General features: G+C 60.4%; 54 protein-coding genes and 1 pseudogene (2 of these 55 running past the window's edge). 26 read left to right on the forward strand and 29 right to left on the reverse strand.

All coding sequences use genetic code 11. The annotated features are described in order from the left end of the window. The 4 genes in view from ACQQZ8_RS13535 to ACQQZ8_RS13550 are tightly spaced (at most 7 nt apart) and all read right to left on the reverse strand, a layout consistent with a single transcriptional unit that may run on beyond the window. Positions 1-332, reverse strand: the start of a protein-coding gene (locus ACQQZ8_RS13535; protein WP_431710325.1) for a dipeptide ABC transporter ATP-binding protein. The gene continues 1399 nt to the left of window position 1, outside the view; the window shows 332 of its 1731 coding nt (coding positions 1-332); its start codon is at positions 330-332; its stop codon lies off the left edge, out of view. Further along, entirely contained in the window at positions 329-1201 is an 873-nt protein-coding gene (locus ACQQZ8_RS13540) for an ABC transporter permease (RefSeq protein WP_431710326.1), read from the reverse strand. The genes ACQQZ8_RS13535 and ACQQZ8_RS13540 overlap by 4 nt, the downstream gene beginning before the upstream one ends. Beyond that, the gene (locus ACQQZ8_RS13545) at positions 1198-2208 is read right to left on the reverse strand and encodes an ABC transporter permease (RefSeq protein WP_431710327.1); all 1011 of its coding nucleotides are present in this window, start codon (positions 2206-2208) and stop codon (positions 1198-1200) included. Before ACQQZ8_RS13545 ends, ACQQZ8_RS13540 begins: the two co-directional genes overlap by 4 nt. Before the next feature lie 7 nt (positions 2209-2215). After that, positions 2216-3883 (reverse strand): ABC transporter substrate-binding protein, encoded by a 1668-nt coding sequence (locus ACQQZ8_RS13550; RefSeq protein ID WP_431710328.1) that lies wholly within the window; start codon positions 3881-3883, stop codon positions 2216-2218. 365 nt (positions 3884-4248) lie between these two features. On the opposite strand from ACQQZ8_RS13550, the gene ACQQZ8_RS13555 reads away from it, so the two are divergent. Beyond that, positions 4249-5670, forward strand: coding sequence for an LLM class flavin-dependent oxidoreductase (locus ACQQZ8_RS13555; RefSeq protein ID WP_431710329.1), 1422 nt, complete (start codon positions 4249-4251; stop codon positions 5668-5670). 213 nt (positions 5671-5883) lie between these two features. Here ACQQZ8_RS13555 and ACQQZ8_RS13560 read toward each other — a convergent pair whose 3' ends face one another. Beyond that, entirely contained in the window at positions 5884-6321 is a 438-nt protein-coding gene (locus ACQQZ8_RS13560) for a hypothetical protein (protein ID WP_431710330.1), read from the reverse strand. Positions 6322-6566: 245 nt separating this feature from the next. After that, the gene (locus ACQQZ8_RS13565) at positions 6567-7742 is read right to left on the reverse strand and encodes an NAD(P)-dependent malic enzyme (RefSeq protein WP_431710331.1); all 1176 of its coding nucleotides are present in this window, start codon (positions 7740-7742) and stop codon (positions 6567-6569) included. Between the two features lie 373 nt (positions 7743-8115). Between ACQQZ8_RS13565 and ACQQZ8_RS13570 the strand changes: the two genes are divergently transcribed. Further along, a complete protein-coding gene (locus tag ACQQZ8_RS13570; RefSeq protein ID WP_431710332.1) occupies positions 8116-8532 on the forward strand; it encodes a helix-turn-helix domain-containing protein in 417 nt (138 codons plus the stop codon). Positions 8533-8655: 123 nt separating this feature from the next. After that, positions 8656-9903: a PLP-dependent aminotransferase family protein gene (locus ACQQZ8_RS13575; RefSeq protein WP_431710333.1), complete on the forward strand. Its 1248-nt coding sequence runs from the start codon at positions 8656-8658 to the stop codon at positions 9901-9903. A gap of 1 nt (position 9904) precedes the next feature. Here ACQQZ8_RS13575 and ACQQZ8_RS13580 read toward each other — a convergent pair whose 3' ends face one another. From ACQQZ8_RS13580 to ACQQZ8_RS13590, 3 genes are read right to left on the reverse strand one after another with little or no spacing between them, the layout of a single operon-like run. Beyond that, the gene (locus tag ACQQZ8_RS13580) at positions 9905-10684 is read right to left on the reverse strand and encodes an IclR family transcriptional regulator domain-containing protein (RefSeq protein ID WP_431710334.1); all 780 of its coding nucleotides are present in this window, start codon (positions 10682-10684) and stop codon (positions 9905-9907) included. A gap of 28 nt (positions 10685-10712) precedes the next feature. Continuing rightward, positions 10713-12548: a bifunctional sugar phosphate isomerase/epimerase/4-hydroxyphenylpyruvate dioxygenase family protein gene (locus ACQQZ8_RS13585; RefSeq protein WP_431710335.1), complete on the reverse strand. Its 1836-nt coding sequence runs from the start codon at positions 12546-12548 to the stop codon at positions 10713-10715. Beyond that, a complete protein-coding gene (locus ACQQZ8_RS13590; RefSeq protein ID WP_431710336.1) occupies positions 12549-13421 on the reverse strand; it encodes a shikimate dehydrogenase in 873 nt (290 codons plus the stop codon). Between the two features lie 158 nt (positions 13422-13579). On the opposite strand from ACQQZ8_RS13590, the gene ACQQZ8_RS13595 reads away from it, so the two are divergent. Then, positions 13580-14923, forward strand: coding sequence for an MFS transporter (locus ACQQZ8_RS13595; RefSeq protein WP_431710337.1), 1344 nt, complete (start codon positions 13580-13582; stop codon positions 14921-14923). Positions 14924-15222: 299 nt separating this feature from the next. Here ACQQZ8_RS13595 and ACQQZ8_RS13600 read toward each other — a convergent pair whose 3' ends face one another. Then, positions 15223-15621, reverse strand: a complete 399-nt coding sequence (locus tag ACQQZ8_RS13600) for a hypothetical protein (protein WP_431710338.1) — start codon at positions 15619-15621, stop codon at positions 15223-15225. Positions 15622-15878: 257 nt separating this feature from the next. On the opposite strand from ACQQZ8_RS13600, the gene ACQQZ8_RS13605 reads away from it, so the two are divergent. Beyond that, the gene (locus ACQQZ8_RS13605) at positions 15879-16547 is read left to right on the forward strand and encodes an NUDIX hydrolase (RefSeq protein ID WP_431710339.1); all 669 of its coding nucleotides are present in this window, start codon (positions 15879-15881) and stop codon (positions 16545-16547) included. A gap of 12 nt (positions 16548-16559) precedes the next feature. Here the strand turns inward: ACQQZ8_RS13605 and ACQQZ8_RS13610 are convergent, their stop codons facing one another. Continuing rightward, positions 16560-17696 carry an acyl-CoA dehydrogenase family protein gene (locus tag ACQQZ8_RS13610; protein WP_431710340.1) on the reverse strand — a complete coding sequence of 379 codons (1137 nt, stop codon included), beginning with the start codon at positions 17694-17696 and terminating at the stop codon, positions 16560-16562. Positions 17697-17865: 169 nt separating this feature from the next. On the opposite strand from ACQQZ8_RS13610, the gene ACQQZ8_RS13615 reads away from it, so the two are divergent. The 9 genes from ACQQZ8_RS13615 to ACQQZ8_RS13655 all read left to right on the forward strand — a co-directional run bounded on the left by ACQQZ8_RS13615 (position 17866) and on the right by ACQQZ8_RS13655 (position 27117). Beyond that, on the forward strand, positions 17866-18246 hold the full coding sequence (locus tag ACQQZ8_RS13615; protein WP_431710341.1) for a YidH family protein: 381 nt from the start codon (positions 17866-17868) through the stop codon (positions 18244-18246). Continuing rightward, a complete protein-coding gene (locus ACQQZ8_RS13620) occupies positions 18243-18572 on the forward strand; it encodes a DUF202 domain-containing protein (protein WP_431710342.1) in 330 nt (109 codons plus the stop codon). The genes ACQQZ8_RS13615 and ACQQZ8_RS13620 overlap by 4 nt, the downstream gene beginning before the upstream one ends. Before the next feature lie 61 nt (positions 18573-18633). Next, positions 18634-19494: a formylglycine-generating enzyme family protein gene (locus ACQQZ8_RS13625; RefSeq protein WP_431710343.1), complete on the forward strand. Its 861-nt coding sequence runs from the start codon at positions 18634-18636 to the stop codon at positions 19492-19494. Between the two features lie 108 nt (positions 19495-19602). Further along, on the forward strand, positions 19603-20211 hold the full coding sequence (locus ACQQZ8_RS13630; protein WP_431710344.1) for an NAD(P)-dependent oxidoreductase: 609 nt from the start codon (positions 19603-19605) through the stop codon (positions 20209-20211). Positions 20212-20332: 121 nt separating this feature from the next. Then, the gene (locus tag ACQQZ8_RS13635; protein ID WP_431710345.1) at positions 20333-21991 is read left to right on the forward strand and encodes an ABC transporter substrate-binding protein; all 1659 of its coding nucleotides are present in this window, start codon (positions 20333-20335) and stop codon (positions 21989-21991) included. 6 nt (positions 21992-21997) lie between these two features. Further along, a complete protein-coding gene (locus ACQQZ8_RS13640) occupies positions 21998-22930 on the forward strand; it encodes an ABC transporter permease (protein ID WP_431710346.1) in 933 nt (310 codons plus the stop codon). Continuing rightward, positions 22927-23724, forward strand: coding sequence for an ABC transporter permease (locus tag ACQQZ8_RS13645; RefSeq protein ID WP_431710347.1), 798 nt, complete (start codon positions 22927-22929; stop codon positions 23722-23724). Before ACQQZ8_RS13640 ends, ACQQZ8_RS13645 begins: the two co-directional genes overlap by 4 nt. Further along, complete coding sequence (locus tag ACQQZ8_RS13650; protein ID WP_431710348.1) at positions 23721-25304, forward strand: dipeptide ABC transporter ATP-binding protein; 1584 nt, start codon at positions 23721-23723, stop codon at positions 25302-25304. The genes ACQQZ8_RS13645 and ACQQZ8_RS13650 overlap by 4 nt, the downstream gene beginning before the upstream one ends. Positions 25305-25386: 82 nt before the next feature. Further along, positions 25387-27117 carry an NERD domain-containing protein gene (locus ACQQZ8_RS13655; RefSeq protein ID WP_431710349.1) on the forward strand — a complete coding sequence of 577 codons (1731 nt, stop codon included), beginning with the start codon at positions 25387-25389 and terminating at the stop codon, positions 27115-27117. 140 nt (positions 27118-27257) lie between these two features. Here ACQQZ8_RS13655 and ACQQZ8_RS13660 read toward each other — a convergent pair whose 3' ends face one another. The 3 genes from ACQQZ8_RS13660 to ACQQZ8_RS13670 form a co-directional block, all read right to left on the reverse strand. Beyond that, positions 27258-27767 (reverse strand): hypothetical protein, encoded by a 510-nt coding sequence (locus ACQQZ8_RS13660; protein WP_431710350.1) that lies wholly within the window; start codon positions 27765-27767, stop codon positions 27258-27260. Further along, positions 27767-29455, reverse strand: coding sequence for a long-chain-fatty-acid--CoA ligase (locus tag ACQQZ8_RS13665; RefSeq protein WP_431710351.1), 1689 nt, complete (start codon positions 29453-29455; stop codon positions 27767-27769). The genes ACQQZ8_RS13660 and ACQQZ8_RS13665 overlap by 1 nt, the downstream gene beginning before the upstream one ends. Before the next feature lie 81 nt (positions 29456-29536). Beyond that, positions 29537-30139 carry a cysteine hydrolase family protein gene (locus ACQQZ8_RS13670; protein WP_431710352.1) on the reverse strand — a complete coding sequence of 201 codons (603 nt, stop codon included), beginning with the start codon at positions 30137-30139 and terminating at the stop codon, positions 29537-29539. Between the two features lie 804 nt (positions 30140-30943). Here ACQQZ8_RS13670 and ACQQZ8_RS13675 point away from each other — a divergent pair. Beyond that, positions 30944-32068: a YkvI family membrane protein gene (locus ACQQZ8_RS13675; protein ID WP_431710353.1), complete on the forward strand. Its 1125-nt coding sequence runs from the start codon at positions 30944-30946 to the stop codon at positions 32066-32068. Between the two features lie 78 nt (positions 32069-32146). Here ACQQZ8_RS13675 and ACQQZ8_RS13680 read toward each other — a convergent pair whose 3' ends face one another. Together ACQQZ8_RS13680 and ACQQZ8_RS13685 are read right to left on the reverse strand one after the other, a co-directional pair. Beyond that, positions 32147-33334, reverse strand: coding sequence for a benzoate/H(+) symporter BenE family transporter (locus ACQQZ8_RS13680; RefSeq protein ID WP_431710354.1), 1188 nt, complete (start codon positions 33332-33334; stop codon positions 32147-32149). A gap of 113 nt (positions 33335-33447) precedes the next feature. After that, positions 33448-34218, reverse strand: coding sequence for an IclR family transcriptional regulator (locus ACQQZ8_RS13685; RefSeq protein WP_431710355.1), 771 nt, complete (start codon positions 34216-34218; stop codon positions 33448-33450). A 132-nt stretch (positions 34219-34350) separates the two neighbouring features. On the opposite strand from ACQQZ8_RS13685, the gene ACQQZ8_RS13690 reads away from it, so the two are divergent. From ACQQZ8_RS13690 to ACQQZ8_RS13710, 5 genes are all read left to right on the forward strand, one after another. Continuing rightward, on the forward strand, positions 34351-35094 hold the full coding sequence (locus ACQQZ8_RS13690; protein ID WP_431710356.1) for a DNA topoisomerase IB: 744 nt from the start codon (positions 34351-34353) through the stop codon (positions 35092-35094). Between the two features lie 5 nt (positions 35095-35099). Beyond that, positions 35100-35360, forward strand: a complete 261-nt coding sequence (locus ACQQZ8_RS13695) for a hypothetical protein (protein ID WP_431710357.1) — start codon at positions 35100-35102, stop codon at positions 35358-35360. Between the two features lie 181 nt (positions 35361-35541). Then, the gene (locus tag ACQQZ8_RS13700; protein ID WP_431712201.1) at positions 35542-36246 is read left to right on the forward strand and encodes a CoA transferase subunit A; all 705 of its coding nucleotides are present in this window, start codon (positions 35542-35544) and stop codon (positions 36244-36246) included. A gap of 2 nt (positions 36247-36248) precedes the next feature. Further along, positions 36249-36899, forward strand: a complete 651-nt coding sequence (locus ACQQZ8_RS13705) for a 3-oxoacid CoA-transferase subunit B (protein WP_431710358.1) — start codon at positions 36249-36251, stop codon at positions 36897-36899. Next, positions 36896-38065, forward strand: coding sequence for an acetyl-CoA C-acyltransferase (locus ACQQZ8_RS13710; RefSeq protein ID WP_431710359.1), 1170 nt, complete (start codon positions 36896-36898; stop codon positions 38063-38065). The genes ACQQZ8_RS13705 and ACQQZ8_RS13710 overlap by 4 nt, the downstream gene beginning before the upstream one ends. A 14-nt stretch (positions 38066-38079) precedes the next feature. Here the strand turns inward: ACQQZ8_RS13710 and ACQQZ8_RS13715 are convergent, their stop codons facing one another. The 5 genes from ACQQZ8_RS13715 to ACQQZ8_RS13735 form a co-directional block, all read right to left on the reverse strand. Continuing rightward, on the reverse strand, positions 38080-39072 hold the full coding sequence (locus ACQQZ8_RS13715; RefSeq protein WP_431710360.1) for an arsenic resistance protein: 993 nt from the start codon (positions 39070-39072) through the stop codon (positions 38080-38082). Positions 39073-39088: 16 nt separating this feature from the next. Further along, the gene (locus tag ACQQZ8_RS13720) at positions 39089-39274 is read right to left on the reverse strand and encodes a hypothetical protein (RefSeq protein WP_431710361.1); all 186 of its coding nucleotides are present in this window, start codon (positions 39272-39274) and stop codon (positions 39089-39091) included. Further along, positions 39259-39468, reverse strand: coding sequence for a histidine phosphatase family protein (locus ACQQZ8_RS13725; protein ID WP_431710362.1), 210 nt, complete (start codon positions 39466-39468; stop codon positions 39259-39261). The genes ACQQZ8_RS13720 and ACQQZ8_RS13725 overlap by 16 nt, the downstream gene beginning before the upstream one ends. A 27-nt stretch (positions 39469-39495) precedes the next feature. Further along, a complete protein-coding gene (locus ACQQZ8_RS13730; RefSeq protein ID WP_431710363.1) occupies positions 39496-39765 on the reverse strand; it encodes a hypothetical protein in 270 nt (89 codons plus the stop codon). Between the two features lie 228 nt (positions 39766-39993). Next, the gene (locus tag ACQQZ8_RS13735; RefSeq protein WP_431710364.1) at positions 39994-40896 is read right to left on the reverse strand and encodes an EamA family transporter; all 903 of its coding nucleotides are present in this window, start codon (positions 40894-40896) and stop codon (positions 39994-39996) included. A gap of 69 nt (positions 40897-40965) precedes the next feature. Here ACQQZ8_RS13735 and ACQQZ8_RS13740 point away from each other — a divergent pair, with 69 nt between their 5' ends. Then, the gene (locus tag ACQQZ8_RS13740; protein ID WP_431710365.1) at positions 40966-41820 is read left to right on the forward strand and encodes a LysR family transcriptional regulator; all 855 of its coding nucleotides are present in this window, start codon (positions 40966-40968) and stop codon (positions 41818-41820) included. A gap of 144 nt (positions 41821-41964) precedes the next feature. On the opposite strand, the gene ACQQZ8_RS13745 is transcribed toward ACQQZ8_RS13740, so the two are convergent. Both ACQQZ8_RS13745 and ACQQZ8_RS13750 read right to left on the reverse strand, forming a co-directional pair. Next, positions 41965-42519, reverse strand: a complete 555-nt coding sequence (locus ACQQZ8_RS13745) for a histidine phosphatase family protein (protein WP_431710366.1) — start codon at positions 42517-42519, stop codon at positions 41965-41967. Between the two features lie 144 nt (positions 42520-42663). Beyond that, positions 42664-43497: a MurR/RpiR family transcriptional regulator gene (locus tag ACQQZ8_RS13750; protein ID WP_431710367.1), complete on the reverse strand. Its 834-nt coding sequence runs from the start codon at positions 43495-43497 to the stop codon at positions 42664-42666. Positions 43498-43609: 112 nt separating this feature from the next. Between ACQQZ8_RS13750 and ACQQZ8_RS13755 the strand changes: the two genes are divergently transcribed. Both ACQQZ8_RS13755 and ACQQZ8_RS13760 read left to right on the forward strand, forming a co-directional pair. Then, on the forward strand, positions 43610-44551 hold the full coding sequence (locus ACQQZ8_RS13755; RefSeq protein ID WP_431710368.1) for a beta-ketoacyl-ACP synthase III: 942 nt from the start codon (positions 43610-43612) through the stop codon (positions 44549-44551). 65 nt (positions 44552-44616) lie between these two features. Further along, complete coding sequence (locus tag ACQQZ8_RS13760; RefSeq protein ID WP_431710369.1) at positions 44617-45006, forward strand: VOC family protein; 390 nt, start codon at positions 44617-44619, stop codon at positions 45004-45006. Here the strand turns inward: ACQQZ8_RS13760 and ACQQZ8_RS13765 are convergent. Beyond that, positions 45003-46100 (reverse strand): NAD(P)-dependent alcohol dehydrogenase, encoded by a 1098-nt coding sequence (locus ACQQZ8_RS13765; RefSeq protein ID WP_431710370.1) that lies wholly within the window; start codon positions 46098-46100, stop codon positions 45003-45005. The genes ACQQZ8_RS13760 and ACQQZ8_RS13765 overlap by 4 nt on opposite strands. A gap of 413 nt (positions 46101-46513) precedes the next feature. Here ACQQZ8_RS13765 and ACQQZ8_RS13770 point away from each other — a divergent pair, with 413 nt between their 5' ends. Together ACQQZ8_RS13770 and ACQQZ8_RS13775 are read left to right on the forward strand one after the other, a co-directional pair. After that, on the forward strand, positions 46514-47482 hold the full coding sequence (locus ACQQZ8_RS13770; RefSeq protein ID WP_431710371.1) for an asparaginase: 969 nt from the start codon (positions 46514-46516) through the stop codon (positions 47480-47482). Positions 47483-47546: 64 nt separating this feature from the next. Continuing rightward, complete coding sequence (locus tag ACQQZ8_RS13775; protein ID WP_431710372.1) at positions 47547-49229, forward strand: HNH endonuclease signature motif containing protein; 1683 nt, start codon at positions 47547-47549, stop codon at positions 49227-49229. Positions 49230-49233: 4 nt separating this feature from the next. On the opposite strand, the gene ACQQZ8_RS13780 is transcribed toward ACQQZ8_RS13775, so the two are convergent. Beyond that, positions 49234-49461 (reverse strand): hypothetical protein, encoded by a 228-nt coding sequence (locus ACQQZ8_RS13780; RefSeq protein ID WP_431710373.1) that lies wholly within the window; start codon positions 49459-49461, stop codon positions 49234-49236. Positions 49462-49467: 6 nt separating this feature from the next. Between ACQQZ8_RS13780 and ACQQZ8_RS13785 the strand changes: the two are divergent. Then, positions 49468-50268: pseudogene (locus ACQQZ8_RS13785) on the forward strand (alpha/beta hydrolase family protein); the annotation flags it as partial. A gap of 2 nt (positions 50269-50270) precedes the next feature. Here ACQQZ8_RS13785 and ACQQZ8_RS13790 read toward each other — a convergent pair. From ACQQZ8_RS13790 to ACQQZ8_RS13805, 4 genes are all read right to left on the reverse strand, one after another. Next, a complete protein-coding gene (locus tag ACQQZ8_RS13790; RefSeq protein WP_431710374.1) occupies positions 50271-52676 on the reverse strand; it encodes a DUF5129 domain-containing protein in 2406 nt (801 codons plus the stop codon). A 2-nt stretch (positions 52677-52678) separates the two neighbouring features. Then, a complete protein-coding gene (locus ACQQZ8_RS13795; protein ID WP_431710375.1) occupies positions 52679-54010 on the reverse strand; it encodes a hypothetical protein in 1332 nt (443 codons plus the stop codon). A 106-nt stretch (positions 54011-54116) separates the two neighbouring features. Beyond that, positions 54117-55538, reverse strand: a complete 1422-nt coding sequence (locus ACQQZ8_RS13800; RefSeq protein WP_431710376.1) for a dihydrolipoamide acetyltransferase family protein — start codon at positions 55536-55538, stop codon at positions 54117-54119. 14 nt (positions 55539-55552) lie between these two features. After that, positions 55553-56298 carry the 3' portion of an alpha-ketoacid dehydrogenase subunit beta gene (locus ACQQZ8_RS13805; RefSeq protein WP_431710377.1) on the reverse strand. It continues 259 nt past the right edge of the window, so only the last 746 of its 1005 coding nucleotides appear in the window; its start codon lies beyond the right edge, outside the window; it ends in the stop codon at positions 55553-55555.

Consider the following 56298-nt stretch of genomic DNA (forward strand, 5'->3'; position numbering starts at 1 on the left):
ATCTTTTGCCCGCGGGTCTCTCGCCATGTCCGCTCATTGAACTCTGCGGCAGATTCTTCGAAGAGCTCAAATTTCGCCGTGTTCACTTGGGCGTTCGTTCCACTCAGGCCGACGAGAGTGCGCGCAGTGACCGACTTCCCGGAACCGGATTCCCCCACGATGGCTAGGCAACGCCCTGCCTGCAGGTGCAGGTTCACGTCTCGTACAACATGTCGTGTCACATCATTTTTCCGGCCGGATCCGAAACTGACGTTCAGGCCGCGTACTTCTAAGAGGGTCGGTGTCTGGGGTATCGCGGTGGTGCTTCTGCGTTCTTCCAATACTTCGGTCATGCTTTGGCTCCTTCCAAGGTGGTTTGTAGGTAGCGACCCACCGCTGTAGCGGAGAGCGCGAGGGCGACGATGGCCACGCCGGGCATGACTTCAAGCCACCAAGCTTTGGTGATGAACATCCGTCCCGCATCAAGTAAGGCGCCCCATTCCGCAGATGGTGGGGCCACCCCAAGTCCGAGGAAGGCCAGCCCCGAGGCCCAGACGATGGATTGCCCCACCCCAAGGGTCACCACGGCAAGCAACGGGCGCATGGCGTTAGGCATGACGTGTTGCCGTAGCACGGTGAGTTGACTATGTCCCAGTGCGTGGGCGGCCTGGACATACCCGGAGTGACGGACCGCGAGCACTTGCCCGCGAATCATACGCGCATATCCCGGCGCCGTACCCAAACCCACGGCAACAATCTGTGTGGTGACGCTGGGTCCGTAAATGGTTACGAACAGCATGGCTAGAAGCAACACCGGGAAGGCGAAGAGCACTTCTAGGCCGCGGTTGATCAGCCCATCGGTGACTCGTCCCCCCAGTCCGGCAGCCACTCCGAGAATCAGGGCGATTCCCATCGCGAGTCCGGTGGCCCCTAAGCCGATCAGCAACGATTGCCGGGTTCCGTACACCACCCGGGTGTACAGGTCGCGGCCCGACTGGTCGGTCCCGAACCAGTGTTCTGCGCTCGGCGGGAGCAGTACCGCGTGCAGGTCAGTGGCATAGGGATCCTTCGCAGTGAGCAGCCCCGGTGCCACCGCGGCAAGGACGAAGAAGGCAAGCACAAGTAACCCCAAGGTAGCCGGTATGGGAAGGCGTAGCGCTACCCATCTGCGGCCCTGAGATCGCTTCAACCTCGGGCGTGCGTGGTGATCTAACAGACTCATGAGTTCTTCAACCTCGGATCAATCAGGGTGTAGGCGATATCGACTAACAAGTTGGCCAGCACATAGATCACCGCGACTAGGATGACCACCCCGCAGACCACCGGCAGGTCCCGGGCGTTGACCGCGGTGACCAGCACCTTGCCCAGCCCCGGGCGAGAAAAAATACTTTCGGCAATCACGGCGCCGGAAAAGAGCGACCCCATGGCCCAACCACTGAGCGTGATCCCCGGGAGCACTGAATGGCGTAGCACATGCCGTACTCGCACTCCGGTATCCCGCATGCCGCGCATCCGGGCGGTGAGCGCGAATGGCTGGTCTAACCCGGATTCAAATTCAGGTCGGATAACTTGGCTCATGAATCCCGCCAAGGGTATCCCTAAGGTCAAAGCCGGAAGCACTAACCCGCTCAGACCGGTACCACCAATCACCGGGAACCAACCCAGACCCAGAGCGAATACCACCAGCAGGATAACGCCCAACCAATACTGCGGAAGCCCGGCAGCAAAAGCCTCTAACCCGGAAGCCAGTGAGCTGATCAGCCGGTGCCGTTTGGCGGTTCCCACTACTGCCACCACGCAGATCACCCAGGCCACCAGTAAAGATGCGAAGGTGAGGATGACGGTAGGTGCGATTTGATCACCAAGTACCTCGGTGACCGGCTTATGTAGCTGGTAGGACTGCCCGAGATTTCCTGTCAGCAGTCCACCGAGGAAATCCAAATATTGAACAATCAGCGGATTATCGAAACCGTACTTTTCATTGATCGGCGCCAATTCGGCTGCCGTGCGTTCTTGTACTTGCCCGGTGAGCTGGTTCAATAAAAGGGTTGCTCGGTCCCCCGGGAGCAAGGCCTGAATCAAGAAGGTTAAGGTGGCTGCCGCCCAGATCACCCCAAGCGTGCCTGCTATCCGACGCAGCATCCACCCCAACGGGCGCACCCTGCGTGCCCAAGGTACCGGTGCCGCGGCGGCGTCGAGTGGTGTTTCCAATAATTCTTGTGTGCTCATCGTGGGCCTATTCGGTGAAGTACGCATCGTGGAATACCGGCTCACCCTGGGAGGCTTCGAGCCAAATATCCTTGAGATTCGGAATGCTGGCGATCGTGGAGGTCTGCGAGTATAAGCCCACGGCCACGGCCTCATCGCTCAGTAGCTGTTGTGCCTTCTGGTAGTGTTCATTCGCCTCGTCAGCGTTCTTTGCCGAATTGCCCCGAAGAATGATCTCTTCAATTTCGGCGTTATTGTAGAAGGCCGTGTTGGCCGGGTTCGGGTGTTCCTCGGTGTTTTGCCGGAAGTTGATGTGCAGGATCCCGGCATGCGGGCTGGTCCAGTAGCCCAGTTGGGCATCATAGCTTTGCGGGGTGGAGTATTCCCCCGAGAACAGCTCCGCCTGCGTCACCGGAACTAGGGTGATTTTGAATCCGCTTTGCTTGACTTGGTCCTGCAGGTTCTGCAGTGCCGTGGCACCTTCTTGGGTCACGATCGAGTTCAATCCGAAAACGATTCTGACTTCTAGCTCTTTCCCATCCTTGGTGCGCGTGCCATCACTGCTTCGTCCGGTCCATCCCGCCTGATCTAGCAACCGATTGGCTTGCTCTAGATCCAAAGGGTAATCCTGGGCCACCTCAGCGTTGTAGCCGGGAGTGCTTGCGCTCACCGTCCCGTTGCCTTCAAACGGTACGACCCCGAGGAATGCGGAGTCCACCACGGCCTGCCGATCTGCCGAGTAGGCGAAAGCCCGACGCACCAGCACATCGGTGAACGGCCCGTTGCTGGTGTTTAGAGATAAGGTGACCGGGCGTCCCGGAGTCAGATACTGTTGTACCTCGTATTGGCTCTTCGCGGCCTCAAAATCGACGGTGGGTACCTCACCAATGGCATCGGATTCTCCGCTGACCAATGACCCAAACCGTGAAGTGTTGTCTTGGATGAAAGACCAGATCACCGATTCCACATAGGCCGGTCCTTGATGTTTCGCATTGGCGGGCGCCGAAGCGTACTGCTCGTTGCGTTGGAAGGTAATGGATTGACCGCGCTTCCACTCGGCTACCGTAAAGGGCCCCGAGCCGATAGGTGCCTCGCAATTCTCCTGTTCGCTTCGGTTGGCCAGGGCTTGGGCCGACTGGATCCCAAAATATCCTTGGCTGAGTGCTGAGAGAAGCGGAGTGTAGGGTGCGCTGAGTTTGATCTCTAAGGTTGTAGCGTCCACGGCACGGCTAGATTCGTAGTAATCCCCAATATGGGCGGTGACCGTTCCGTTTCCTCCGGCCATCCAGTATTCAAAATTATCGCTGACCGCTTGTGCGTCGAGGTTGCTCCCATCGGTGAATTTCAGCTCAGGCTTGAGCGTGAACGTCCAGGTCAGTTGATCCTCGCTCACCTCCCAGTCCTCAGCCAACCAAGGCACAATTGAGCCGTCCGCAGTTTGTGAAACCAATGAGTCAAGCACCTGACGGGACAAGTACGCCTGCTGCACCCACCCGCCATAGACGCAGGGCGGCTCCTGCAGGTGGGCGTAGCGAATAGTTCCACCCTCCACTCGTTCGGCGCTGTCGGAACTGTTCGCCCCGGTGGCAGAACCGCCGCAGCCAGCCAAGAAGATGGCTGCCAGACCGGTGAGGGTCAGTGCTTTGAGGGCCGAGGTTCGTCGGGTTGGCCGGTACGCCGGCTGGCGGTTTGTCACGTCTGGACTCCTAGTAACGATGGGGTGGCTGGTGCGAGTTTTCTTCGGGATTTCCCCGGCGCACCACGGTGTGTCATCAGTTCTAGTTCGTTCAGTAGCGATCACACCAACGCTGCCGACGCGCAACGTTGTGTGACTTCTTTTCGCGTCTTATGTAGCAATGTTTCGTCGTTTTTCCGCGTCGTAGATACGTCATATTTCGCAGATCACGTCATCTGTAGTCGCACCGGGACATGACACTTCGCAATGCTCGCAGCTGCTGGGCGGCCTTGGCATCATCGATGCAACGTGGTGCTTAGCCGGGCAGCGAACAGGCCCCAGCCCACGGCAAAGCTCTCTTTCAACCACCAGCGGGGACCAACACTATGGGCAAGCAATTACACTTCAACGCCTTCGTCATGAACACCACCAGCCACATCCACCACGGTCAGTGGCGGCGTCCAGATGCGGGCCAAACCGAGTTCAACGATGTGAACACTTGGATCAATCTGGCCAAAATTCTGGAGGAGGCAAAGTTCGATGCGATGTTCTTTGCCGATGTCTCCGGCCTTTATGGGGATCCGGAAGCAGATTATGAGGTTTATGCCCACGAGGGGCTGCAGATCCCTTCCAACGATCCAACGGTGCTACTTGCTGCGCTCGCCGTGCACACCAAGCACATCGGGCTGGCCACCACCTCGAACGTAGTGCAGAACCACCCGTATAATTTCGCCCGACACATCTCCACGCTGGATCATATTTCCGGCGGACGTATCGCTTGGAATATTGTCACCGGCATCAATGAGAACGCTTCACGAAATTACGGTCTGCCGGCCTTGACCGACCACACCGAGCGTTACGCTTGGGCCGATGAATATGTAGACGTCACCTATAAACTCTGGGAGGGCTCCTGGGACGAAGGTGCAGTGCTCAAAGACAAGGCGGCCGGTCAGTATTCCGATCCGTCGAAAATACACAAGATCTACCACGAATCCGCACGGTACCGGGTCGAAGGCCCGCATCTGCCATCACCTTCACCACAGCGCACTCCGGTGCTCTTCCAAGCAGGTTCTTCTACTTCCGGCCGTGATTTCGCGGCGCGAAATGCCGAGGCAACCTTCATCGTCGCCCCTTCCGCTGCCGTGGCTCGGGAACTGATTGCCGATACGCGGCGTCGAGCCGTGGAGCAGGGGCGCAAGGCCGAGGATCTCAAGTTTTTCCAAGGGTTGTCCTTCGTTATCGGGGACACCGAGGAAGAAGCCCAAGAAAAGGCCAAGTACTACGATCAGTTCGTTAGCGTTGATGGCTATCTCGCGCATATGGCCATCTTGGACAGATCCGGGCGGGTCTACCCTCCGGAGACCAAGATCAAAGACATCGATACCAACACCTCCAAGGGCTTCTTAGAATGGATTTCGCACCATATCACCGACCGTGAACCGGTGCTTGCTGACCTAGCTCGCCTGCAGGCCGAGAATACTCGTTTGGTGGGAACTCCGGAACAGATCGCCGACCAGCTAGAGATCTGGCAAGCGGCGGGAGTGGATGGAATCAACGTGATCAACTGGGTGATTCCCGGCTCTTTCCAAGAGTTCGCGGATAAGGTTTTGCCGGTGCTGCGCGAGCGCGGTCTGGCACAGCGTGAGTACACACCAGGTAGCTTGCGGCACAAGCTCTTCGGCGAAGGAGACCGGCTCAATGAGCGGCACCCCGCAGCACGATACCGTGGGGCTTTTAGCAACGGCCCCAGTAGCTGGGAGGAAGCGGCCGCGCTATTAAAACCGGTCATTGCCGGTGCGGGGGGCTAAGGATTTTTTCCATCTACCTACAGGGGTGCGTGATTCACGGTCGGGGATGACGCACCGCTTATAGGTACTCGCGGAACACGGGCTTCAGACGATTGACATGCAGTGCCGTGGTGAAGACGTTATCCGTCGCTGGCATGCTCTCACCGTCAGCAACTATGACCTCCGAAGTTGCGCACCTTGGACATTAGCTGGGAAAAGCAGCATTGAACCCGGCTAAGCGGTCCAGTCAAGCCGACTAGTATCCAAAGGTTTTTTGCAGATAAGCCAATCCGGTTCAAACCCATCAAGCACGTCATGAATCAAGGCTGCCATCGGAACTTCGATGGACACTTTAGCAAAGACCAATTCGTTGAAAAGAGCTGTGCTGTGTTTACCCGCAGCAAATGACTGATTGTTCACCATAACTTGCTGTGCCAGATGCTTCAGGAGGGCAAAAACGTCCTGTTCCCGATCTGCAGCGCTAATAATTTCTGGGTGCCCGACCGAGCTCAGTCCCACAGTGAGTCCCACGACACCTCGACCTGTCTGCGGACGACAAGCCAGAAGCGCATAGCCGCAGTAATCAATTTCTCCGAGTACTTGAATTCGGAAAGACATATCCTCGGGCATGCCACGGTACAGGCCGCACTGAATTTCTACCAGATCTTCCATGGTGGATTTCCTCCGTCGCTCAGGAATTTTCCACTCTGCCCACCCAGTGATCTTTCGGGCTCGGGCGTTCAACCATTTGTGGATAACGGAAGCCGCATAGCTTTGTTCGATATCAAACTGCTCTGACGGCTACCCAGCCTTCAGTACTATCTTGTAACTTCGTAGACGGACGAAAACGCACTGCCCGGCAACCTTGACGGTGCCGGGCAGTGCGTTTGCAGAACCACTTCTGTTCGGTGGGAAGGTTACTCCGCGTTCTTTGCCACGGCGCCGACAGCTTCCGCAACGGCAGGCATCACACGCTCGTCCAAGGCTGACGGAATGATGTAGTCGGCAGCCAAGTCGTCGCCGACTAGGTCAGCGATTGCATGGGCGGCAACGACCTTCATTTCCTCGGTGATCTTCTTTGCGCCGGAATCCAGTGCACCGCGGAAGATCCCAGGGAAAGCCAACACGTTGTTGATCTGATTCGGGAAGTCACTGCGGCCGGTGGCGACTACCGCGGCGTACTTCTTGGCATCCTCCGGCATGATTTCCGGATTCGGATTGGACAGCGCGAAGATGATGGCGTCCTTGTTCATCTTGGCCACGGCGGCCTCATCGAACTTCGAGGAAGATAGACCCACCACGACGTCGGCCCCGTCTAAGGCTTCAGCCAGCCCACCCATGACATCTTCACGGTTGGTGATGGCAGCAAGTTCAGCCTTGGTAGCGTTGAGGTCATCGCGCTCGCGGTGGATGGTTCCGCGCGAATCCAGCACGATGACGTCCGAGACGCCCGCCTGCAGCAGCAATTTGGTCACGGCGACACCGGCCGATCCGGCACCGGAAATCACGACCTTCAATGAGGACAGATCACGCTTGGTGTAGCGGGCCGCACCAATCAGGGCTGCCAAGACCACCACGGCGGTACCGTGCTGATCATCGTGCATGACTGGAATATCGAGGGCCTCGATCAGCCGACGCTCAATTTCAAAGCAACGTGGAGCCGAGATATCTTCCAGGTTCACCGCACCAAAGCTTGGACGAAGGCGGATGACAGTTTCCACGATCTCATCAACATCAGTGGTGTCAAGGACCAGAGGAATGGAATCTAGACCAGCGAATTCTTTGAATAGCGCGGACTTACCTTCCATCACTGGTAGCGAGGCGGCCGCCCCGATATCGCCCAAACCGAGCACCGCAGTGCCATCGGAGACGACCGCCACTAGGCGGGAGGACCAAGTATGCGTCTGATGTTTGGCTGGGTCATCGGCGATCGCCTGAGAAACCTTGGCTACACCCGGGGTGTAAGCAATGGATAGGTCGCGCTTGGTGCGCAGTGGCATTTGCGAGATGACGCTGAGTTTGCCGCCAAGATGAGCGTCGAAAACTTCTGCATCGGTGATGGTGGACAGGTCTTGGGATGAGTCAACAGGCATTAAACTACTACTTCCTTCAGAAAGTGCTGAATACGGCATAACGCATTGCCTACGAAACTTGTGGCATAGCGAGGGAACGCGTAAAACCAAACATCCGGCCACGTTTATGCAAAGCGAGCCGTCTTCGGCTCAAACTTCACTTCACAAACGCACAAGAACAACAACGCCGTTGCCAGGTAAGGCAATCTGTCACGTCACTGCGTGCCGCAATGATGGTTGGTCAGTACTTTCTTTAGACCTTGGTTTCCACCATACGGGAATAATTACTTGACGCGCAATCTTTTCTGTAATAGTCACTCAACAGTTCATTGGAAATTTACCGCGACCGTTGTCCGCGACCGACATTCCCTCGGTTCTCGGGCAAGATGGTGTTATGGCTTCACCAACTGCGGCATTGAGCAAGGTGCGCACCTTTGATGCGCTTGATCAGAATACGACCCAGCGCCTGGCCCGGTCCTTAGCTGAGTCGGATGACACCACGGTTTTTGTCAACGGCACCGCGATGCAATTGCCCGCCGAAGCGCAGCACGCCGTGCTGGAGGTACTACACCGATTAGCCAAGGGCGAGGCGGTGAGTATCGGCACCCCGGAGATGCTGCTCAATACTTCACAGGCCGCCCAAATGGCCGGCATCTCCAATAGTTACCTGCGCAAGCTCACCGATTCAGGAATCATCCCGGTGGAATACCGCGGAACTCACCGGCGGATCCGCCCTGCGGCAATCGAAGCTTGGCTAGCCGAACGTAACGAGTCCCAGCCCGAGGCATCCTCGACAGCAGAGAAAAAGTAATCCATACTCTTCACAACAGACTTTTCCAATAGGACACTTAAGTAGTTCAACAGACAACTTTTGTGAATGGATTCTTTCCCCAGCTTGAGCCTCACCCACGGGCTCTGAGAGACGAGGAGCAGTATGGCAGTCCCACCTTCGGCACAATCCCTCATCGCCGAGCACGAAGCGCTCTACTCGCAGCGCGCAGCAGGAATCAAACAGTCTGCTGTCCGGGATGTGTTTGAGCTTTCCCTGGATGCCTCGCTCGTCTCCTTGGCCGGAGGAAATCCCTACCTGCAGTCCTTGCCCTTAAAAAAACTGGGCGATATCGCCCAGCGGATCATTACCGAGCAGGGGCCGGTAGCTTTGCAGTACGGTTCGGGTTTGGGCACCGAAGAGTTGCGCCTGCAGATCTTAGAAGTCATGGCGGCCGAGGGCATTGACAATGTTTCGGTAGATGATGTGGTCATCACCAACGGTTCGCAGTCAGCCCAGGATATGGCGTGCAAGGTGTTCTGCGATCCCGGGGACACCGTGCTGTGTGAGGATCCCACCTATGTGGGGGCGTTAAACACCTTTGAGGCTTATCAGGTGAAGGCCGCCGCTGTACTCACCGATGCCCAGGGCATCGTTCCCGAGGCATTGGCCGAGCGGATCCAGAGCCTGCGTGCGGCAGGCGAACGCGTCAAATTCCTGTACACCATCCCTAACTTCAATAACCCCTCCGGAATCACTTTGGCCGCGCACCGACGCCAGCAGGTGGTTGAAATTTGCCGCGCCGCCGGGGTTTTGATCCTCGAAGATAACCCCTATGGCATGCTGCGCTATGACGGGGAACCAGCCCCCACGCTACGCAGCTTGGATCCCGAGAATGTGATCTACATGGGCTCCTTCTCCAAGATCCTCTCCCCCGGGCTACGGATTGGCTGGGCCGCGGTCCCCAGTCACCTCTTCCGCCGTTTCTATCTGGCGGGCGAAGCCGTGGCACTGTGCCCACCCACCCTGAACCAGATGATTATCAGCGCTTACCTACGCGAACATGACTGGAAGGGACAGATTGAAAGTTACTGCCAGCTCTATGCCAGCCGGCGCGATGCCATGTTCGCGGCACTGGAGAAGTATCTGCCCGCCGGGATCAGTTACACCCGCCCAGAGGGCGGTTTCTTCATCTGGCTGACCTTGCCCGAGGGCATCGACACCTACCAGCTGCTTCAAGAAGGAGTGCAGGCCGGGGTAATTTTCATTCCCGGAGCCGCTTTTAGCCCGGGTAACCCGCTCAGCCACACCTTGCGACTAGCCTTCTGCGCGGTAGATGAGGACACTATTGACGAAGGAGTCAAGCGCCTGTCAAAGCTTCTGGAACGCAAACTTGAGGTGCTCAGCAACTAGCTCAGCGGGTGGCAATCCGACCGCCGAAGTCATCGGCAATGTCCTGAGCAACCTGTTGCATGCGCGGCACCATCAGTTCGGTGATCGAGTCGGTCCCCATCCGCCCGGGCTGTACCGACACATTCAGCGCCCCGAGCAGTTGTTTACCGCGATATACCGGGACAGCCAATCCGCGCAGTCCATCGTCAAGTTCTTGGGCAACCATGGACCAACCTTGAGCTGCCACCGTGGCCAGCTCAGCGCGTAGCGCCTCGATGCTGGTCACTGTTTTGTCCGTGTAGTGGGTCAATTCCACCTGCGCTAAGAACTCGTCCAGTTCGGCCGGTGGCAGCGCGGCCATCAGTACCCGACCCATCGAGGTCACCCAGGCTGGCAGCCGATTGCCGATCGCACTACTGATGGTGTGTAGTTTTGGGGACAGGATTCGCTGTACATACAGGATGTCTTGCCGGTCCAATACACATAGTGAGGTGGTCTCTTCCAGCTCGGTGGCCAGCCGTTGCAGGTGCGGGGTAGCGACCTGCGGCAGGCTTAAACCAGCCAAATAGGACGCTCCGATATCCAGTACGCGCGGGGTCAACCGGAAGGCGTTGCCCACGGTTTCGAGGTAGCCCAAGTCCGCGAGGGTGAACAGGAATCGTCGCGCGGTGGGGCGCGAAGAGTCAATGGCCACCGCCACCTGCGAGACGGTCAACGGTTCTTGGTGACCATTGAATGCCAACAGGACTGCCAGGGTCTTCTCCGCTGATTTCACGAAGTAGTCGGGCTGTTCTGCGGGCATCGGCTTCCTGCTCTCTGCGTCGAGGTTTTTAGTGTCCGGCGAGGCGATTGCGCTCAAATTGTGCTGCTAGCCTTACTGGAGCGTTCGGTGCTCCGTACCCATCGTAGCCGTCGCGGCGTTCGATCACCTCGAAAAAGATATTGCCTACGGTGGCGGTGTAGAAGTGCAAGAACACCCCGTGCTCATCCCGGTCATAGAGCAAATTAAGCTCACGCAAGACACTGAGCTCCTGATCGGACAGGGAGTAGCGGGAGGCCAGATCCTCATAGTAATTTTCTGGAACTTGCAAGAATTCCATCCCTGCGCTCACCGCTCGGCGGGCTAAGGCGATAATGTCTTGGGTCTTTACCGCAATATGTTCGGGGTATTCGTGGTTGCGTTCAATGACCGCTTCTAGCCCTTTCGGCACGATATTTAGTGCCAGCCGAACCCGGCCATCACTCGTGCGCAACACCTGAGACCGGACGAGTCCCATGGGGCTCGGTACCTCGGTACCCGCGATCGCCTGAAGGTTCAACGTACTGGTGTAAAAAAGCACCGATTCGTCAAAGGCTTGCCAGGGTTGGGCCAGATTGATGTGATCAATTCCCTGCACTAACCCGGTTTCCGGCTGCTGGGCGCCGGTCCCGAATTCGTTATGCCAGGCACCGGTGCCCTGTGGGCTAGAGAAGAATACCTCCGTGGCGTCCGGTGCTCGGAACCCCCTGAGTTCTTGCTCGTCCCCGGCACGCGTGCGTGGCACCGCAGGAGCCAGCAAGGCCTGGGCACGATCTGCCGCGAGGACGTCATCAGGAACTTGAATACCGAATCCGGAGATTTCGGCGATAACGCCGTTGCTGCGTTGGGTGTTGATGATAATGCGCGCATCCCCGGCAGTCCATAACTGCACCGGCTTGCGGCGGTGTTGTCCTTGGAAGGTGAACCCCAACTGCCAGAGCAGCGTGGCGATCTGTTCCGGATCTTCGGTGCGCACTTCGGCATAGTCGAAACCCAGTGCTGGTTGTGCTGTAGGCAGCGCCACCAGGTTCAGATTGTCCTGCTCTTGAGCAAGTCGCGCCCGGGCGCGGTCCTGCAACCAGGTGAGCGAACGCAGTCCGTCCAGAGCGGTGTGCACCACGTTGGATTGGCGGAAGACATCGTTGAAAATTTCCAGTGACACAATACCGTCATAGCCCGAACGCACCAGATGAACCATGAAGTTCTCTAGGTCGAAACCACCCTCACCAGGGAATACCCGGTAGTGGCGGGACCAGGAGAGCACATCCATGCTCATCACCGGGGCATCGGCCAGTTGTACGAAAAAGATCTTCTCCCCGGGAATTTCGGCAATTCGTACCGGGTCATCACCGCGCGAGAGGATGTGGAAAGAATCTAGGCATAACCCCACGTTCGGGCGGTCTACCATTTGCACGATCCGCCACGAGTGCCAGTAGGTGTTCACATATTTACCCCAGGCCAACGCCTCATAAGCGATGCGCACCGAGTAGCGCTCAGCCAACTGCGCCAAGCGTCGAATCTGCTCGGCAAATACCTCATCGTCATCGATGGTTGCGGTGCCCACATTGGAGCAGAGCAAAATGGTGTCGATCCCCAACCGTTGCATGAGCGCGAACTTGTGTTCAGCCCGGCGCAGGTTCGCTTCCAAGGTTTGCTCATCCACCCCTTCGAAATCGCGGAAGGGCTGGAACAAATCCAGGCTCAAACCGAGCCGATCCGCTAGTGCGCGCACCTCCTCGGGAGATTTGGGGCTGACGATCAGGTCCTGCTCGAAAATTTCGATTCCGTCAAAGCCCGCCTTAGCGCAGGCCAACATCTTGTCTTCGAGGGTTCCGGAGATACAAACCGTGGCAATCGAGGTGCGCATTTAGAGTCCTGCCTCCAGCATTTCCAGTAGGTGCAAACGCATCCGTTCAGCGTCGGACGCTTCGCCGGTGATGATTCCGAAGGCATCCACTGCTTGTCCCACGGCCATCTGGCCGCCGTCCATAACCTGACAGCCGCGTGCCCGTGCAGCCTTGATCAATTCGGTATCCACTGGCCGGTAGACACAATCGGCAACCCAGTGTCGGGTTTCCAGCCCACTGACATCCAACGGCAAGCCCGGGTGGTGGTGCATCCCGATGGGGCTGGCGTTAACCACACCGTCGACTACCGGCAGGAGGGAGCTGACTTGGCTTGGCGTACTGGCGTGGAGAGTGCGATCGGCAAAGTGTTGACGCAAGGCGTCCGCGCGCTCTTCGGCGCGAGTGACTTCCGGATCTACTAAGTAGAGTTCTTGCACCCCGGCTTCTAGCAGGGCGTAGGCCACTGCGGCTCCGGCTCCGCCGGCTCCTAGCTGCAGCACCGTGCCGAGTTTGGCCGTCGGCAACGTGTTGGCCAATCCCCAGCCGAATCCAGAGGCATCAGTGTTGTAGCCGTGGAACTTGCCGTCCTTGATTACCACGGTGTTCACCGCCCCGATGTTGCGGGCGTTCTCACTGATTTCATCGAGGTGTTGGATCACCAATTGTTTGCAGGGGTGGGTGATGTTAAAAGCGTTGAAGCCCAATTGTGCACCGGCGCTAAGCAGCGAGCCCACCTGATCGGCAGGCAGTCCCAGTTCGGTCAGATCGATAGGCCGGTAGAGGTAACGCAGGTTGTGCGCGTCGGCTTCCCGTTCATGCAGCGGCGGGGTCAGCGACGGCATTACCCCATCGCCGATCAAACCCACCAGATAGGACTGTTCCGTGGTGCTCATTGCGTTTCCTTCGCCTCGTACGACATCGATCCTTCATGGGATTGTCACCCGTGTGATTTAGGTCTAGTCTATTTCCTGAACGCTTTACGTACAAGTGTACGCTATACGTACAGAAGTAGAATTCTTGTAGAGCCTCGGCAATTTTTAGGAGTAGCGCTATGTCAGGAACTCAGCCCGCGACGGCAGACCAGCCGCCGGAGACTTCACAGCGAACCCCGGTGAAGGCGGCGCTAGCCAGCTTCATGGGAAGCGCCGTGGAATATTATGACTTTTTCATCTTCGGCTCGGCCGCTGCACTGATTTTCCCGCATGTCTTCTTCCCGGATGCCGATACTAACGCCGCCGTGATGTCACTGGCCACCTTCGGCTTCGCCTATATTGCCCGCCCGGTGGGCGCAGTAATCCTTGGACACTTCGGGGACCGCATCGGACGTCAAAAAGTATTGATGTTCACCCTGATCCTGATGGGTGTCTCGACGTTCGCGATCGGCTGTTTGCCTACCTTCGATCAGGTTGGCTGGCTAGCACCGATCCTCTTGGTCTTCGCTCGACTCTTGCAGGGCCTGTCGGCTGCCGGTGAGCAGGCCGGCGCCTCCTCGCTGAGTTTGGAACACGCCCCGGATAACCGCCGCTCCTTCTTCACTTCCTGGACGCTGACCGGTACGCAGGGCGGTCAGATTCTGGCCGCACTGGTGTTCATTCCCGTCGTAGCCATGCCTGATGAGTTCAAGTTCGGCATCGGCTGGCGCATTCCGTTCTGGCTCTCGGCCGTGGTGGTGCTGGTAACCTTCTTCATCCGTCGCACTCTGCACGAGACCCCAGAATTCGAAGCCGCGAAGAAGAACAACCAGATCGCCAAGCTTCCGCTAGGTGTACTGTTGCGCTTCCACTGGCGCGATGTGCTGCGCGTGGTGCTCTGTGCCTTTATCGCCGCGGTCTCCACCGTGTATGGAACCTTGGCGATCTCCTATGGCAAAACCATTGGTAACCTAGATGAATCGGTCACCCTGTGGCTGGTCGTAGCCGGTAATATTGGCGCGCTGTTCACCCAGCCACTGTTCGGAATGCTCGCCGATAAGATCGGCCGGAAGCCGGTGTACATCTACGGGGCGCTGGCCTCTGCCGCGTTCATGCCTCTCTATTTGCGGTCCATGGAATCAGACAACACTCTGCTTCAGTTTGCACTGTCGCTTCTGGTCTTCTCCTGCGCCTACGCCGCAGCGAACGCTGTCTGGCCAAGTTTCTACGCTGAGATGTTCTCCTCGCAGGTTCGCTTCTCCGGTTTGGCTATCGGCACCCAGCTGGGCTTCCTGCTGGCCGGTTTCGCCCCGTCGATCGTAGCGGCCATCGGTGGTTTGGAACCCGGCGGCTGGGTCCAGATCAGCTTCTTCACCGCGGCTGTCGCAGTGATTGCTAGCCTTGCGGCATTGACCGCCCGTGAAACCTACCGCGTGCCGACCCATCAGTTGGGTCACAAGGTAGAACAGGTAACCTCGGCCTAGCTCTCTAACAAGAAGCTGGAACCCAGATGATGGGTTCCAGCTTCTTGTTGTTTCGTCCTGATCTTTCATGCCGGTGCGCAAAACCATCAGGTCACAGCGCTAGCTGACGGGCTTCCCCGGGCTAAACCACTCGCAAGGCCCTCGTCCCTCAGCGAGCATGAGCTGTCGGCAGAGAATTTTGGAATCTCACGATTTGCCGCTGCCGCCGAATCGATCTCGGCGGCAGCAGTCATACCGAATATTATCCAGTCAAAATTTCGTGACCCTGAGCTTGCATCCCTAGGTACTGTTTAGACGGATCACTGCTCGTTTTCACGGGGTATCCAATGAGCCACCGCACTATGTTGCCAGTACTTCGAACGCAAGGTCATGCACTTAGCGGTGCGCACCTGGTCGAAGAGCTCAGTGATGTACCCCGTGGATGAAACTTCTACGACGCGTTCCAATGCTTGGTCGGGACGGGATAAGTGCACCAACTCCACGAGCTGGGTCGCTTCATCGAGCAGAGCCACGACGACGGCATGATTCTGCAAGCCAACCCGCAACAGTACATCGTCGATCAATTCGGTGGGATGTGCAAGAATAATAGGCACATCCTCGCTCCAACCGTGTGCATGCAGTTGATCGCGTTCATTTCGGCTGCTCAATAGCAGTTGAACCGCCGCGGCGGCCGGCGATTTCACGTTCCGGATAGACAAAACTCTGCTCCTCGTACACTCAATAACCATCAGGGATCCCCATCGGTCACATTGCACACCCTTGGATAGAGCTTGTCTGCGAGGAGCGAAGCCATATGTGCGAGCAAAGCGTTCTTTGAATCTACGCGAATTACCCGCAAATAGCCACCATGCCGCAATATCCCAGCACTGCGCTGTTACCGAAGAACCGCCGCGCCCGGCACCGGCAGAGCGTTCATGAAAACGCTCAGCCAGATGTTCTGGGTCATACTGAAGTTATGGAGCAGCCTCTACCAACCTTCAAAACCCACACCCCGGATACGGTGCAACGTGCCGCCAGTGTGCTGATGCTGCGGGAGTCAACCCAGGGATTAGAGGTTTTTATCCAACATCGGGCGACCACCATGGATTTCGCAGCAGGGGTCGTGGTCTATCCCGGCGGCCGGGTGGATGAACAAGATTCTGCAGCCGCTGGGCAGGTCCCGGATCTGGTAGCCACCGCACATGCCAAACGTTGGGCGCACACATCGGTGGCTGATCTGGGTACCGAACACGCCGCCTTTGCGGCCTCGGTTCTCGCCGCGGCCGCACAACGCGAAGTGTGGGAAGAAACCGGCGCTACATTGTCTTTCCAGCAACTGCAACCCTGGGCAAATTGGGTAACACCCAGCGGAAACCCTAAACGCTTCGATACCTTCTTCTATGTCGCGGGCTTGGAACCGGGGCAGGAACCACAACACCAAACCACCGAAGCCACCACCTCCCAATGGATTACTACCACCGAGCTGTTGCGTGCTAGCGACGCCGGAAGGTTACGACTCATGGCCCCGACCCGCGCCACGCTGCAAGCGGTGCACCGTCTGGGTTCGCTCCCTGCCGTGCTGGGATCCTCCGCGCAGATCCTTCCCGTGCGCCCGGTACGTCCAGCAGTGCACCCCAACCGATAAACGGCTCGGCCGCTACGATTCCACCAGCCCGCGGCCCACGATTAGCTGCATGATCTCGTTAGTTCCTTCCAAGATCTGGTGAACCCGTAAATCCCGCGCGATCTTTTCCAGACCGTATTCACTCAAGTATCCGTAGCCACCGTGAAGCTGTATGGCGTTATTAGCCGCGTTGAACCCGGCATCCGTGGCCACCCGTTTAGCCATGGCGCAGAGCCTGACCGCGTCCGATGTCTTGGCATCCAAAGCTGCGGCGGCGCGTCGCAATAGCGTGCGAGCCGCTTCCAACTCCATATCCATATCGGCCAATTTAAAAACCAATGCTTCTTGGCGGGTCAATGGCCCACCGAAGGCTTCGCGCTCTTTGAGGTAAGTGACCGACTTTTCCAGCGCCAGTTGGCCTCCACCCAAGGAACAGGCCGCAATATTTAACCGACCACCGTTTAGCGCTTTCATCGCAATGGAGAAGCCCTGACCCTCGAGTCCCAGCATATTAGTGGCCGGGATACGCACGTCCTGCATGATGACTTGCCTGGTCGGTTGGGCCTTCCACCCCATCTTTTTTTCGTTGGATCCGAAAGAGAGTCCCGCAGATTTCGCTGGTAGGAGGAATGCGCTGATGCCACTTGCTCCCGTGTCAGCCGTGCGGGCCATCACCACGTAGACCGCCGCGGCTCCCGCCCCAGAGATGAACTGTTTGACTCCGTTGAGCACGTAGTCATCCCCGTCGCGTACTGCTCGGGTGGTCAATGCTGCGGCATCTGAGCCGATGGCAGGTTCGGTCAGGCAGTAGGCACCCAAATGTTGCATGGAGATCATTTCCGGTAACCAGGCTTCGCGCTGGGCTGGCGTGCCGAAGCTGTCGATCATCCAGACCACCATGTTGTGGATGGAAATATACGCGGAAATGGTGGGGCAGGCCTTCGCCAGCTCCTCGAAGATCAGCACCGCATCGCTGCGGGTGAGCCCGGCGCCACCGTAGTCCTCAGCGGCGTACACCCCGCCCAAACCCAGCTCTCCGGCCCGCGCCAGCACATCGATTGGGAAGTGTTGGTTCTGATCCCACTCCAGGGCGTGCGGCGCGATCTGTTCGGTCGCAAAATCACGCACCGTTTCTACTAGTGAGAGTTGGTCCTCAGTCAGCTCGAACATGCTTTACCCCCGGGTCACAAGGGTATGTGTGACTCACACTACATGCATTGGCCTCATAGTTGCCTGGCAATATAGCTCGCAGGATTACTTGCCTCCGCAATGAACCAGCCGGTGGCATCGCTAGGCGTGTTTTACTGAAAAGAGAGCCCGAGGTCGAGCGAGGAGAGTCATGTCGGAACGCAGTAAGTTAGCGCAATGGATCCTGCCGGAGGGGCAAGAGCCGGATCCGCGGTTTACCCTGGCTAATGAGCGTACCTTTCTGGCGTGGATCCGTACCTCGCTCGCCTTTCTCGCCGGCGGCATCGCGCTAGAAGCGTTCACCGCACAGGCCTTCGATTCACCGCTGCGCACCATCTTGGCGGTGCTGGTGATCGGTGTGGGACTCCTGATTGCCGCCGGTGCCGGCTTCCGTTGGATTCGTGTCGAACGCAGCATGCGCGTGGGCAGGCCGTTACCGATTCCGGCCATCGTTCCGTTGCTCGGGCTCGGCGCGGTAGCCGCAGCGATCGCCGCGGTGGCGCTGATTCTATTGAATCGGCTGAATTCGTGAGTCCCCAGATCCCGGTCAGTGATCCCGGCCTGCAACCCGAACGCACCGTGCTGGCTTGGGGCCGCACCCTAGTTTCTTTCCTTGTGGTCTCGGCCGTTTTCTTACGCTGGCTACCGCATTACGGCTGGGGAATTATCGCGCTGATCGCCGTTGCCATGGCGTTGGCTGGCGGTATCTTCTTCTCCCAACGCAGGCGCTATCGCAGGATGGCCTTTGGTTTAGAAGGTGGAAAGATTCACGCCGACGTGGTGGCGGTATTGGTTATGACCGGCTCGATGCTCGCCCTTGGGGTCAGTGGGGTTGTGCTGGTCTTGAGTTTGCACTGATTTCCCCAGCTGAGTTCAGTCAATCGCTAAGAGGATCAATATTTCTGAGGAGACAGCTACCATGATCCGAATTCCGGCAGGATCTTTTCTCCAGGGTTCCACCGCTTTCTACCCCGATGAGGGGCCCGTGCGGGAAACGTTTGTGGAAACTTTCGAGATTGACCTAACCCCGGTCACCAACGCCCAGTTCGGTGAATTTGTGGCCGCCACCGGGTACCGCACCGTTGCCGAGCGCAGCTTGCCGGTGGAGCAGTTCCCGACTTTGGGCGGGGCCGAACGTGCGCCGGGCTCCTTGGTTTTCACCCCCACCACGCATCCGGTGGATCTCAGCGACTGGCGGCAGTGGTGGCGCTGGGTGCCCGGCGCCCAGTGGCGTCACCCCTACGGGGTGGAACATTCAGCGGTGGCCGAGGCGGATCACCCGGTGGTGCAGGTTGCGTATGAAGATGCCCAAGCTTACGCTCAGTGGCGCGGACAACGCCTACCCACCGAGGCCGAGTGGGAATACGCGGCGCGGGGAGGTTTGGTTGGCGCCACCTATGCCTGGGGCGATGAGCCTCAAGACCCCCAAAACCTGCTGGCCAATACCTGGCAAGGCAAATTTCCTTACCTGAACACCGGGGCTAACGGCTGGGTGGGCACCTCCCCAGTGAGGTCTTTCGCCCCGAACGGATACGGTCTCTACGACATGATCGGTAATGTCTGGGAATGGACAAGCACCAGCTACACGCCCAGCGCTACTTCGGGCTGCTCGTGCACCCCAGCAACCCCGGTTCCGGGAGCGGATCTGACGCTCAAAGGCGGTTCACACTTATGCGCCCCGGAATATTGCCTGCGTTACCGTCCCGCGGCCCGCTCGGCCCAGAGCCCAGATTCGGCAACCACCCACATCGGTTTCCGTTGTGTTCGTTCGCTGAGCTAATAGCAAGCCGACGCGGCAACGGTTTGTGTCATATCATTCCGGTTCGTGAAGTCGTGAAAGATACCATCGGTATCAAGACCCATCGTTCCACGTCCCGAAAGGACCAGCATGAAAATCGCAGTGTACGGAGCCACCGGTATGGTCGGCAGCCAGATTGTTGCCGAGGCCCTGACCCGCGGGCATGAGCTCACTGCGGTAACCCGTTCGGGTACCCCGGTAGAAAACACCACGGCCCGCGCCGCAGATATCAGCGATGCGCAGACCTACCGTGACCTGGGCGCCAGCCACGATGCGGTGGTCATCGCCGTGCCGCCATCGCGCACCGGTGGCGAGCATCAGGAATACTTGGATGCTTTTGAGGAGATCACCGAAACGTTGATCCCGGCCCGTCTGCTGGTGATCGGTGGCGCCGGAGCCACCGAGGTCGGCGGCGTGCGGCTGGTTGACACCCCGGGCTTCCCTGAGGAGTACAAGGCCGAAGCAAGTACCTGTGCCGAGGTCTATGACATGTTCACCTCGGTCTCTGGAATCACTTGGACCGTGGCGGCTCCTGCACCGGTCATCGCTCCGGGCCGGCGCACCGGAAGCTACACCTTGGGCACCGATTCCCCGGCCGGCGACTTCGTTTCCGCGCAAGATTTCGCGGTCGCGATTCTGGACGAACTGGAAACACCGGTACATGAAAACCGTCGGATGACCGTGGCCAGCGAAAGATAAACCAGCTTTACTGGGCGGGTCAAGGGAATGTGATCTAACATACCCAACCCGCCCAGTTTGCTTTGAGGTGGCTAAGGTTGAAACAGCAAATAAACATCATTATTTTTCCGCGAGGTTAGCTTTGCAAAGAACTTTTCGTACTCGACGCCTGTTGACCGGCGTGATCGCCCTACCACTGCTCACGGCTTTGCTGGCAGGCTGTTCCACGGCTGATCCCAACGAACAGGCGGAGGAAGCGAGTCCGACCAGCGGTGGCACGTTGATCTACGCCTCGGGTGATGCCGAGCCGACCTGTCTGGACCCGCATGTGGGCGGCAACTACCCACAGGCTCTAGTGGCCTCGCAGTACCTAGAGTCCCTGTTCACCAAAGATGCCAGCGGCCAGATTATTCCGTGGCTGGCCGAGTCCACCGAAGTCTCCGAAGACGGACTGACCCGCACGATCAAGCTGCGCGATTCAATCACCTTCCACGACGGGCAGAAACTGACCGCCGAGGCCATCAAGGCGAATATCGAACATTTGCAGAACCCGGACACCAAGTCCTCTACCGGTTACTTGGCCGTGGGCAAGGTGGGCGAAATTGAGCTGGTTGACGAGCTTACCGCCAAGCTGCACCTTTCGGCCCCGGATAATGCCCTGCTCGAATCCCTGTCCATGCCATGGACCGCGATCCAGTCCCCGCAGGCACTGGAACGTGACCAGACCACTAACTGCGAAGCCCCGGTCGGTACCGGACCGTTCCAGGTTGCCGAATGGAAGCACCAAGAATCGGTGAACCTGACCCGCTATGAGGACTATGTCCTGCCGGTGGCTGATCCGGATCGCACCACGGATGCAGCCTACCTGGATGGGATCACTTGGCGTTTCATCCCCGAAGCCGCCACCCGCTACGCCGCCTTGCAGTCCGGTGAAGTGCATGTCATCGACAACGCGCAACCGGACACCATCGCTTCGGCCGAAGGCACAGGCCTAGGACATTTGGATGCCCCACGCCCCGGGGCCGCAAACCGGATCGAACTAAATAGCTCCAAGGCACCGTTCGATGACCCGGCCGTGCGCGAGGCCTTCATCCGTTCGCTGGATGTCAACGCTGGCATTGATTCGCTGTTCTTCGCCACCGCTCCACGCAGCTACTCGTTGCTCTCCTCAGTGGAGCCACTGGGGATCTCCGACGAGTCCCTCTTTAGCCCTGATTCGGCCAAGGCCGTCCAGCTGTTGGATGCGGCTGGCTGGAGCGAACGCGATAGTGAGGGCTACCGCGTTAAGGATGGGCAGCGACTGTCGCTGAACTTCCCGGTCTCCACCAACCAATCGGTCCCTGCCGAACAGTCCTTGTTCGAGCAGATCCAGGCCTCGGCTAAACTGGCCGGCTTTGAAGTGAAGCTTCAGCTGCTGGATCTATCTAGCTGGTACGGTGCCTTGGCCGCACACGAATACGATCTCGTCTCTGCCCCCTATACCAAGGTTGGTCCGAGCGTTTTGCGGATCCTCTACCATTCCGATTCCACCACCCCGGCACCTTCGGGCTACTTCGCCAATAACGCCCAAGTCACCAACGAACAAGTTGATGAGCTGCTAACCCAAGCCGAGCAAACCAATGACGCCGCCGAGCGTGAAGAACTCTACAAGCAGGCGCAACAGCTAGTACTTGATGGCTACTACGTTCTACCGCTCTATGACCAGCAGAACCACTTCCTCTATGGCAAGGACGTGGCCGGAATGGGTGCTACCACCGCGGTGTCCTCGCCGATCTACCACGACGTGTTCCTCAAGAACTAAGTCCACATGGGTATGCTTCGCTGGGCTGCCGGCCGGCTGGCCGGCGCCACGGTGGTGCTCTGGCTGGTTGCCACAGCCATTTTCATCGGTGTGCGGCTGATCCCCGGCGATCCGGCCGAAGCAATTATGGGCGGACCCGGCTCCCAAGCTTCGCCGGAGGCCTTGGCCGCGGCTCGCGCCGAATACGGGCTGGATGAGCCGGTCTTCGTGCAATACCAGATGTTTCTGGGCAAGCTGATCCGTCTAGATTTCGGCACCTCCTACGCCCTGCGTGACCCGGTGCTGGAGATCATGGGTGAGGTATTACCGCAAACCATCAGCTTGTCCCTGCTGGCACTAATGACCGCCTGGGTTTTCGCGCTCTGCTTCGCCGCGGCTTCCTTGCGTGCTACGCGCTTTGGGGCGCTACTTGGCAACTCAGTTGAAATCATTGCCGCCGCTGTCCCGCACTTCTGGCTCGGCGCGGTGCTGATTATGCTCTTTTCCTCCACCCTGGGTTGGCTGCCCGCAGTGGATAACGGCAGTGCTGCGGGACTTATCCTGCCGGTACTCACCCTCGCGCTGCCCTTAGCAGGTTTCCTCACCCAGCTCATGCGCGATTCGCTGTCTACCGCGATGAGCAGCCAATTTTCCTTGGCAGCCCGAGCCCGCGGGGAAAGCCGGCTACAGGTATTCTGGCGGCACGGGTTACGTCATGCGGCACTGCCGGCACTGAGCATGACCGGTTGGGCGTTTTCCTCGCTGCTCTCCGGTGCGGTAGTAGTCGAAGCTGTATTCGCCCGCCCCGGGTTAGGCCGGGCATTACTTTCGGCGGTGCTCTCCCGAGATATACCGATGGTCACCGGTATCGCGTTATTCGCCGCGGCCATTTACATGGCGGTGATGGCCCTGACCGAGGGCATCGAGAAAGTCATTCACCCCGCAGGAGCGCGATCATGAGTCGCTTAGCAAAAATCCTCAGCCTCTTGTTCATCAGTTTCTGGCTACTCGTCGCACTTTTCCCCACGCTCCTGGCCCCCGGCGATCCGCTAGCTATCGATCCGGCCGCGGCCTTCCAATCCCCGAACTGGGCGCACCCGATGGGCACCGATGAATCCGGGCGCGATGTCATGACCCGGGTCATCCACGGAGCGCGGGATTCCTTGTTCATCGGGGTGGCAGCCACCGGGCTAGGAATGGGAATTGCCATCGTTTTCGGAACCATCAGTGGCTTGGCTCCGCGCTGGTTAGATGAGATCATTTTGCGGATTCTTGAAGCACTTTACGCGATCCCTTCATTGCTGATGGCGCTATTGATCATCGCCTTCACCGGCCCCGGGGTGGGACCGGCCATTGTGGCGGTGGGGCTTTCCACCGCCCCGGGCTATGCCCGCTTAGTGCGCAGTCAGATCCGCACGCTGAAGGACTCCGAAATGATCCAAGCCGCTACCGTGCTGGGCCGCGGCACCTTGCTGCGCACCGGAAATCACCTGATCCCCAACGCCCTGCGTCCACTGTTGGCCTTGCTCACTTTAGGGGTAGGGCAGGCGGTGATCTGGGCTTCGGCGCTATCCTTCCTCGGCTTGGGCACTCCCCCGCCGGCCCCCGAATGGGGTGCCATGTTGGCTGCCGGACGTACCTACCTGCATCTGGCGTGGTGGCTGAGTCTCTTCCCCGGGCTGGCGATAGTGCTCGTTGCGGCCGGGACCACCATGATCGGCCGCGCCTTGGGCGGAAAGGTGAATCCTGTATGAGCGCGTTGATTAGCGTGCAGGATCTGTCGATCCGCTTCGACGCCGCTCCGGTGGTGGACCAGATCAGCTTCCAGCTCCATGCCGGGGAATGTTTGGCACTGGTCGGTGAATCCGGATCCGGCAAATCGGTGACCGCACGCAGCTTGCTGGGGCTCAGCGGCGGCATGGTCAGCGCCAGCGAATTGCGGGTGTTGGGCAGCGATGGAACTACCCTCACCGATCCGCAGTGGCGTGCCATTCGCGGTTCACAAGTAGCCATGGTGCTCCAAGACGCCTTGATGGCACTGGACCCGCTACGTCCGGTGGGCCGGGAAATCTCCGATGCGCTCAGGCAGATCTCCTCTCGTACCGAACGTAACCGCCGCGCGGTGGCCATGTTGGGTGAGGTGGGGATGGACGATCCGGCACGCCGGGCCACACAACGCAGCCCCGAATTGTCCGGCGGAATGCGCCAGCGCGCCCTGATTGCCCAAGCCCTGATCAACGACCCACAGGTGGTGATCGCCGATGAAGCCACCACCGCACTTGACGCTCAGCTCACCGCCTTGGTGCTGGAACAGCTCCAACAGATTAAAGATTCCGGCCGCGCGGTGCTGATGATCAGTCATGATCTGGCCCAAGTGGCTCAGCTAGCGGACCGGATCGCGGTGATGCGCGCCGGAAAAATTGTGGAAACCGGGCCCACCGCGCAGCTACTGAATGACCCGCACCATGAGTACACTCGCACCCTGCTGCGCGCCATCCCCTCCGGGGTGCCGCGATTTACCCCGCTCTCCACTACTGAGCGCACCAAAAAGCAGCAGCCGGTAGCCATCGAAGCCAGCCAACCCCCGGCACTGCGGGCAGAGAATTTAGCTAAGTCCTTCGCCGGCCACCAAGCAGTAGAGGCGGTCAGCTTTGAACTGCCTCGAGGCCAAACCCTGGGAATTGTGGGTGAGTCCGGCTCCGGGAAAACCACCACCGCACGGTTGGTGCTGGGGTTGGAACGCCCGGATACCGGGAGTGTGAGCCTGCTGGGAGAACACTTCGCTCCACGACGCGAATCCTCCCGCCGAAAGTTGCGCCGCGGATTAGGCGCGATCTATCAGAACCCACTGGGCTCTTTCGACCCGCGCTACACGGTCGGTGGGCTGCTTGCCGATGCGCTGAGTTCCGGACGCACCCGGCGGGTCGCTGGCTACCGGGAGCAGGTGAACGGCCTACTGGAACAGGTTGAGCTGGATCCCGGGCTCACCGGGCGCTACCCGAACCAGCTCTCCGGTGGGCAACGCCAACGCTTAGCCATCGCCCGCGCATTGGCTCCCCAACCGGCGGTACTGGTACTGGATGAGCCGGTGTCCGCATTGGATGTGTCTATCCAAGCCACCGTGCTGGATCTGCTGGATAAGATCCAACTGGAGACCGGGACCAGCTACCTATTTATCAGCCATGATTTGTCCGTGATTGAGCATATGAGCGATTCCGTCGCGGTGATGTACCGCGGCAAAATTATTGAGACTGGACCCACCGCTGAGGTTTTCGCTCACCCCACGGCTCAATACACGCAGCGCCTGCTCAGCGCAGTCCCCCGATTGAAGTAATACGTCTGGAATACAGCTATTTCATCGCCCTTGATCTATAGGATCGGGCTAAGGTCCAAAACCGCGAGGGAAATGAGGAACCATGCCCCGGTTGTATCCGCCCGAACCCGATTTTGGGGATCATCAGTCGGCCGAACGCGATGTGTGGGACCGGCTGCGCAAGGCGCTACCTGATGAGGTGGTGCTGCTGCATTCGGTGCCGGTGCGCCACGGTTCGGCGGAGCATGAGATCGACCTGCTGGTGGCTTGGCCGGGAGTCGGTTTAGCGGCTATTGAAGTCAAGGGTGGGCAAGTCTCGCTTACCGGGGGCCAGTGGTACCAGTCCGATAGGAAGGGCAAACATCCGATCCAAAATCCGATGGCGCAGGTTCAGGGTGCCGCGCACGCGCTGAAACAGTGGCTAGATCAGCACTCTGGCACCCGACTCAGTAGTCGTTTCGCCCATATCGTTTGTTTCCCCTACACCCATATTCCCAATGACTGGGTAACTGCGGGTATCCCCCGGGAACTGGTGCTGGATGCCGATGACCTGATAGCTCCGGCCAGTGCGATTCGGCAGGCCATCGAAGCTCAGGGTGGTGCCTTCACCGGGCTCAACCCGGATTTTATGGAACGACTGATTACTCGAATCACCGGGACTCTGGACGCTACTTCGGATCAGAAGCTCAACTCACGGGAGCTGGAGGCCGTCCAGGATCACCTCACCGTCCGGCAGGCCACCTTGTTGTCGTCCACCCGTTCGCTGCAACGAGTGCGATTCTTGGGTGGCGCCGGTAGCGGTAAAACTTGGTTGGCGGTGGCCAAAGCCAAGGAATTGTGTGCGCAGGGGCAACGCGTCGGGCTTTTTTGCTATAACAAGGGTCTGGGGCAATACCTGAGCAGACAAGTTGAGCAGTGGCGGCAGAATAAACCCGTGCATACCGGCGAATTCCACGCCTACGCAACGTCGTTGGGCGTGGCTGACGGGTTAGGTCAGGACTACTTCGATCAGCGGATGCCGCAACTCTTGATCGAGCAGGCCGCGACCTTGCCGCTCGATCAGAAACTCGATGCGGTAATCGTCGATGAGGCTCAAGATTTTGCGCCGCTATGGTGGGAAGCTATGCTGGCCTGTATGAAGGACCCCGCGTCCGGGCAGATCTACGCTTTCATGGACAGCCGGCAAGATGTGTACCGTCGTTGGGACGGGGAACCACTGGGCGGTTCCTTCGGCCAGAGCCTGGACTTGGTGCCGATCCACGTCGATGAAAACTTACGCAACACCCGCAAAATTGCGGCCACTTTTCGTTCGATGTTGGGCGAACATTTCGCCCCGCGCGGCGGGGATGGGTTGCCGGTCCGGGTAGTGCAGTGCGATACGGCCGATGCCATCGATGTGGCTTCAGACTGTGTCGATGCGCTGATCACCGAGGGCTGGGCGAATAACCAGATCGCGTTGCTCACCACCAAGAGCCGCCATCCGATTCACCAAGATCACTACGATGCCAGGACGATCGACAGCGACTACTGGCAAGGGTTCCATGCCGATCAAGAGGAGTTCTACGGCCATGTTCTTGGCTTCAAGGGACTGGAACGCTCGGTAGTGATCCTCTGTGTGAACGGGTTTAAGGATATGGCTCGCGCCGCAGAAACACTCTACGTGGGACTCTCTCGGGCGCGTAGCCTGCTCGTGGTGGTCGGTGACCAACAGCTCATTACCCAAGCCTGTGGCACCGAACTGCACGGCGCCTTGCACGGGGCAACGACTTGGGCACCGGATCTTGCTGCCGCGCCACCGGGTCTTGGCCACGGTGCCTTAAAGTTCAGTCAGTAGCTGGGCTCTTGCCGCCAGAGGATCCTTCTAGCTGACGCTGCTGATGGTGTAAGTATTCTCAGGAACATGATGTTGTGGGCCGCGGCCGCACCTGAGCGGGGTTCGACCCTCTAGCTGACTATCTGGCAGGGGTGGATGCCTTAGGCCTCGCGCAGACGGGAAATCCGCTGGAGCATTCCGTTCTCCCCGCGTCCTACCTGGTCACGATGCCACGTAAAATGAGCTTGAGCCGCATCGAGTAGCGGTGCAATGAAGTCCGCCGGATCGATCCAGAAGCGCTTCTCAGCCACACCGAAAATGGCTGAACGGCCGGCACGCTGGAGAATGAGGTTTACCGGCTGACCGTCAAGTAGTCCCTGCCCGGATCCGCTGGAAAGGTAGCCTGCTGTCATCTCAACTAGCGCATTCCAGATTCCGTCAACATCATCCCAATATTTCGGACCCAAGAGTTCCTCGCCCCGATATTTCAGACACACCACCCCGTCGCCCCCGAAGGGGTTGCGGATCGTACGGGAGCGATATTGAGCGGCAGCACCGGCCGGATCCTGTTCCACCCAGACCAGCTGCCGCTCATAATTGGCGCTAAATTCCGTCAGATCCGTGACCGTGTGTGGGATCAGAATCCCGGTACGGGCGGTGAATGCTGGCATTAGAGCCGGTCGAGCATCTGTTCGCGTACCTGTTTGCGCAGGATCTTGCCCAGCAGCGAGCGCGGCATCTCATCGATCACCACAATCCGCTTGGGCACCTTGTAAGCTGCGAGTAATTCGCGGCAATGCTCGCGCAGCGCCTGCTCATCCAAGCTCGCACCTTCATCCAGTTGAATGGCGGCTACCACCATTTCCCCGCCGCGCTCTAACGGTTTGCCGAACACTGCCGCATCGAACACATCTTGGTGGGAACGTAACGCAATCTCCACCTCGGTCGGGGCCACGTTGAAACCGCCGGTGATGATCAGTTCCTTGGCGCGGTCCACGATGGTGACGAAGCCGGCCTCGTCCACGGTGACCACGTCCCCGGTGCGCAGCCAGCCATCCTTAGTAAGTGCCTTGGCGGTCTCCTCCGGGTTATTCCAATATCCTTCGAATACCTGCGGCCCTGATATCAGCAGTTCACCGGGTTCACCCTGAGCCACCACCTTGTCCGGATCATCCAGATCCACCACCTTCATCAGCGTTGAAGGGAAGGGAATACCGATAGTGCCGTTACGGCGTGAGGGGTGGAAGGGGTTGCCCAACGCCACCGGGGAGGATTCGGTCATCCCGTACCCTTCCACGAGCAGCCCACCGGAAAGCGACTCCCAGAGTTCGACCACATGGTCAGGCAGATTCATCGCTCCGGAAATACAGAACTTTGCCGACTTCAGCGAAATTCCCTGTTCTTTGGCGGCCATCGCGGTGCGCTCATAGATCGGCGGGACAGCGCAGTACACGCTAGCCGGGGACTTCTTCCAGGCATCCAACACCATTTGTGGATCAAACTTCGGGAAAAGCACCAGAAGACCCTGCTTCTTAATCCCAAAAGTCAGGTACAGCGTCATCCCAAAGGCATGGAACATGGGCAGGATCGCGTAGAGGATTTCCTTGCGTTCCTCGGCGCCCTGCATCCAGGCTTCACCCTGCAGTGCGTTGGAATACAGGTTGTAATGGGTGAGCATCGCACCCTTCGGATGACCGGTAGTCCCCGAGGTGTACTGAATGACCGCCAGGTCGGTGACTTGCGGCATCGGATGTTCGGGGTTCAAACGTTCGGCGGCTAACAACTGCTTCCAGGCCATGGTGCCGGTGGTGCGCCCGGTCAAGGTGGCCTTGGTTTCGCGCAGTTTCTTCACCGGCAGGTTCAGCGCGAGGCGTTTGATCGTGGGGAACGCATCGAGTAGGTTGACCGCCACAATGGTGTCCAGCGGAACATCTTTGGGGAACTCTTGCAGCGCAGGGACTACCTTGTCCCAAGCGATGACCACCCGGGCCTGATGATCTTCGAACTGGTGGCGCAGTTCGCGTGAGGTGTAGAGCGGATTGTGCTCCACCACCACGGCACCCACACGCAACGCGGCGTAGAAGGCCACCACATGTTGTGGACAGTTCGGTAAAACGAGAGCCACCCGATCCCCGGGCTTAACGCCGAGTCTACGCAGCCCCTCGGCCGCGCGCTCAACCTGTTCGCCGATCTGGGCGTAACTTAGTTGGCGGCCAAAGAATTCGGTGGCCGGGCTATCCCCGGCTTGGGCGACCGAGCGGGCAAACATGTGGCTCAGGGATTCGGAGGGCAACTCAATGGTTTCAGGGACACCTGGCTGGTAGTTGACGGTCCAGGGCTGTGCCGACATATTCTGCATATCTCTTATTTTGCCTTGTTCTTCCGCTGCTTGCCCATTCCCCGCGCGACATAGCTGGCCGCGCGGGGAAGGATTCACGGATTATTTACCCAGCGCGGTGGCTAGTTCCGCGACGGTGAGCGCTTGGCCGAACAGTGACATCGAACCCAGCGCCGCCTCATGTGCGGCCAGATCCGCGGCCGAGCACGCGTCGGTGAGTACATAGGTGTCATAGCCTAAGTCCGATGCCTGCCGCACCGCACCTTCCACCGAGGCGTTGGTAGCCACACCGCACACCACCACGTGCTTGATCCCGCGGGCCTGCAGTTGCGCATGCAGGTCGGTACCGGTGAACGGGCCAGGGCGCTGGTGTCCCAGTACCAAGTCGGTGTCCTGCACCCGAACCTCATCCACGATCTGCGCGCCGGGCTGCGAACGCTTTAGCGCTCCGGCCTGTTTAGCCATGGCTAGCAGCGGGATGGTCTCAACCGCATCCGCGTAATCATCGTCGAAATCGATCTTCAAGGGCACCACAGTTCCCCCAGCGGCACGGGTCACTTCCATGGCGCGAGCCGAGTTTTCGATGACTTTGCGCTCGATGACCTGGGGGTTGAAAAGCGAGCCGAAGGCGGTGCCCGCCGAAACAATATCGTGCTGCAGGTGTACCACTAACAGAGCAGTCTGGGCTGGATTCAAAGTGCTCATGCGTTACTCCTTGGTCGAGGGCTTCTCCCCCATCCTTGCCCAGTCAGCAGACTGTTTCCAGCACTGTGCCGCCTAGCGAAACCGGGCACTCTGCCCACTGGAGCCATAGACTGGCTAGGTGATCAACTACACCCTGCGCCAGTTGCAGTATTTCGTGGCGGTGGCCGAAGCCGGCTCATCGCGGTAAATTTCGAAGGGTTCAAAGGCCGGCGGAGTTACGCTCTGGTGGTTCCCGGTACCCGCCGGGAGCTGAATATCCCGGACCTTGAAACAATCCACTGGCGAGCATCGCAAGGCATCGTTAACTGAACATCGAGTCGGCGCTCGGGGTCGCGTTCTGTAGGAACAGCAGTTGCGGCGGAACTTCGGCTCGTGGACTCACTGAGGGCAATTGCCTGCACCCCGGGCCAGGAGGATTCCCCGCAGATCGCCAGGGGTGAAGCCGGCCTGCGTCAGTTGGTTACCCATTCCGGTTCAGGCATTCACAAGGTATGCGGCCTCGCCAAACAATGACGGCGGCACTTCCGGCACGCTTGCCGCCGTTCTGACCGCTCAACCAGCGTGGCCCAGCGGCGGTTCCCAGAGTGATGATCTTGGCTCACAGAAAATTCCTCTCACTACTCAAAAGTGCCCTGAATCCGGTTACGCGTGTGTCATCCCCGCTCACCACGCAGCCTTTTTCACAAAAACTGTTGACTGCATCACAGTGAGCGAATAGTGTGATCTACGTTACTGATATATCAATCGTGCATTAATCAGCTATCAGGTGTCGATGGCTGTGTTCAAAGGACTTTCAGGCGAGATATGACTCAAAAAACACCTACCCGGGCCCATTTGGCCACGGTAGAAAAGACTAGCTTCCTGCGTGCTCTGACCTATGCCGGGGCGATCATCGCCTTCCTGATAGGCTCCGGTTTCGCCACCGGGCAGGAAATCATGCAATATTTCACCTCCTACGGCTATTGGGGCATCTTCGGAACCGGCGCGTTAGTACTGATCCTGATGACCTATGTGGCAGTCGAGTTCTTTGTGGTGGGTAACGCGAAAAAGTTCGACAAGCCTTCGCGGATCTTCCACTACTACTGTGGCAAGTACCTCGGCACCTTCTTCGACTACTTCTCGATCCTCTTCGTCTTCCTCAGCTTCACCGTGATGGTTGCCGGGGCCGGCGCCGTCGTGGAGGAGCATTACGGAGCGTCAAAGTACCTCGGCGGCATCGCTCTAGCTCTGGCGGTGGGAATCAGCGTGTGGTTCGGGCTCAAGAGCCTAGTCGATGTCATCGGTAAGATCGGCCCGTTGATCGTCATCATAGCCATCGCACTTGGTCTCGTCGGCATCTTCTCCAACCCGGAGGGCATCGCCACCGGAAATTCCCTGGTCGCTTCGTTGGACCTGACCCGGGCATCGTCCAATTGGTTCATGGCGGGGCTGTCCTATGTTGGTTTCTGCATGTTGTGGTTGGCCGCTTTCCTCACCGCGCTGGGCAAAACAGCACGGAGTAAACGGGAGGCAGCCTCCGGTGGCATACTGGGCTCGACCGCCTTCTCGCTGGCCTGTGTGATTGTCGGACTCGGATTGCTGGCGAATCTTGATCAGGTGGCCGGGGCCGAAATCCCGATGCTGATCCTGGCCTCGCAGATCGGCCCGTTCGTGGCCGCCGCCATTTCGGTGATGATCTTGGCCGGAATCTACACCACCGCGGTTCCGCTGCTCTGGACCGTTTCCTCGCGCTTCTTTCCGGATAAGACCCCGCGTTTCAAGTACCTGACCATCGCGCTGGCGATCCTAGGAACCATCATCGGTCTGCTGATTCCGTTCTCCCAGATGGTGAACCTGGTGTACGTCATCAATGGGTACGTCGGCATCTTGCTGCTGGTGCTGATGCTGGTCAAGACCTTCACCCGGCTGGTGCGTCGCGAAAAAATCTAACGACATGTCTACGAAAGGCTAGGGGCTAGAAAATCCCTAGCCTTTCGTCATGCCCATCGGCACCTGCGCAATCACCAGTTAGTCACGGGCGGTGCGTTCAACCACGATGTGTGTGAACAGTCCTGCTAACAGCGCCCAGAATGCTCCGCCAATCCCAAAGATCGTCAAATTACTCGCGGCCACCAACACCGTGACCAAAGCGCTGAGCCGCCACGCTGCCTCGGTCATGGCCCCTAGCAATGAATTAGCCAGCGTGGCCAGCAATGCCAGACCCGCCGCGGCTTGGAACAAACCTTCCGGCGAGGCACTCGCAACCGAAACGATCAGCGTTGCGAGGCCCGCGAACACCACATAGAATCCTCCGGCACTAAGCGATACGCGCCAGCGCCGCGAAGCATCGCTGCCCGCGTGATCACCGGCGGCCAGAGCCGCCGTAATGGCCGCGAGATTAATCGCGTGCCCACCGAATAACGCCCCCACCGAGGTTCCGGCTCCGGTCAGCAACATCGACGAACGCCACGGCACGGTGTAACCGAAAGATTTCAGTACCGCGACCCCGGGGATATTCTGCGAAGCCATGGTGACGATAAACAACGGCACACTGATACTGGCGATGGCTTGCCAGGAGAACTCCGGGGTCACCCAATGTAGTTCCGGCATGACCGTGATTTGCTCCCACGCCCCGTGACTTCCGATATGCCACAAGCCGAATCCCACTGCGGCAATCATGCTGAGCACGGTGGCAAATTTGGGCAATAAACGCAGCCCGAGGAAAAAGACCAGCAAAATTCCCAGACCCTGCACCGGAATGGTGCTCAACACGGTAAAGGGTTTGAGGCACAACGGGATGAGTACCCCCGCAAGCATCCCCTGCGCCAGCGGGACCGGAATTTGCCGCAGCCAGCGCTGGAAGAGCGGCACCAGTCCGGTGAGCATGATCAGCACTCCGGCGACGATAAACGCACCCACCGCTTGGCCAAAACCAAACTCGCCCGGGGCCACCGAGGCAAGCATCGCCGCGCCGGGTGTGGACCAGGCAATACTGATCGGCAGTCGATGACGCAGACTGAGCACGATGGTAGTCAACCCCACGCAAACCGACAGAATCAACAGACCTGAGGCCGCCTGCTGCGCAGTGGCACCGACCTGAAATAACCCGGCCAGGACTACTGCGAAGGAGGCAACAAATCCCACCATCGTGGTGACGAGTCCGGCGAGTATCGCTTGGCCAAGGCCGTCACTGTGCTCAGTTGAATGAGGTCGCATACTCACTTTCTACCCGTGCGCACGAACATTACCGAATTCACTGCGGCTTAAGAGAAGAGTAAGTCAGCGTGCACCGCAGCGCAGGTGAGCCTCGGTGTTTCGCGGCCGCCTCCTCAGCGATGCCGGAGCTTCTGGGATAACTCATGGGCGTGTTGCAAAAGCAGCCGCCCCAGTTCAGGCTGCCGTTCGGGAGCAAAACGCGATTCGATGCCGGTAATGCTCAGGGCCCACGCCGGCTGACCCGACGCATCAAAGACCGCAGCACCCATCCCCCAGCTACCTTCCACAATCAATCCTGGGTTCACCGAGTAACCCAAACGGCGGGTTTCTTGCACCTTCCGACGCAGATGTTGCGCATCATGAACTTGCCCGTATTCGGTACTGAAATCGTTGGATTCTAGGTAGTGTTCCACACTGGCTTCGGGAAGGAAGGCGAGGATGGCGATACCGGCCGAGGCCACACCCAAGGGAAAACGTCGCCCCTCATGCAACACGAAGGAGCGAATGGGGAAGGACCCATCTTGGCGCAGCAAGCAGACTGTTTCATCACCGCGGCGTGCCGAGAGAAAGGCGCTTTCGCCGGTCAGCTCGGCCAAGGCAATCACATGCTCACGCGCCACTTCGCTGATGTCATAGCGCTCGGCCGCGACCGACCCCATAAGGTACAGTTCTGGACCCAACATCCACTGTCCGGTGCGACGGTCATGGTCACAGAATCCCTCCGCAGACAGCGCCGCCAACAACCGGTGTACCGTGGGCCGCGGAAGCCCGCTACGTCGAGCAGCTTCGGAGGTACTGATCCCCAAAGGCATCGAGGCACTGACCACCCGCAAAATCTGCGCCAAGCGTCCCACCACCTGTGCTCCGGGATGTGAAATTGTCATGCTCATATTATGGACGAGTGGCACCGCAAGGCAGCAGCTCATGAAGTCTCGCTGTTATTTTGCTGAGCCCACTATCTGAGCCGCGCCTTCTGCCCATAAAATGCAGTTCACATGCGCTAAGAGAGGTTTGAGATGAGTGGAGGGGCTAAGCGGTCGCGCTCACCGCGCGACCCCATCGAAAGGATCCGCCGCGACGGGGATTTTGTGTACCGTCGCCACGGCCGCACCATCCGCGATGCACAAACTCTCGAACGCATTGCCAAGTTGGCGATTCCTCCGGCATGGCAGCACGTGGAAATATCCGCTTCCTCCACCGGGAAGGTCCAGGCCCGAGGTATCGATGCCGCCGGGCGCCGCCAAGCCATTTACCACCAACAATTTCGCAACCGTCAAGACCGTGCCAAATTCGCTCGACTAGCCGAATTTGGCTCACACCTTCCGGCACTACGTACCCAACTTCGTCGAGATTTGCGCCGAACCGGCTTACCAGAAGAGAAGGTGCTCGCGGCCCTGATCCGGCTCATTGATTTGCACCTGCTGCGGCTGGGTAATCCGCGCTATACCGCCGAGTATGCTTCCTTCGGGGCCATCACTTTGCGTCGACGCCACGCCAACTTTTCCGCGCACGCCGCGGATTTCGCCTTTGTTGGCAAAAGTGGGCAACCGCAGCAGCTACAGGTTCGCGATGCTGAACTACTCGCCGTCCTGCGCGAGCTGGAACAACAGCCGGGTCACGAGTTTTTCCGCATCCATAACGGAGCGGGCAAATACCGTCTGGTGCGCGGCGAACAAGTCAACGCCTACCTGCACGAATATCTCGGCCCAGAGTTCTCCGCCAAGGATTTTCGCACCTTTGGGGCACCCGCATCGCACTAGATTATTTGCTCAAAAGTGACTTGCACGCCGACAGTAGCCACCGTGAACAACAACGGGTACAACGTCAGGCGGTGCAGGCCGCAGCCGAGGTGCTGGGCAATACCGCTGCCACGGCGCGCCGTTCCTATATCAGCCCCACCGTGCTCCAAGTCGCCGAAGATCCCCACACCCTGATCGAGCTTCGTTCCTGGCGAGAACAACGCCGCGAGCGCATCCTGCAGCCCGTATCCGAGCAATGCCTCGTGCATTTGCTGCAGCAGGGTTAGGTAATGGGCGCCCCGCACCGTGGGCACACCCGCAAGTGAAGCTCCGTTCATAATATGAACACATGGCAGATCATTCCTCACCCGTAGAGCACTTTGCGCCAGTTCATTGACCGGCTTGTATGCCACTGGGTAGTTTTTGAGGCAAGAACAATGCATCCACATCATGGACGAAGGAGCGATGATGTCGACAAAGTATTCCTCGGACGCGGCGGCCGAACTAGCCGCGGTAGTGCGTGATGGGATGACCATTGCTGTCGGCGGGTTTGGGCTCAGTGGCATCCCATCCCGACTAATTAAAGCGCTGCGCGAAACGGGCGCGAAAAACCTAACCATCGTCTCGAACAACATGGGGGTCGACGGTAAGGGTCTGGGGTTATTGATCGAAAGTCGGCAGGTGGCCAAGGTGATGGCCTCCTACGTGGGTGAAAACAAGCTCTTTGCCCAGCAGTTTCTTTCCGGCGAATTAGACGTCGAGTTCGTCCCGCAGGGGACCTTGGCCGAACGGTTACGCGCCGGCGGTGCCGGGATCCCGGCCTTCTACACTCCCACCGGGGTCGGCACCCCGGTGGCCGAGGGTAAGGAAGTGATGGAGTTCGACGGCAAACCGGCGATTTTGGAGCGCGGTATCGTGGCCGATATTGCCTTGGTTCGCGCTCATCAGGGCGATGCCGAAGGAAACCTGCGCTACCGGATGACCGCGCGGAACTTCAACCCCTTAGCCGCGGCCGCCGGACGGTTCACCTTGGCCGAAGTCGAGCATCTGCTCGATGACTTCATGGACCCGCAATTGGTGGACACCCCGGGCATCTTCGTACAACGCGTGGTGGATGCCGACCCGGTCAAGGACATCGAACAACGCACCGTACGCACCAAGCAGGAGGGGTAATCATGTGGAGCAGAGATGAGATGGCGGCCATCGCCGCCAGCGAGCTGGTCGACGGACAGTATGTGAACCTCGGCATCGGAATCCCCACCCTCGTGGCCAATAATTTGCCCGCAGGAGTTTCGGTCAAGTTGCAAAGCGAGAACGGACTGCTCGGGATGGGCCCCTTCCCCTATGCGGGGGAGGAAGACGCGGATCTGATCAACGCCGGAAAACAGACCGTCACCGTGGTTCCGGGTGGAAGTTTTTTCGATTCCGCATCCAGTTTCGGCATGATCCGGGGCGGGCACGTGCAAACCGCGATCCTCGGTGCCCTCCAAGTAGCCGCCAACGGGGATTTGGCCAACTGGACGATCCCGGGCAAGCTCGTCAAAGGGATGGGTGGCGCCATGGATTTGGTGGCGGGCACCCCACGGGTGATTGTGTTAACCGACCATCTGGCCAAGGATGGAAGTAGCAAAATCGTGGAGGAATGCGACCTGCCGTTGACCGGCGTGGGCGTGGTGGATCGGATCATTACCGACCGCGCCGTATTTGATATTGAGAACGGAAAACTGATCCTGCGCCGGGTTGCCGAGGGTGAAAGCCCACAGAGCATTAAGGACATCACCGCCGCTGAATTTAGTACTGAATTAGAGGAGACTTACCGAGCATGAGCGTCAAGATCGCCGGCTACGCCCGCACCCCCTTCCTGCGTTTCAACGGAGCTTTCGCCAACATCCCGGCCACCGAGCTGGGCGCACACGCGGCCAAAGCGGCACTAGAACGCGCCGGCGTCCCCGCCGACAAGGTGCAGCAGGTCTACGCCGGGCAGGTGCTCCAGGCTGCCGCGGGCCAAAACCCGGCACGCCAAAGTGCGGTGGGCGCCGGAGTTGAGCTAAGCGTTCCGGCAATGACCCTGAACGCGGTCTGCCTCTCGGGCACCGAAGCGGTAGTTGCCGCCACTCGGCTAATTAACGCCGGGGAGGCCGATGTCGTCCTTGCCATCGGCCAAGAATCGATGTCCTTGGCCCCCCACGCCCAGCGCGCCCGCGCTGGCACCAAGTACGGAGCCATCGAAATGATCGACACCCTCGCTTACGACGGGCTGACCGATGCCTTCGATCAGCACTCCATGGGAGTCTCCACCGAGGAACACAACAGCGTGCTCGCGCTACCCCGCGAGGCCCAGGACCGGTTGGCCGCAGAGTCTCACCAACGTGCCCAGGCCTCCGCCGAATTCTTGGCCGCAGAGATCGCCCCGTTCACCATCTCCACCCGTAAGGGAGAAACCGTGCACGCCGCCGATGACGGGGTACGCCCCGAAACCACGGTTGAATCCCTCGGTGCGCTGCGTCCGGCCTTCGCCAAGGATGGCACCATCACCGCCGGGAACTCCTCACAGATCACCGACGGCGCCGCGGCATTGGTCTTGGTCAGCGATAAGGCGGTAGCCGAACTTGGCTTGCAGCCGCTGGCCGAAATCCTCTCCCACTCCTTAGTAGCCGGACCCGATCGCACCCTGCATGAGCAGCCCTCCAACGCGATCCGCAGCGCGCTGGCCAAAACCGAATACGGTGCCCAGGACTTGCAAGCGGTAGAGATCAACGAAGCCTTCGCCGCGGTCGGCGTCTGCTCCACCGAGCAGCTGGGCATCGATCGGCAGATTGTGAACCAGCACGGCGGAGCCATCGCCCTCGGCCACCCGATCGGTGCCTCCGGGGCACGCATCGTCGGCACCCTGGCTCGGCAGCTGAACGAGTTGGGCCCCGGATCCGTGGGTGCCGTGGGCATTTGCGGCGGCGGTGGCCAAGGTAGCGCCGTGGTGCTACGCGGATTGTAGGCACCGCCCGTCGCCTAGCGGTTGGGGTTCCCCGGCAGTAGCCGGGGAACCAGCCTGACCAACAGCACCATGCCCAGCAGCTCCACCAGGGTCTGGGTCACCACCACGGCCGGGGCAATGGCCAGGGACGCTGGCAAGGCCAGCGCCAGCGGCAAAACCACCAGCGAATTTCGGGTGGCACCGCTGAAAACCAGAGCCCGGGCCGTGGGGATATCCACCCCGAACAACCGGGCCACCCACAGACCTAGAAATACCATGATGGCCAGGAACCCCGCATACAACGGCCCCACCCACCACAGCGCGGCACTCGCGGCCAGGATGCGCGGGGTTTGCGAGGCAACCATGATCAATAACACCAGGACCATCAGCGGCACCATGGAACCGGTGCCGATATCCATCACCTTCGAGGCCCGAATGCTCCGGTCGGCCAGAAATTGGGTGGCGGCGGCCAGAGCCAGCGGCAGCAGGATCAGCCAGAGCAGCGCGCCGAAAAACGGGGCAGGGTCGATAATTCCCAAGGTGTCTGGACCGGCCATCAGGTACAGATAACCCGGCAGCAGGAGCAGTTGTGCCACCATCAGCAGCGGCGCAGCCGCCAGCAATTTCCCGTGGCTAGCCCCGGCCAACCCGGAAAATACGATGACATAGTCGATACACGGGGTAAGCAACACCAACAGCAGCCCGATCAGCACCCCGGCATCGTGGGCCACGAACCGGCTGAGCCCGAACACCAGCACCGGAACCACCACGAAATTCAGCACCAGCAAGGCACCAAGGAAACGCCGGTCGCCGAACCCCTGGCCCAGCCGAGCCATCGGGATCCCCAGGAAGGTGGCGTAGAGCAGCAGTCCCAGGACCGGGGTCAGTGCTACCTCGAGCACCTCGACGTGGTCCACGGCCAGTCCGATGCCCGCACCGGCGGCGATCCCCAGCAGGTAGAGCGGAATCTGCCAGCGTTCGGCGGCATAAAACAGGCGAGACAACAGGTGGGGTTCAGACGTAGGCACGAACCCGATTCTAGCGTTACACGAATCCGTGCAGCCGTCCGGTGTCCAGGACCAGCACCTCACCGTTCTGCACTCGCGGGTGCGGGTGTTCGGCCAGCGCCCCGAGCACCAGCCGGATCAGCATGCCCTGGGCGACGATGGCCACCCGGGGGTCTGGGTTCTGCCCCACCAGTGTCCGCAACGCGTTCAAAGCACGAACCACCACATCGTCCTCGGATTACCCGTCGGCCAGTAGCCACTCGCGTTCCTCCGGGTGAGCGGGTCCAGGTAGCAGCCCTCGGCGGCTCCGTAGTCGCGTTCAAGCAGATCCTCGACCTCAAGCACCTGGCAGAACCCCAGGTAGTCGGCAATGATCTGCGCGGTCTGCCAGGCCCGGCCCAGCAGCGAAAAGACCACCAGCTCCCAGGGTCCTTCCTTGTCCAGCTACACTTCGGCCTGATCTAGGCTGGTCTCGTGTGCGGTGTGCAGCACAGAAGTGACCCGGGCGAGCTGGGCACGGTTGAACTGTTCCGATGAAGCGACCTTAGCGCTTTGCCACTCGATTGCGGGAGGGGTCAGGACCGCCACCGCGCGTCGTGACCGGCTATTGGTGCCGATCGCCCCGTCGTTCAGGTAGGTTCCCGGGCCCAGGGGATCCGCGCGCAACCTCGGCAGAACCAGCCCCGGGTGATCGGAATGGAAATTGGAACCCATCAGGGTGCCGAGGAACAGCTTGGCATCGCTAATGAAGGGGGCTGCAAAGGCGCGGGCAGGGGTCCGGCGCAGGTTACGAACGGCGGCGGATCGTGTAGCAGGTGGGCTCTTCCGGTTTCCTTATTCCGTCAGCTGCAGAACGCTGTGACAAGAAAATCCCACCGGGTAACCGGTCGGTGAACACCGTGCCACCACCGCTGAAATGGTGTTTTCCGCTCGCGATCCCGGCTACAGCGCGCTGTGCTGCACCCGCTGTGAGCGTGCCGCCACCAGCGAATGCAGGCTGGCTCCCAGCACAATCAACCCGATCCCGGCCAGTTCGACCCAGCCCGGCTGCTGGTCCAGCAGCACCATCCCCACCAACACCGCCCAGATTGGGTTGATGCTGGTCAGCACGCCGAAGGTGGCGGCGGAAAGGTCCCGCAGGCAGAGCAGGTCGAACACATAGGGAACCAACAAGGACAGCATCGCGCACCCCGCGGCCAGCCCCAGTGCCAGCAGCGTCGGAGGATGCTGCAGGAACCAGAAAACCGCCACCGGCACCCACAGCACGGTGGTGCACGCACTGGCCGCGGCGGTGCCCTGTAGTCCGGGCAGGCGTGCCCCGGCGCTGCGATTGAACAGGATGTAATAGGCCCAGCCCACGGCCGCCGCCAACGCCAGCAGGATCCCGAGAAGATCAGTGCTCGGACCTGGACGCACCAGCAGCAGCACCCCACCGCCGGCGATCAACACGAACACCGCATCAGTGGCTCGACGGCTGCCAGCTAGGGCCACAGCCAGCGGTCCGAGGAATTCGAGGGTGACCGCCAGCCCCAGCCCGATACGTTCGATGGCCGCGTAGAGGCATAGGTTCATCATGCTGAAGGAAAGCGCCAGCCCGATGATCGGACGCCACTGCCCGGCACTGAGTCTGCCCCACGTCACCCGAACGAAGACGTTAAGCACCAAGGCAGTCAGGATCTGGCGGATGGCCACCACACCCACGGGCCCCAGCACCCCAAAGGCCATGGCCCCCATCGCCGCGCCGGCCTGGTTCGAAATGCCTGACCCCAAGGCCAGAGCAGTACCGCGCAACTGCCGCTTCTCGGTGCCGGAACAGGTGTGCGCAGGTGTTTGCTGGGTTGTCATACCTTGAGGTTAGGCACCGGGCACAACATAACACTAGTGAATATTTTGACGCTCCCATACGCTTAGGTTATGGACTTCTCATTGCGAGATCTGCGGTTCTTCGTCACCGCCGCCGAGGCCGGCTCCTTCACCGAGGCCGCCTCCCAGCTGTTTGTGTCCCAGGCGGCGGTCTCACGCACCATTGCGGGTTTCGAACGCCAGGTCGGTGACAAGCTGTTGCGACGTACCGTGCGTGGCTGCGAGGTCACCGGTGCCGGGGCCCAGTTACTGCCCGAGGCCCGCCGGGTTCTGGCCGAGGCCGATCGTTTTTCCCGATTCCTGGCCGCCCGACAGCGTACCCTGCGCCTGGGGTATGCCTGGGCCGCGTTGGGGGTGCATACCACCGCATTACAACGCCAATGGCCGAAACAGTGCCCGGGACTGGAAATGGTCCTGCTGCGGCACAACTCCCCCACCTCCGGGCTAGCCGAGGGGATGTGCGATGTGGCGGTCATGCGCCGCGAGGTGAACGCCGAACTCTACGACTCGGTCGTGGTGGGCTTGGAGCAGCGAATGGTGGTCTTCGCCGCCGATGACCCGCAGTGGGCGCGGCGACGGGTGCTATCGATGTCCGAATTGGCCGACCGCACGGTCTTCATCGACAGCAAGATGGGTGCCACCGACCCCGCAGACTGGGCACAAGGCGAACGCCGTCCGCAGTTTTTGGAATCTTCGGATGTGGATAGCTGGCTTGACGGGATCGTAGCCGGCCGCGCAGTGGGAACCACCGCCGAAGCCACCGCCCACCACCATCCGCGTCCCACCGTGGCCTACCGGCCGCTGAAGGATGGGCCGCGCATCCCGGTCCGGCTGGCCTGGCACCGCCATGAGCCACCGGCCGGACTCGGCGAGTTGATCTCGCTGGCGACCGATCTATACCACTGACCGACTGGCTACCTTTCCAGGATTCCGGGGAGCTGGTCGGCCGGTTCAGCGGCCGGATCGAAAGCCGGTTGGCCGGTTAACTGCTGCATAGCCAGACTCAGGGCCTTGAGCACTCGGGGTGTGACTGATCCGGTTACATGCCTGCTAGCGTTGCACAAACTGGTGCAGACGTTCGGTATCGAGCACCAACACCTCACCGTTATCCACCCGTGGATGCGGGGTTTCGGCTAAAGCACCGAGCACCAATCGGATCAGGGTGCCATGCGCGACGATCACCACTCGCGACTTCGGGTATTGCTCCACCAGGGCGCGCAGGGCGTTCACCGCCCGCACCACCACAGCATCTTCCGGTTCCCCACCGGCCAGCAACTGCTCACGTTCCTGCGCGCTCAGCTTCCCAAAATAGCGGCCCTCGGCCGCTCCGAAGTCCCGCTCCACCAGATCCTCGATCTCTAGCACCTGCCAGATCCCTAGGTAGTCGGCGATGATTTGAGCGGTCTGCCGGGCCCGACCCAGCGGGGAACACACCACCAAATCCCACGGCCCGTCCTTAGCCAATTGCACGCCGGCGCGTTCGGCCTGTTGCCGACCGGTGGCGTTCAGCCGCACATCCGAACGGCCCTGCAAACGCTGATCCACATTCCATGCGGTCTGTCCGTGGCGCACCAAGACCCAGCGTTCGGCCGGTTTGTTCAGCACCGGGTCGTCCTCGCGCCCCGTCACCTCGACGCGTGATTCCGTTCGACCAGCACAACTCGACATCCCCGCCACCCTCCTTCTAGCCCCTAATGTGACACTAGCCGGTTCTGACCTGATTTCGGTAGAGGTACCGGACCCGAAGGGCTAATGATCTTGCCGAGTCAGCTCACCGGCCGCGGCCGGTAGCGTCCCGGACAGTTGGTGCAGAGCCAAGAGGAGGGCGTTGCGAACCAGCAACGGGCCGATCCGGCCGCTAAATCTCTGAGCCCTATCGGTTGGGGTGCCAGCTACCAGGGTCAGATCCGCCAGTTCTGCCAGCGCCGAATCCGCGGACCCGGTCACCGCGATCACCCGTGATCCGGCTTGTGCGGCGGTGCGCACTAGCTGCAAGACATGCTCTGTGGCAGCAGAGTAGCTCACCACCAAGCAGATATCTTGGGCGTTAAGCTCGGTGAGCTCCAGTTCTTCGCGCAGCACCGTACGCCCGCTCGCCCGCAGCATTGCTGCGGTGTCTTGGGCTAGCGGCTGGGCGGCACCGGATCCCAACACGAGGATCCTGCTGGCCCCGGCTAACGCGGTTACCGTTCGATCAAAATTTACCCGATCCAGCACCTTCGCCACGGCGTGCACTTCGGCGAGCGCCTGGTGCACCACCTGCTCTAGCGCACCCTCAGGTGCCGCGGATGCGGCTATGCGGTCTGATTCAGTGGGCCACGCGGGTGCATGGGTCGCCGCGGCACGGATGGACTGCAGCCGCAACTGTTGAAATCCGCTAAAGCCCATGCGTTGACAGGCCCGCACGACGGTGGCGGCCGAGCATTGAGCTTCGGCCGCCAGAGCGAGAGCCGAATACTCCTCCAAGCGGTGCAGCTGTGCCATGAGCACCTCGGCCACCCGCCGTTCGGCTGGCACCAACCCACTAGAAGCACTGCGCAGATGGGCCAGTAACGTTTCATAGTTGGGGGCAGAACCGGTCATTCGGGTAGCCTAGCCCGCGCCGTTAAACGGCATCTGGCCACTAAGCTAACGGCGAGTAAACGGCGAAGCTACTAAGATTGAGCTGAAAACCTTTTTCAGTTCTAGGAGCGTAATGCGCGGCAGCAAAGTAGTATCTTTCGGCCACTATCAGCCCGAACAGGTCGTGCCCAACAGCGAGCTTGAGAAGCTGGTTGAAACCAGCGATGAATGGATCACCCGCCGCGTAGGCATTAAAGAACGCCGCTGGGCGCAGGATCATGAGAGCGTGGACTACATGGCCACCGAGGCGGGGAGGATGGCGCTGGCCAACGCCAACCTGCAGGCCTCGGACATCGACATGGTGGTTGTCGCTACCTGCACCGCGGTGGATCGTGCCCCGAATATGGCCGCGCGCGTCGCGCTGGCGCTGGGCATGGAAAATAGCCCCGCCACCTTAGATGTGAATACTGCCTGCTCGGGGTTCAACCACGCGCTGGCGATGGCTCAGCACGCGGTGATGGCTGGTAGCGCCAGCAACGCGCTGGTCATCGCCTCCGAACGGCTCACCGATGTCACCGACTTCACCGACCGCACCACCTGTGTGTTGACCGCCGATGGTGCCGGTGCGGTGGTGGTCAGCGCCAGTGCTGAGCAGGCGATCTCTCCGGTGCTGTGGGGTTCGGTGCCGCAAATGTCCGACGCGGTCCGCATCGAACACAGTAACAATGACAAGTTCGCGCAGAACGGGCAAAGCGTCTTCCGCTGGACCACCACCCAGCTACCGAAAATCGCCCAGCAGATCATCGACAAGGCCGGGCTGGAACCGGCCGAAATCGATGGCATCGTGCTGCATCAGGCGAACTTGCGGATTATTGAACCGCTGGCACAGAAGATTGGCGCACCCAACGCGCGGGTAGCCACCGACGTGGTGTACTCCGGTAACACCTCCGCGGCCTCGGTGCCGTTGGCCTTGTCCAAGATGATGGCCGATGATCCCCTGCCGGCCGGGAGCAAGGTGCTGCTCTTCGCCTTTGGCGGCGGGCTGACCTACGCCGGCCAAGTCATTACCGTCTAAAACCAAAACCCTGTTTGACATGTCAAACAGGGGTTTTCGGTTCGGGAACCGATTGAGGAGAGCTTATGGAAATCATCACCAGCCGTGTACTGCTGCGTCCGGCACACCCGGACACCCTTGATTTTTACCAAAGAATCCTCAACCTGCCGGTGGTGCGGGAATTTGGTCCGCCGGATAGTCCCGGCGTCGTCTTTCAACTGGGCACCGGGCAATTGGAAATTTCCGGTTCCCGTCCGGCAAGTGAACCCTCCAGCTTGGTGCTCTGGCTGCAGGTGCGCGAGGTGCACGCCGAGCTGGAGCGGCTCCACCGATTGGGGGTACCCATCGACCGCGAAGCCCGAACCGAGCCCTGGGGATTAATCGAGGGCTCGGTTCGGGACCCGGATGGCAGCAAGATCGTGCTCGTGCAGGTTCCCCAGACCCATCCGTTGCGCCGGGATCAGCGGGTTCTCTAGAACAGCACCACAGGTTTCAGCGTGGACCCGTCGGCCGAATCGGAGAAGGCCTGGTTGATCTGCTCGAACTCATAAGTTTTGATCAGCTTGTCGAAGGGGAACAGCCCTTGCTGGTGCAGGCTGATCAGCCGCGGGATGAACTCACGCGGTACCGCATCGCCCTCGATCACCAGATGCACATTGATACCGGCCAGCAGCTGGGTTCCGATATCGATTTTCGCCTCGGTGCCCAACTTGGCTGCACCCACCAACGCCGCGTGTCCGCGGGTGGCCAGTGAGTTAGTCATCTGGGTGAACACCGCCGGCACCCCGGTGGTGTCCAACGCGAATTGCACCCCGCCTGTGGTGATCTCTTTAATCGCGGTCACCGCATCGGTGGTCTTCGAGTTCACCGTATGGGTCGCCCCGAGTTCCTTGGCGAACTCCAGTCGCGACTCGACGATGTCCACCATGATGATGGTCGTCGCCCCGGCAGCCTTGGCAGCCAACATCCCGGCCATACCCACCGCGCCGGTCCCAAACACGGCTACCGAGGATCCCGGCTGTGGTTTGAGCACATTGAGCACCGCGCCCGCACCGGTCATGATTCCGCACCCTAGCGGGCCCAGGATCTCCAATGGCGCATCCGCGGGCACCTTCACCGCACCGCCGGCGGCCACGTTCGTATATTGCGCAAAGGAGGACTGCCCGAAGAAGTGCGAACCCACCGGTACACCGGCAGCAGAGAACGCCGAGGAGCCATCGGCGCGACGCACCCCAAAGTTTTGGTCGTAGAAGTTCACGCAATACATCGGATGCCCGGCCACACACTGCTGGCAGGCTCCACAATGGGCCGGGCCCATCACCACTTTGTCACCGACGGCAAATCCATGAACCCCAGGACCTACCGCATCGACAATTCCGGCTCCCTCATGCCCCAGCACCACCGGCAACGGCACGGGGTACCACTGATCGCGGATGATGGCATCGGTGTGGCAGACTCCGGTGGCGACGATCCGCACCCGTAACTCTCCGGCTTGGGGTTCATCGAGCTCAAGTTCGCGGATTTCTAGATCTTTTTCAGGGGCGATGGCCACGGCCGCGCGAGTTTTCACGAATACTCCTTAGATGATTGCCGCCCGCTCACCCGCGGGCGCTCGTACTTGCACCCTACGCAGAAACCGCGAGGAAAGGATAGGGATCTGCCACAAAATCTTGCGCCTGTTCAACACCGGATGCGGTTCTTTCCGAACAGCGCGCAGCCGAGGCGTGCTTCACGCTTGCTGCACCCAGCCGGAATAATGTTGAGACCACCGTGCGGCGATGGGTCAGTTCAGCCCAGGTGCCAGCATGACCTCGAGCAGACTCGCTTTAGCGGGCTGGCCCGAAGCTCATCACATCGCTTCGGCCACGTCCCAATTTTTACACGTCACTCATCGCCGCATACATTCCCGGGTTCTGGATGAAATTGACCAAGTCCCCGACCGATTGACATACTCAACACGTTGCCCCGCCGATCAGGAGACTCATGCTTCCCTTGCCACTTCAGGATCTACCGGCCCACGTTCCAGTGGTTGCAGCCAGCCGCGGGGAACGGATCGAATCCATTCACCACGGTTCGGCGGTGGTGCTGGACCCCGGTGGGAACATCGTGCACTCGCGTGGAGACACCTCAGCTCACTTCTACCCGCGCTCGGCCCTCAAACCGCTCTTCGCCGTAGCCATCTTGCGCGCCGGACTCCAGCTGAGCGCGGAACAAATCGCTGTGGCCGCGGCCAGCCATTCCGGTTCCCCCGAACATCAACGGATCGCGTTGAGCACCTTGCACGCTGCCGGACTGGCCGAAAACGACTTGGGCAACTCCACCGATCTGCCCTACGGGGTCACCGAACGCGAAGACTGGCTGGCTGCCGGCGGGCAAGCCACCCAGCTGGCTCAAAACTGTTCGGGTAAGCACGCCGCCCTGCTAGCTTTGTGCCAACACTTGGGCTGGCCCACCGAGGGCTATCTCGCACCCACCCATCCGCTGGCTCAACTGCTGGCCGACACCGTGGAGGAGCTCACCGGCCAACGCATCACCGCGATCAGCACCGATGGCTGCGGCACCCAGGTCTACCCGCTCTCGCTCCCGGCCCTAGCCCGTGGGTTTGCCCGACTGTCCTGCGCGGGACCCGGGACCGAGGAGCACCAGGTGGCTCAGGCGATGCGTCAGCATCCCGAACTCGTGGCCGGCCGCGGACGTGATGTTACCGAGCTGATGCAGCGGCTGCCCCGGGCGGTGGCCAAGGACGGTTTTGAGGGGATTCAGGCGGTCGGTTTGGCCGACGGGTCCGCGCTGGCGTTGAAAATTGCCGATGGGAGTGACCGCGCGCGCATGCCGCTGACCATCAAAATGCTCACCGACTACCTGCCCGACCCGCCGGCCACCCTCACTGAACTGGCCAGCAGCCCCACCCTCGGTGGCGGAGTGCCGGTGGGTGTCCTCACCGCTTTGTAAAACTTATCCACAATTTTTCTGTTCCGCCCCCGCGACACAATTTCTCGGGGGCATGATGGGGCGCATGTACACCAGCACCGCGCACCCTTTGGAACAGTTGGCGCAGGCCGCCGCACTGATCCAGCAGGCGACCACCGTCGTCGCCGAGCAGCAACCCCCGGCGGGTCATGCCGCCTACTTCGCGCTGCTGGTGGAACAGCTCAGTGAGCACTTGGTGCGGGCACAAATCCATGCAGCCGACGCGGTCCGCCGCACCGGTGCACACCAGCTGGATCCGGCTTCGCTCGAAACCATTCGCGACGCTGGAACACACCCCTCCCGGGGAGCGTTACGCGCCACCGAAGGGCAACTCAGCCGTGGCCGTACGCATTTTCACAGCGCCGTGGATCTGCTCCATTCCTGGTTGAACATCCCGCTGTCGACCGCCCGTGAACGGTTACAACAGGCCGATGCGCTAATCGCTACCGTCAGCCCGGCCGGAACCCGCGGTGAGCCGCTGCTTCCAGATCTGGCCGAAGAATTCGGTTCCGCGGACACCGACCCACGCCTGCTGCTGAGCGCCTCCCGACAGATCCGCGGGGTGCGCAAGGATCTGGGCATCGGACCCCAGGCAAGCCAGGCCCAAGAACAGTTGGAGCAAGACGCTATCTCGCTGATTCGCCAGCAACCACAAACCGCGCGCAAACATCTGACCCGCATGGCACAACAATGTCTCAATGCTCAGCGACCGCTGGAAGCTCTGCTGGCAGAAGTGGGCTGTTACCGGCGCGGAGTCAAACGCGGACTGGTGAATTACAACCTGCGGTTGTTGCCACAAGACGCGGAACTATTCGAATCCGCCTTCAGCCAAAGCGATAATCCCAAGACCTTAGCCGGAAACCGCGATGCGCTCATGGCGATGATTGCCGCCCGCTATGGCGGATTAGCACCTAGGGATCCCGCCGCACAGTCGTGGGGAGATGCCGAGAGTATGCCGCAGTGGGCCCGCGAAACCCCAACAGAAGCTGAAAACGAAAGCAGTGCCCCCGAAACCGTGTCTGACTCACCGGTCGCCACGACTCCTCCAACGCCCGCAGAACTCGCCCTGCCTTTGGAAGATCTTCGCCCGGAATTTCGTCACCTCATGGCACTGATCGAACTCATCCGCGGAGCACAAGAAACCTCAAGCGAAAGCCCCAGCGCCTTCACCCCGGAAGTGGTCGTAATCCTGAATTACGAGAAGATGCTCGCCGGAGCCGCAGACTACGCGGTTACCGCCAACGGCCTGCCACTGTCCGCCGGGGAGGCCCGCGCGCTACTCTGCCAAGCCAAAATTTATCCCGAAGTGCTCAGTTCCAAGGGAATGGTGTTGGATTTCGGACGTTCACGACGACTCTTCCCCAAGCATGTGGGCCGAGCGGTGCGTGCCGCCTACCGGGGATGTTCATATCCGGGATGCACCATGCCTGCAAACCGTTGCGAATTGGACCACCTCGACCCGTGGGACAAAGGTGGCAAAACGAACGTAGATAACGTGGATCTATATTGTAAGGTGCACCACTTGGCCCGGCACAGCGGTTTGTTCAAGGTGGTGAAGGTCCAGGGCTGTCGCCCGATGGTGCTGCTACCGCGCAATCTCGACCCCCCACAAAAACTCCGCGTCAACACCTACTGGATGAGTCCGTCCGAAGCGCTTGAAGCCAACCGGTTGACCGGGGAAGCTACCGCGCTGTATCGCTCCGGTAAGCTTCAACCCTTCGCGGCGTGATCGACTACTCGGTAATGCGCACCGTCTTCATGATCGAGCTGAGGAACTCGAAGTCCTCCGTATTCACGAACGCCTCGGCTTGCTCACGGGTGACCTGATCATCCTCGCGATACCCGGTGGCTTCGAGATACTCCTCGGCAACCCAGAGCATTGGCCACGCGTCATCGCTGGTTTTGAAGTAGTCCAGATCCGGTTCCGAGCCGCGGTCGGCCAGATGTTCATCGTCGATCACGGACCTACCGCAGCGGATGGTTCCACCATTCGCGCCTGGCTGGCGCTGCCCTCCGACGCGCGCGCAGCAGACCCTGCGCCCTTACTGCTGTGGGTACATGGTGGGCCGGTGTCCTCGTGGAACACCTGGAGCTGGCGGTGGAACCCGTGGATTATGGTTGCCGCCGGGTATGCGGTACTGCTGCCGGATCCGGCGCTGTCCACCGGGTACGGGCACGATTTCATCGCCCGCGGCTGGGGTCGTTGGGGGGCTGAACCCTATACGGATCTGATGCAGCTGACCGATGAGGTGCAAGCTCGCCCGGATATTGATCAGACGCGCACCGCAGCCATGGGTGGTTCCTTCGGCGGCTACATGGCCAACTGGATCGCCGGGCAGACCGACCGGTTCAAAGCCATCGTCACCCACGCCAGCCTCTGGGATCTGGATGGGTTTGGCCCCAGCACCGATATGTCCTTCTACTGGGCGCGGGAAATGAAACCGGAGATGGTCGCCACCTACTCCCCGAGCAAGTACATCGGACAGATCCGCACCCCTATGCTGGTCATCCACGGCGATAAGGACTACCGGGTACCCATCGGTGAGGGCTTGCGGTTGTGGTACGAGCTGCTGTCCAAGTCAGGACTGCCGCAAGCCGCCGATGGTTCCACCGCGCACCGGTTCTTGTATTTCCCGCAGGAGAACCATTGGATCCTCAGCCCGCAGCATGCCAAGCTTTGGTACGAGGTGGTGTTGGGGTACTTGGCCAGCAACGTGCTGGGTGAGGCCACCGAACTACCCAACACGCTGGGGCTAAGCGCTCCGTAGTGCTAACCGCCGGCACCGCGGGTGGCGGCGATGAATTCATCGGCGCGCACCTGCACGTCCACCTCGTGACGTTGCAAGGTGCGCACCAGCCCTTCGAGGTGGGCCACGCGTCGTTCAAAATCCGCCCCGAAACGCGCGGAAAGCTCGATGGCCGAAAGCTCCTCGGACTCCCGCCAGGCCATCGCCAGCGCCCGCTCGTGCAGCCGTTGCCCAGCTTCCGCGGCGGTGCCCGGCGGCCCGGCCCCCAGCACCGCCACCGCATTCAGACGTGACTCGTCCAGACCGATGGCCAGTTTCTGAAGTTCAAGTTGCACGGTCCGCAGCCGGCGGCCCCCGCGGCCCAACTGGCCTAGGCGTTGGGTGGCGCTCAGCGCGAAGCGCAGCAACACGAGCGCGTTGAGCACCGTCAGCCAGAGGGTGAAACTCAGGGTCCAGAAAAGCCCGGACACCGAGAAGTCCGGGCGGCGCGCATCGTTGCGCACCAGGGCTTCAGCGTAGTCATCGATCATGTTGGCGAGGGTGATATCTCCGTAGTCCGAGCCGCGGATACTGCCATGCTCCCAGTTCATCCCCCAGCCATAATCGCCACCGGACACCTGCCAGCTGGCCATCCCCGGAATCGCTAGGGTCCCATCGGCAAAAATCATCGCCGGAATGATCGTTTCGCCTTCACGCAGCTCCCCGGTCAGTTCATCGACCTTGTCCCCGAACTCGTCTTTCAACCGCCAGAGGATGTCGGGGATGTTGCGTGGAATCAGCCGGTCGGGTTCCTCCGAATCGTACTGCAGGTAGGCCGCCGCGTCGCGCACCGCGATGGTAATCCGCTCCGGCTGCGGGAACTCCATGTCCATGAAGCGGCGGATATCGGCTTCCACCACCTTCTCGTGGGTGCCGTCGATGACCAGCTCCAGCGCGGCGCTACCGCTGTTTTCTTCAGCCTGCGGGCGCTGCGAATAGGGAGCAACGAGCACACCGGAAACAATCATGGCGACCAGCAATATCCCGAGGGCTACCCCGGCCTGCAACCAACGGCGCCGAGCCGGAGGCTCATCGCCCCGCTTTTTCGCACGGTTTTGCCAACCGCGCCGGCCGTGAGCAGATGTCTGTGGCGTATCGGTTGGCAAGTCCCCCAGAATGCTGCGCACCCGGGCGTTGGCGCGACCCAGCTGGGTCAGTGCCGTAGATTCGGCCAGCCCGAGAGATTGCCGCAAGGTGCGCAGCGCAGCAGCTTCCTGGATCGGGGAGATCGGTGAGCGGTCATGTGGGTAGCGGCGCAACCAAGCGTTGAATTTACGGACCGTTTCGGCCAGCTCCGCTTCCGCCGCAGACCACTGGTCGATGGCTTGGCGTGAATCATCGGCGCTATTAGCCACGCTAATCAGCCGATCCAGACCCGCTCGAATCGCATCGAGCTGCTGCTGGCTGACCATCCGCCCCGGGGCGGCCTGCAAACGATTCAAGAGTTCCAAGGTGGCCGCGTTGATTGGCTGGCTGAGCCGATCGAAGGTGGACCCGGTGCCGGCCAGCTGGGCATGCACCGACCCAGCCCCCAGTAGTCCGTCGGCCAGCTCGGTCAGTTCGCGAACCTCACGTTCGAAGGCGCTGAGCTCTTGGGCGTACTCGGCTTCATCCGGAAGCAGACGTTGTTCCCGACGGGCGGCGTCCAGCGAAAGCCGCTCCAATTTTTCCCAGGAGCGGGTGAACCCGGCTGGCCGGTCTGTTTCACGCACCGTCCGATAGGTCACTTCCAGCGCTTCAAGATCCAGTACCACGCGGGCAAGCTTTCTTCCGGCCGCCTTCAAACGTTGCTCTCGCTTTATCCGCACCCCGCGCCGCCGCATCCCCACACCCAGGAAGGCGGCGGTCGTCATCGCCCCGAGTCCGATGCCGGCCAACCAGTACACCGGGTTAGTCACCGGGCCGCCACCGAGCAGGGCGGCGGCCTGTTCTGCTGCGGCCACCACCGCGGCCGGGCCGTGCCCGAGTCCCAGGTTATCCAGGAATCCCTGGGAAATATCGAAGCGAATATCGGTGTATTTCTCAGCGCTACTCAGGTTGCGGTCAAACCCAGCACCGGTAAAACGTTCGGCGACCGGCTCCTCGGTGCGTAAGCGCTGCAACTGGGCCGAGACAATGATGCTGTTTTCCGGCACCTGCCCGCGCAACAGTTCATCGCCGGTGAGCCAGCGGTCGGTGAAGGTCATCTCCAAAGGCCGCCAGCTGCGAATCGGTTCGCTCAGGAGCGCGTCGACGGTCTCTTGGGAGATGTTCCAGTCGTGTTCCCCCACGACGCGGATACTCAGCTCGTGTTCCGGTTCGGCGCGCACCGCCTGGAATGCGTTCAGCGCGGTCACCATGGTGATTACCGCGCAGATTAGGGCCAGCAGCCAAGGCCAGTTCCGGGTCATTTTCATGCTTTCGCCGTTGCCTCCAGCAAACCGTTTAGTCGCCCGAAAATATCTGCTGTCGATGTACCGGGTAGCTTAGCTAAGGCCGGTGCGGTCCGCAGTTCGTTGGCTAATTCGTGGCGGAGTTTCCAGTGCCGTTCCAAAAGTTCTTCGCCGCTGTCCGCGGTTACTGTAGCGGTGCGGAGCACTTGCAGCTCATCGGTATGTTCCACCACTAGCACCCGGATGGCCTGAGCATTGTCGATCCGCCCGCGGGTGTCTGCCGCCAAGAGTGGCGGGATCTCGGCCAGCTGTTCACGGTGATTTTCCTGCATCCGACGTAAGCTCTGCGCCAGCTTAGCCGGCCGGTTCCAAGAGTCCAGCTCATCGAGGATCTCCTGCAGTTGGCCTAGCGTCGCGGCATGCTCGGTGAGTCTGGGTGCTTGGGTGGGGCTAGGGTTGCTATCTTCCGGACCCGCAGCGGTGCGGGCCGCCGCTACGAGTTGCGGCCCGGTGCGTGCCAGCGCGCCGAGGGCTTGGGCCGCAGGACCGTTGCCGGTAGGCTGCCACGGTTGGTATCCCACCCCTTCGATACGCTGTGCCAGTACGCGGATCTGAGCGGCGGCATTCTCAGCCTGAGCGCGTTGGGCAGTTTCGCGCTCACTGCGGCGCTTACTCAACGCTTTCACGGTGCCGCTACCGCCAAGGAGCACCACCAACCCGCCCAGCACCCACAGTGCGTAGCGGGCGTAATCCGGTTCGCGTTCCACCCCGGCAACCACCGATTCTAGGGTGCTGATCACGGCTGCGGTGGTGTTGCCCGCAGCGAAGTCATCTAGCCCGACCGTCACCAGCCGATCATCGGGCACACTGAGATTGCGTCCCAGATCGATGCCGACGCGGGTGTCTCCCTGCCCGGATTCGGGCAGGATGATCCCGATAACCACCCAGTCCTTCGCCACATAACCGCGGGTTTTCGCATTCTCCAACCAGTCATCGCTCAGGGCGTCGATGGGTCCAAAGAGCAGCATCCCGCGAATCAACTGGTCGACGGAGGCCACCGTGATCGGTTCCTGATCCACCGCCAGCGCCACCTTTAACCCAGTGTCGGCTAGGATCTCTGCGGCGGCCGCCATCACCGCGGGAGTGTCGATCAGCTCCGTCGCCGAGTCTTTGACGGCGAGCTGGAAGTTTTCGCTCTCATCGCTCAGTCCGGGCAGCACAATGGTGCCCTCCGAGTCTTGGGGCACGCTGGTGGCACTGGGGTAGGCGGGCGTCGGTTCGCTGCTTAGCATGGGGATACTCGGGAAGAGGAAGCTCAGCACCAAGGCAGCGCTCGAAAGTGCGTTGATCATGCGCTCCTTGGGTCGGGATCTTCTCGCCCCAGCTTATCAACATTGAATAGACAAAACCGGCGCTCACCGCCAAGGTGAACGCCGGTCTAAGTCTGCGCCGGAAAGCCTAGTCCAAGAGCAACGCGGGTTCTTCCATAATTGCTGCCACATCGGCCATGAAACGGGCCGATAGATCCCCATCGACCACCCGGTGGTCGAAGGAGCCGCCCAGCGTGGTGATCCAGCGTGGAACTACTTCCCCGTCCACCACCCACGGTTTCTGCCGGATGGTTCCGAACGCAACGATGGCGACCTCACCGGGGTTGATAATCGGGGTACCGGTGTCGATGCCCAGCGCACCGATGTTGGTGATGCTCAAGGTGCCATCGCGCATCGCCTCGGGCTTGGTCTTCCCTGCCCGGGCGGTGCTGGCCAGCTCATTGAGTTCGATGGCCAGCTCGCGCATCGACAGATCCTGTGCGTCCTTAATATTCGGTACCAGCAGTCCGCGCGGGGTGGCCGCGGCAATCCCTAGGTTCAAGAAGTGCTTCTGATGAATTTCGGCTCCCTCGGCGGTGTCCACCCAGCTGGCGTTCACCGATGGGTTACGCGCGGCAGCCCAAATCACCGCGCGCGCCAGCACCAGCAGCGGGGAAACCTTAATCCCCTCGAAGTCCCGGGACTTCTTCAAGCGGGCCACGTACTCCATGGTGCGGCTGGCATCCACGTCGACAAAGATCGAGACGTGCGGCGCGGTGAAGGCCGAATCCACCATCGCCTTGGCGGTGGCCTTACGCACGCCACGCACCACGGTGCGTTCAATGCGGGTTTCTTCGCGTGAACCCTTCTGCCAGTACAGTGGCGCCGCGTCGCGTTCGGCGGCACGCTGCGCATTGTAGCTATTCACGTCTTGGCGGGTGACTTCACCCTGAGTACCGGTGCCCACCACATCGTTAATGTCGATGTTCAGGTCTTTGGCCAGCCGACGTACCGGCGGCTTGGCCATCACCCGATCCACAAAGTTGGCCATCGCCGGCTTACGCTTATCCACCTCGCGGGCCACCGCGGCAGAAATATCCTGCGCACGACGGGAGATCTGGTCGGCCAAGGCGCTGGGAGCACCGCTGGCACGGGCCGCCGCGGTGCGTTTACCGGCCGCACTGGGGACCGGACGGTTCACCCGTAGGCGGCGCCGGGCGGAGTCCGCAGTGGGTCCGGAACCCACCAACGGGCCGGGTTCTTCACTGGCCACCGGGGTGGCAGTTGCAAGGGCTTCGGTCGCATCCGGGGTGCCGGTGGGAGCTGGCTTATTACCGTCCTCGTCGATGGTGATCAGCGCAGAGTCCACCAGCACGGTCTGACCTTCTTCGGCGTGCAGTTCGGTCACTACCCCAGCAAAGGGGCAGGGCAACTCCACCAGTGACTTCGCGGTTTCGATCTCCACGAAGATCTGGTTGACTTCCACGGTGTCACCCACGGCGACCTTCCAGGAGGCAATATCCGCCTCGGTCAGCCCTTCGCCAACATCAGGCAGGTTGAAGGTAGTCATCGAATTCCTCAGATCTAGTAGGCGAAGGAGCGGTCGAGCGCTTCAAGCAGCTTGTCAATATCGGGCAGGTACTGGGACTCGACCTTGGAGATCGGGTACGGCATGTGGAAACCGCCCACGCGGATCACCGGGGCTTCGAGCGACATGAAGGCACGTTCACTAATCCGTGCCGCAATTTCGCCACCGATGCCGCCGAAGGTCGGAGCCTCGTGGGTGACAATCAGCCGTCCGGTCTTCTGCACCGACTCGGTGATGGTGTCAAAGTCGATCGGTGAAAGTGAACGCAGGTCAATGACCTCGACCGAACGCCCATCTTCCAGTGCCGCTTCGGCCGCAGCCAAAGCGACCGGGACCAGCGGGCCGTAAGCCACGATGGTGGCGTCTTCCCCGGGCCGGATGACCTGGGCCTTGAACGCGTCCAGCGCCGGGTTTTCGGTGTCCACCTCACCCTTGAGCCAGTAGCGGCGCTTGGGTTCGAAGTAGATGACCGGGTCCTGAGATTGAGCAGCCTGCTGAATCATCCAGTAGGCGTCGTTCGCATTGGAGGGGGTGATCACCCGCAACCCGGCGGTGTGTACGAACAGGGCTTCCGGGGATTCGGAGTGATGCTCAATCGATCCAATGCCACCACCGTATGGAATGCGGATGACCACCGGCATGTCGATGCGACCCTCGGAACGGGTGCGCATTTTGGCCAGCTGGGTGGTGATCTGGCTGAAGGCCGGGAAGACGAAACCGTCGAACTGGATCTCGGCCATCG

Origin of the sequence: Glutamicibacter uratoxydans, from assembly GCF_050753455.1 — a bacterium.
Lineage (GTDB): Bacteria > Actinomycetota > Actinomycetes > Actinomycetales > Micrococcaceae > Glutamicibacter > Glutamicibacter uratoxydans_A.

Coding starts and splice junctions, on each gene's coding strand:
- ACQQZ8_RS13655 (WP_431710349.1), top strand. CDS start 25,387: ATGCCCCGGTTGTATCCGCCCGAACCCGATTTTGGGGATCATCAGTCG.
- ACQQZ8_RS13750 (WP_431710367.1), bottom strand. CDS start 43,497: ATGACCGGTTCTGCCCCCAACTATGAAACGTTACTGGCCCATCTGCGC.
- ACQQZ8_RS13630 (WP_431710344.1), top strand. CDS start 19,603: ATGAAAATCGCAGTGTACGGAGCCACCGGTATGGTCGGCAGCCAGATT.
- ACQQZ8_RS13555 (WP_431710329.1), top strand. CDS start 4,249: ATGGGCAAGCAATTACACTTCAACGCCTTCGTCATGAACACCACCAGC.
- ACQQZ8_RS13565 (WP_431710331.1), bottom strand. CDS start 7,742: ATGCCTGTTGACTCATCCCAAGACCTGTCCACCATCACCGATGCAGAA.
- ACQQZ8_RS13690 (WP_431710356.1), top strand. CDS start 34,351: ATGAGTGGAGGGGCTAAGCGGTCGCGCTCACCGCGCGACCCCATCGAA.
- ACQQZ8_RS13590 (WP_431710336.1), bottom strand. CDS start 13,421: ATGAGCACCACGGAACAGTCCTATCTGGTGGGTTTGATCGGCGATGGG.
- ACQQZ8_RS13650 (WP_431710348.1), top strand. CDS start 23,721: ATGAGCGCGTTGATTAGCGTGCAGGATCTGTCGATCCGCTTCGACGCC.
- ACQQZ8_RS13675 (WP_431710353.1), top strand. CDS start 30,944: ATGACTCAAAAAACACCTACCCGGGCCCATTTGGCCACGGTAGAAAAG.
- ACQQZ8_RS13760 (WP_431710369.1), top strand. CDS start 44,617: ATGGAAATCATCACCAGCCGTGTACTGCTGCGTCCGGCACACCCGGAC.
- ACQQZ8_RS13755 (WP_431710368.1), top strand. CDS start 43,610: ATGCGCGGCAGCAAAGTAGTATCTTTCGGCCACTATCAGCCCGAACAG.
- ACQQZ8_RS13665 (WP_431710351.1), bottom strand. CDS start 29,455: ATGCAGAATATGTCGGCACAGCCCTGGACCGTCAACTACCAGCCAGGT.
- ACQQZ8_RS13575 (WP_431710333.1), top strand. CDS start 8,656: ATGGCAGTCCCACCTTCGGCACAATCCCTCATCGCCGAGCACGAAGCG.
- ACQQZ8_RS13560 (WP_431710330.1), bottom strand. CDS start 6,321: ATGGAAGATCTGGTAGAAATTCAGTGCGGCCTGTACCGTGGCATGCCC.
- ACQQZ8_RS13610 (WP_431710340.1), bottom strand. CDS start 17,696: ATGTTCGAGCTGACTGAGGACCAACTCTCACTAGTAGAAACGGTGCGT.
- ACQQZ8_RS13800 (WP_431710376.1), bottom strand. CDS start 55,538: ATGACTACCTTCAACCTGCCTGATGTTGGCGAAGGGCTGACCGAGGCG.
- ACQQZ8_RS13570 (WP_431710332.1), top strand. CDS start 8,116: ATGGCTTCACCAACTGCGGCATTGAGCAAGGTGCGCACCTTTGATGCG.
- ACQQZ8_RS13790 (WP_431710374.1), bottom strand. CDS start 52,676: ATGACCCGGAACTGGCCTTGGCTGCTGGCCCTAATCTGCGCGGTAATC.
- ACQQZ8_RS13640 (WP_431710346.1), top strand. CDS start 21,998: ATGGGTATGCTTCGCTGGGCTGCCGGCCGGCTGGCCGGCGCCACGGTG.
- ACQQZ8_RS13660 (WP_431710350.1), bottom strand. CDS start 27,767: ATGCCAGCATTCACCGCCCGTACCGGGATTCTGATCCCACACACGGTC.
- ACQQZ8_RS13540 (WP_431710326.1), bottom strand. CDS start 1,201: ATGAGTCTGTTAGATCACCACGCACGCCCGAGGTTGAAGCGATCTCAG.
- ACQQZ8_RS13595 (WP_431710337.1), top strand. CDS start 13,580: ATGTCAGGAACTCAGCCCGCGACGGCAGACCAGCCGCCGGAGACTTCA.
- ACQQZ8_RS13585 (WP_431710335.1), bottom strand. CDS start 12,548: ATGCGCACCTCGATTGCCACGGTTTGTATCTCCGGAACCCTCGAAGAC.
- ACQQZ8_RS13735 (WP_431710364.1), bottom strand. CDS start 40,896: ATGACAACCCAGCAAACACCTGCGCACACCTGTTCCGGCACCGAGAAG.
- ACQQZ8_RS13580 (WP_431710334.1), bottom strand. CDS start 10,684: ATGCCCGCAGAACAGCCCGACTACTTCGTGAAATCAGCGGAGAAGACC.
- ACQQZ8_RS13740 (WP_431710365.1), top strand. CDS start 40,966: ATGGACTTCTCATTGCGAGATCTGCGGTTCTTCGTCACCGCCGCCGAG.
- ACQQZ8_RS13615 (WP_431710341.1), top strand. CDS start 17,866: ATGTCGGAACGCAGTAAGTTAGCGCAATGGATCCTGCCGGAGGGGCAA.
- ACQQZ8_RS13545 (WP_431710327.1), bottom strand. CDS start 2,208: ATGAGCACACAAGAATTATTGGAAACACCACTCGACGCCGCCGCGGCA.
- ACQQZ8_RS13770 (WP_431710371.1), top strand. CDS start 46,514: ATGCTTCCCTTGCCACTTCAGGATCTACCGGCCCACGTTCCAGTGGTT.
- ACQQZ8_RS13670 (WP_431710352.1), bottom strand. CDS start 30,139: ATGAGCACTTTGAATCCAGCCCAGACTGCTCTGTTAGTGGTACACCTG.
- ACQQZ8_RS13795 (WP_431710375.1), bottom strand. CDS start 54,010: ATGATCAACGCACTTTCGAGCGCTGCCTTGGTGCTGAGCTTCCTCTTC.
- ACQQZ8_RS13685 (WP_431710355.1), bottom strand. CDS start 34,218: ATGACAATTTCACATCCCGGAGCACAGGTGGTGGGACGCTTGGCGCAG.
- ACQQZ8_RS13730 (WP_431710363.1), bottom strand. CDS start 39,765: ATGGGTTCCAATTTCCATTCCGATCACCCGGGGCTGGTTCTGCCGAGG.
- ACQQZ8_RS13700 (WP_431712201.1), top strand. CDS start 35,542: ATGTCGACAAAGTATTCCTCGGACGCGGCGGCCGAACTAGCCGCGGTA.
- ACQQZ8_RS13680 (WP_431710354.1), bottom strand. CDS start 33,334: ATGCGACCTCATTCAACTGAGCACAGTGACGGCCTTGGCCAAGCGATA.
- ACQQZ8_RS13625 (WP_431710343.1), top strand. CDS start 18,634: ATGATCCGAATTCCGGCAGGATCTTTTCTCCAGGGTTCCACCGCTTTC.
- ACQQZ8_RS13775 (WP_431710372.1), top strand. CDS start 47,547: ATGTACACCAGCACCGCGCACCCTTTGGAACAGTTGGCGCAGGCCGCC.
- ACQQZ8_RS13705 (WP_431710358.1), top strand. CDS start 36,249: ATGTGGAGCAGAGATGAGATGGCGGCCATCGCCGCCAGCGAGCTGGTC.
- ACQQZ8_RS13710 (WP_431710359.1), top strand. CDS start 36,896: ATGAGCGTCAAGATCGCCGGCTACGCCCGCACCCCCTTCCTGCGTTTC.
- ACQQZ8_RS13605 (WP_431710339.1), top strand. CDS start 15,879: ATGGAGCAGCCTCTACCAACCTTCAAAACCCACACCCCGGATACGGTG.
- ACQQZ8_RS13645 (WP_431710347.1), top strand. CDS start 22,927: ATGAGTCGCTTAGCAAAAATCCTCAGCCTCTTGTTCATCAGTTTCTGG.